This window comes from Modestobacter sp. VKM Ac-2985, assembly GCF_026967925.1.
GTDB lineage: Bacteria > Actinomycetota > Actinomycetes > Mycobacteriales > Geodermatophilaceae > Modestobacter.
The window spans coordinates 571,618-629,288 of record NZ_JAPVBI010000001.1 but is presented as its reverse complement, the minus strand read 5'-3'; the positions used below and the strand labels follow the sequence as shown (position 1 = coordinate 629,288).

Annotated in this window: 53 protein-coding genes (2 of these 53 only partly in view); 31 read left to right on the top strand and 22 right to left on the bottom strand. The window is 75.0% G+C overall.

Annotation, left to right across the window (positions count from 1 at the left end; translation table 11 throughout):
* A protein-coding gene (ppc, locus tag O2V61_RS02845; protein ID WP_269181820.1) for a phosphoenolpyruvate carboxylase crosses the window boundary here: on the bottom strand, positions 1-1,203 show its start. 1,602 nt of this gene lie to the left of the window's left edge; the window shows 1,203 of its 2,805 coding nt (coding positions 1-1,203); its start codon is at positions 1,201-1,203; its stop codon lies off the left edge, out of view.
* A 55-nt stretch (positions 1,204-1,258) separates the two neighbouring features.
* Here ppc and O2V61_RS02840 point away from each other — a divergent pair, with 55 nt between their 5' ends.
* Entirely contained in the window at positions 1,259-2,176 is a 918-nt protein-coding gene (locus O2V61_RS02840) for an SMP-30/gluconolactonase/LRE family protein (RefSeq protein WP_269181819.1), read from the top strand.
* Between the two features lie 114 nt (positions 2,177-2,290).
* Here the strand turns inward: O2V61_RS02840 and O2V61_RS02835 are convergent, their stop codons facing one another.
* Positions 2,291-3,523: an ABC transporter permease gene (locus O2V61_RS02835; RefSeq protein WP_269181818.1), complete on the bottom strand. Its 1,233-nt coding sequence runs from the start codon at positions 3,521-3,523 to the stop codon at positions 2,291-2,293.
* Positions 3,520-4,428 (bottom strand): ABC transporter ATP-binding protein, encoded by a 909-nt coding sequence (locus O2V61_RS02830; RefSeq protein WP_269181817.1) that lies wholly within the window; start codon positions 4,426-4,428, stop codon positions 3,520-3,522. Before O2V61_RS02830 ends, O2V61_RS02835 begins: the two co-directional genes overlap by 4 nt.
* 139 nt (positions 4,429-4,567) lie before the next feature.
* On the opposite strand from O2V61_RS02830, the gene O2V61_RS02825 reads away from it, so the two are divergent.
* A complete protein-coding gene (locus tag O2V61_RS02825) occupies positions 4,568-5,251 on the top strand; it encodes a UdgX family uracil-DNA binding protein (RefSeq protein WP_269181816.1) in 684 nt (227 codons plus the stop codon).
* Between the two features lie 39 nt (positions 5,252-5,290).
* Here the strand turns inward: O2V61_RS02825 and O2V61_RS02820 are convergent, their stop codons facing one another.
* The 3 genes from O2V61_RS02820 to pdxH form a co-directional block, all read right to left on the bottom strand.
* On the bottom strand, positions 5,291-6,472 hold the full coding sequence (locus O2V61_RS02820; protein ID WP_269181815.1) for a glucose-1-phosphate adenylyltransferase family protein: 1,182 nt from the start codon (positions 6,470-6,472) through the stop codon (positions 5,291-5,293).
* Positions 6,473-6,580: 108 nt separating this feature from the next.
* Entirely contained in the window at positions 6,581-7,933 is a 1,353-nt protein-coding gene (locus O2V61_RS02815; protein WP_269181814.1) for an MFS transporter, read from the bottom strand.
* Between the two features lie 47 nt (positions 7,934-7,980).
* Positions 7,981-8,628 carry a pyridoxamine 5'-phosphate oxidase gene (pdxH, locus tag O2V61_RS02810; RefSeq protein WP_269181813.1) on the bottom strand — a complete coding sequence of 216 codons (648 nt, stop codon included), beginning with the start codon at positions 8,626-8,628 and terminating at the stop codon, positions 7,981-7,983.
* Between the two features lie 143 nt (positions 8,629-8,771).
* On the opposite strand from pdxH, the gene O2V61_RS02805 reads away from it, so the two are divergent.
* The 12 genes from O2V61_RS02805 (at position 8,772) to galE (ending at position 21,688) form a co-directional block, all read left to right on the top strand.
* Positions 8,772-9,890 carry a citrate synthase 2 gene (locus O2V61_RS02805; RefSeq protein ID WP_269181812.1) on the top strand — a complete coding sequence of 373 codons (1,119 nt, stop codon included), beginning with the start codon at positions 8,772-8,774 and terminating at the stop codon, positions 9,888-9,890.
* 13 nt (positions 9,891-9,903) lie between these two features.
* The gene (serC, locus tag O2V61_RS02800) at positions 9,904-11,019 is read left to right on the top strand and encodes a phosphoserine transaminase (protein WP_269181811.1); all 1,116 of its coding nucleotides are present in this window, start codon (positions 9,904-9,906) and stop codon (positions 11,017-11,019) included.
* A gap of 407 nt (positions 11,020-11,426) precedes the next feature.
* On the top strand, positions 11,427-12,677 hold the full coding sequence (locus O2V61_RS02795; RefSeq protein WP_269181810.1) for an inositol-3-phosphate synthase: 1,251 nt from the start codon (positions 11,427-11,429) through the stop codon (positions 12,675-12,677).
* Complete coding sequence (locus O2V61_RS02790; RefSeq protein ID WP_269181809.1) at positions 12,674-13,576, top strand: hypothetical protein; 903 nt, start codon at positions 12,674-12,676, stop codon at positions 13,574-13,576. The genes O2V61_RS02795 and O2V61_RS02790 overlap by 4 nt, the downstream gene beginning before the upstream one ends.
* Entirely contained in the window at positions 13,573-14,616 is a 1,044-nt protein-coding gene (locus O2V61_RS02785) for a class I SAM-dependent methyltransferase (RefSeq protein ID WP_269181808.1), read from the top strand. Before O2V61_RS02790 ends, O2V61_RS02785 begins: the two co-directional genes overlap by 4 nt.
* Positions 14,613-15,644, top strand: a complete 1,032-nt coding sequence (locus tag O2V61_RS02780; protein WP_269181807.1) for a Gfo/Idh/MocA family protein — start codon at positions 14,613-14,615, stop codon at positions 15,642-15,644. Before O2V61_RS02785 ends, O2V61_RS02780 begins: the two co-directional genes overlap by 4 nt.
* Positions 15,641-16,525 carry an MBL fold metallo-hydrolase gene (locus tag O2V61_RS02775; RefSeq protein ID WP_269181806.1) on the top strand — a complete coding sequence of 295 codons (885 nt, stop codon included), beginning with the start codon at positions 15,641-15,643 and terminating at the stop codon, positions 16,523-16,525. Before O2V61_RS02780 ends, O2V61_RS02775 begins: the two co-directional genes overlap by 4 nt.
* Positions 16,522-17,964 (top strand): YcaO-like family protein, encoded by a 1,443-nt coding sequence (locus O2V61_RS02770; RefSeq protein ID WP_269181805.1) that lies wholly within the window; start codon positions 16,522-16,524, stop codon positions 17,962-17,964. Before O2V61_RS02775 ends, O2V61_RS02770 begins: the two co-directional genes overlap by 4 nt.
* Positions 17,961-18,791, top strand: coding sequence for a sugar phosphate isomerase/epimerase family protein (locus tag O2V61_RS02765; RefSeq protein ID WP_269181804.1), 831 nt, complete (start codon positions 17,961-17,963; stop codon positions 18,789-18,791). Before O2V61_RS02770 ends, O2V61_RS02765 begins: the two co-directional genes overlap by 4 nt.
* A gap of 10 nt (positions 18,792-18,801) precedes the next feature.
* Positions 18,802-20,010: a glycosyltransferase family 4 protein gene (locus tag O2V61_RS02760; RefSeq protein WP_269181803.1), complete on the top strand. Its 1,209-nt coding sequence runs from the start codon at positions 18,802-18,804 to the stop codon at positions 20,008-20,010.
* Entirely contained in the window at positions 20,010-20,720 is a 711-nt protein-coding gene (locus tag O2V61_RS02755) for a PIG-L deacetylase family protein (RefSeq protein WP_269181802.1), read from the top strand. Before O2V61_RS02760 ends, O2V61_RS02755 begins: the two co-directional genes overlap by 1 nt.
* A complete protein-coding gene (galE, locus tag O2V61_RS02750; protein ID WP_269181801.1) occupies positions 20,717-21,688 on the top strand; it encodes a UDP-glucose 4-epimerase GalE in 972 nt (323 codons plus the stop codon). Before O2V61_RS02755 ends, galE begins: the two co-directional genes overlap by 4 nt.
* Positions 21,689-21,719: 31 nt before the next feature.
* Here the strand turns inward: galE and O2V61_RS02745 are convergent, their stop codons facing one another.
* The 3 genes from O2V61_RS02745 to O2V61_RS02735 all read right to left on the bottom strand — a co-directional run bounded on the left by O2V61_RS02745 (position 21,720) and on the right by O2V61_RS02735 (position 26,991).
* Complete coding sequence (locus O2V61_RS02745) at positions 21,720-23,204, bottom strand: circularly permuted type 2 ATP-grasp protein (RefSeq protein WP_269181800.1); 1,485 nt, start codon at positions 23,202-23,204, stop codon at positions 21,720-21,722.
* A 7-nt stretch (positions 23,205-23,211) separates the two neighbouring features.
* Positions 23,212-25,068 (bottom strand): S9 family peptidase, encoded by a 1,857-nt coding sequence (locus O2V61_RS02740; RefSeq protein WP_269181799.1) that lies wholly within the window; start codon positions 25,066-25,068, stop codon positions 23,212-23,214.
* A 138-nt stretch (positions 25,069-25,206) separates the two neighbouring features.
* Complete coding sequence (locus tag O2V61_RS02735; protein WP_269181798.1) at positions 25,207-26,991, bottom strand: N-acetylglutaminylglutamine amidotransferase; 1,785 nt, start codon at positions 26,989-26,991, stop codon at positions 25,207-25,209.
* A gap of 286 nt (positions 26,992-27,277) precedes the next feature.
* Between O2V61_RS02735 and sepH the strand changes: the two genes are divergently transcribed.
* The 4 genes from sepH (at position 27,278) to O2V61_RS02715 (ending at position 32,690) form a co-directional block, all read left to right on the top strand.
* Entirely contained in the window at positions 27,278-28,279 is a 1,002-nt protein-coding gene (sepH, locus tag O2V61_RS02730) for a septation protein SepH (protein ID WP_269181797.1), read from the top strand.
* A 69-nt stretch (positions 28,280-28,348) separates the two neighbouring features.
* A complete protein-coding gene (locus O2V61_RS02725) occupies positions 28,349-30,169 on the top strand; it encodes an ABC transporter ATP-binding protein (RefSeq protein WP_269181796.1) in 1,821 nt (606 codons plus the stop codon).
* Positions 30,166-32,034, top strand: a complete 1,869-nt coding sequence (locus O2V61_RS02720; protein WP_269181795.1) for an ABC transporter ATP-binding protein — start codon at positions 30,166-30,168, stop codon at positions 32,032-32,034. The genes O2V61_RS02725 and O2V61_RS02720 overlap by 4 nt, the downstream gene beginning before the upstream one ends.
* Positions 32,035-32,216: 182 nt before the next feature.
* A complete protein-coding gene (locus O2V61_RS02715) occupies positions 32,217-32,690 on the top strand; it encodes a general stress protein (RefSeq protein ID WP_269159856.1) in 474 nt (157 codons plus the stop codon).
* 22 nt (positions 32,691-32,712) lie between these two features.
* On the opposite strand, the gene O2V61_RS02710 is transcribed toward O2V61_RS02715, so the two are convergent.
* The gene (locus O2V61_RS02710; protein WP_269181794.1) at positions 32,713-32,949 is read right to left on the bottom strand and encodes a hypothetical protein; all 237 of its coding nucleotides are present in this window, start codon (positions 32,947-32,949) and stop codon (positions 32,713-32,715) included.
* Positions 32,950-33,002: 53 nt separating this feature from the next.
* Positions 33,003-33,812 (bottom strand): TrmH family RNA methyltransferase, encoded by an 810-nt coding sequence (locus O2V61_RS02705; RefSeq protein WP_269181793.1) that lies wholly within the window; start codon positions 33,810-33,812, stop codon positions 33,003-33,005.
* A gap of 65 nt (positions 33,813-33,877) precedes the next feature.
* Between O2V61_RS02705 and O2V61_RS02700 the strand changes: the two genes are divergently transcribed.
* From O2V61_RS02700 to O2V61_RS02660, 9 genes are all read left to right on the top strand, one after another.
* The gene (locus tag O2V61_RS02700) at positions 33,878-34,843 is read left to right on the top strand and encodes an NAD(P)/FAD-dependent oxidoreductase (RefSeq protein WP_269181792.1); all 966 of its coding nucleotides are present in this window, start codon (positions 33,878-33,880) and stop codon (positions 34,841-34,843) included.
* Positions 34,844-34,873: 30 nt separating this feature from the next.
* Positions 34,874-35,911 (top strand): hypothetical protein, encoded by a 1,038-nt coding sequence (locus O2V61_RS02695; RefSeq protein WP_269181791.1) that lies wholly within the window; start codon positions 34,874-34,876, stop codon positions 35,909-35,911.
* A gap of 151 nt (positions 35,912-36,062) precedes the next feature.
* Entirely contained in the window at positions 36,063-37,316 is a 1,254-nt protein-coding gene (locus O2V61_RS02690; protein ID WP_269181790.1) for a sensor domain-containing diguanylate cyclase, read from the top strand.
* Between the two features lie 89 nt (positions 37,317-37,405).
* Positions 37,406-38,125 carry an ABC transporter ATP-binding protein gene (locus O2V61_RS02685; protein ID WP_269181789.1) on the top strand — a complete coding sequence of 240 codons (720 nt, stop codon included), beginning with the start codon at positions 37,406-37,408 and terminating at the stop codon, positions 38,123-38,125.
* Positions 38,122-38,889, top strand: coding sequence for an ABC transporter permease (locus O2V61_RS02680; protein ID WP_269181788.1), 768 nt, complete (start codon positions 38,122-38,124; stop codon positions 38,887-38,889). The genes O2V61_RS02685 and O2V61_RS02680 overlap by 4 nt, the downstream gene beginning before the upstream one ends.
* Before the next feature lie 74 nt (positions 38,890-38,963).
* A complete protein-coding gene (locus tag O2V61_RS02675) occupies positions 38,964-39,533 on the top strand; it encodes a TetR/AcrR family transcriptional regulator (RefSeq protein WP_269181787.1) in 570 nt (189 codons plus the stop codon).
* Between the two features lie 12 nt (positions 39,534-39,545).
* Positions 39,546-40,277 (top strand): ABC transporter ATP-binding protein, encoded by a 732-nt coding sequence (locus tag O2V61_RS02670; protein ID WP_269181786.1) that lies wholly within the window; start codon positions 39,546-39,548, stop codon positions 40,275-40,277.
* Entirely contained in the window at positions 40,274-40,960 is a 687-nt protein-coding gene (locus tag O2V61_RS02665) for an ABC transporter ATP-binding protein (protein ID WP_269181785.1), read from the top strand. The genes O2V61_RS02670 and O2V61_RS02665 overlap by 4 nt, the downstream gene beginning before the upstream one ends.
* Positions 40,957-43,644 (top strand): FtsX-like permease family protein, encoded by a 2,688-nt coding sequence (locus O2V61_RS02660; RefSeq protein ID WP_269181784.1) that lies wholly within the window; start codon positions 40,957-40,959, stop codon positions 43,642-43,644. Before O2V61_RS02665 ends, O2V61_RS02660 begins: the two co-directional genes overlap by 4 nt.
* 1 nt (position 43,645) lies before the next feature.
* Here O2V61_RS02660 and O2V61_RS02655 read toward each other — a convergent pair whose 3' ends face one another.
* The 6 genes from O2V61_RS02655 to O2V61_RS02630 form a co-directional block, all read right to left on the bottom strand.
* On the bottom strand, positions 43,646-44,470 hold the full coding sequence (locus O2V61_RS02655) for a thioesterase family protein (RefSeq protein ID WP_269181783.1): 825 nt from the start codon (positions 44,468-44,470) through the stop codon (positions 43,646-43,648).
* 159 nt (positions 44,471-44,629) lie between these two features.
* Positions 44,630-45,211, bottom strand: a complete 582-nt coding sequence (gene thpR / locus O2V61_RS02650) for an RNA 2',3'-cyclic phosphodiesterase (protein WP_269182986.1) — start codon at positions 45,209-45,211, stop codon at positions 44,630-44,632.
* The gene (locus O2V61_RS02645; RefSeq protein ID WP_269181782.1) at positions 45,208-45,756 is read right to left on the bottom strand and encodes a hypothetical protein; all 549 of its coding nucleotides are present in this window, start codon (positions 45,754-45,756) and stop codon (positions 45,208-45,210) included. Before O2V61_RS02645 ends, thpR begins: the two co-directional genes overlap by 4 nt.
* A 102-nt stretch (positions 45,757-45,858) precedes the next feature.
* Positions 45,859-47,238: an MFS transporter gene (locus O2V61_RS02640; protein WP_269181781.1), complete on the bottom strand. Its 1,380-nt coding sequence runs from the start codon at positions 47,236-47,238 to the stop codon at positions 45,859-45,861.
* A complete protein-coding gene (locus tag O2V61_RS02635) occupies positions 47,235-47,669 on the bottom strand; it encodes a MarR family winged helix-turn-helix transcriptional regulator (protein ID WP_269181780.1) in 435 nt (144 codons plus the stop codon). Before O2V61_RS02635 ends, O2V61_RS02640 begins: the two co-directional genes overlap by 4 nt.
* Before the next feature lie 60 nt (positions 47,670-47,729).
* Positions 47,730-49,277 carry an NCS2 family permease gene (locus O2V61_RS02630; protein ID WP_269181779.1) on the bottom strand — a complete coding sequence of 516 codons (1,548 nt, stop codon included), beginning with the start codon at positions 49,275-49,277 and terminating at the stop codon, positions 47,730-47,732.
* Positions 49,278-49,441: 164 nt separating this feature from the next.
* On the opposite strand from O2V61_RS02630, the gene O2V61_RS02625 reads away from it, so the two are divergent.
* Positions 49,442-49,651 carry a DUF2530 domain-containing protein gene (locus tag O2V61_RS02625; RefSeq protein WP_269181778.1) on the top strand — a complete coding sequence of 70 codons (210 nt, stop codon included), beginning with the start codon at positions 49,442-49,444 and terminating at the stop codon, positions 49,649-49,651.
* Between the two features lie 9 nt (positions 49,652-49,660).
* Here O2V61_RS02625 and O2V61_RS02620 read toward each other — a convergent pair whose 3' ends face one another.
* Complete coding sequence (locus O2V61_RS02620; protein WP_269181777.1) at positions 49,661-50,482, bottom strand: DUF3027 domain-containing protein; 822 nt, start codon at positions 50,480-50,482, stop codon at positions 49,661-49,663.
* Positions 50,483-50,677: 195 nt separating this feature from the next.
* Here O2V61_RS02620 and O2V61_RS02615 point away from each other — a divergent pair, with 195 nt between their 5' ends.
* Positions 50,678-51,202 (top strand): DUF2771 family protein, encoded by a 525-nt coding sequence (locus O2V61_RS02615; protein WP_269181776.1) that lies wholly within the window; start codon positions 50,678-50,680, stop codon positions 51,200-51,202.
* A gap of 33 nt (positions 51,203-51,235) precedes the next feature.
* Here O2V61_RS02615 and O2V61_RS22400 read toward each other — a convergent pair whose 3' ends face one another.
* From O2V61_RS22400 to O2V61_RS02595, 4 genes are all read right to left on the bottom strand, one after another.
* Positions 51,236-51,619 (bottom strand): cold-shock protein, encoded by a 384-nt coding sequence (locus tag O2V61_RS22400; RefSeq protein WP_269181775.1) that lies wholly within the window; start codon positions 51,617-51,619, stop codon positions 51,236-51,238.
* A gap of 125 nt (positions 51,620-51,744) precedes the next feature.
* The gene (locus tag O2V61_RS02605; protein ID WP_269181774.1) at positions 51,745-53,400 is read right to left on the bottom strand and encodes an AMP-binding protein; all 1,656 of its coding nucleotides are present in this window, start codon (positions 53,398-53,400) and stop codon (positions 51,745-51,747) included.
* Positions 53,397-53,618: a hypothetical protein gene (locus O2V61_RS02600; protein ID WP_269181773.1), complete on the bottom strand. Its 222-nt coding sequence runs from the start codon at positions 53,616-53,618 to the stop codon at positions 53,397-53,399. Before O2V61_RS02600 ends, O2V61_RS02605 begins: the two co-directional genes overlap by 4 nt.
* Positions 53,619-53,734: 116 nt before the next feature.
* Positions 53,735-54,253 (bottom strand): hypothetical protein, encoded by a 519-nt coding sequence (locus tag O2V61_RS02595; RefSeq protein WP_269181772.1) that lies wholly within the window; start codon positions 54,251-54,253, stop codon positions 53,735-53,737.
* Between the two features lie 66 nt (positions 54,254-54,319).
* Between O2V61_RS02595 and O2V61_RS02590 the strand changes: the two genes are divergently transcribed.
* Both O2V61_RS02590 and O2V61_RS02585 read left to right on the top strand, forming a co-directional pair.
* Complete coding sequence (locus tag O2V61_RS02590) at positions 54,320-56,581, top strand: helicase C-terminal domain-containing protein (RefSeq protein ID WP_269181771.1); 2,262 nt, start codon at positions 54,320-54,322, stop codon at positions 56,579-56,581.
* A gap of 141 nt (positions 56,582-56,722) precedes the next feature.
* Positions 56,723-57,671 carry the 5' portion of an SAM-dependent methyltransferase gene (locus O2V61_RS02585; protein ID WP_269181770.1) on the top strand. Its footprint extends 335 nt past the window's final position, so 949 of the gene's 1,284 nt are visible here — the first part of the coding sequence; the start codon lies at positions 56,723-56,725; the stop codon falls past the right edge of the window.

Genomic DNA, 57,671 nt, shown 5'->3' with positions numbered 1-57,671 from the left:
CGCCCCGTGGCTGCGCAGCGAGGCGTCGACCGTCGCGAGGTCGGCGATCAGCTCCTCGGGGAGGGCGTAGGGCAGCAGGTCGACGTCCGACTCCTCCCCCGGCACCGCGCCGAGCACCCGACGCGCGGTCGCGGCCAGCCGCCGGTAGACCCCGCGCAGCGCGCGCCGGTAGGGCTCGTCGCCGCGGAACGGCGAGTCGTCCCCGGAGGCCTCGGCCAGGGCGTAGAGCGCGTCGGTGGGCGTCACCAGCCGGTCGGACATCGACAGCTCGTCGGCCAGGCAGATCAGCTCGGCGAGGTGGTGCCGCAGCGCCGTCTCGGCCTGCCGGGTGGTGGCCCGGCGGACCGCGTCGGCGGTGACGAACGGGTTGCCGTCCCGGTCACCGCCGATCCAGGAGCCCGGCTGCAGCATCGGGGTGGCGAGCAGGTCGGCGTCCGGCCAGCGCTCGCGCAGGGCCTGGCGGAGCTCGGTGTTGATCGCCGGGACGACCTCGAACAGCGACAGGTCGTAGTAGCGCAGCGCCTCGTCGATCTCGTCGGCCAGCCGCAGCCGGGACAGTCGCAGCAGCGCCGTCTGCCAGAGGGTGAGCACCTCGCGGGACAGGTGCGCGGCCCAGGCCCGCTCGTCGATCCCGTACGGCCCGGCGTCGTCGCGCTGCCGGATCAGGTCGGTGACCTGCTGCTGCACCTGGGAGATCGTCCGGCGGCGCACCTCGGTCGGGTGCGCGGTGACCACCGGGACGACGAGCGCGCCCGCCAGCTCACGGGCCACGGTGTCGCCGTCCAGGCCGGCCTCGTCCAGCAGGTCCAGCGACGCCGCCAGGCTCCCCTTCTGCGGGGGCGAGCCCTCGCGGCGGTGGTGCCGGCGGCGGCGCTCGTGGTGCACGTCCTCGGCGATGTTGGCCAGCAACGAGAAGTGGCTGAACGCCCGGACGACGTGGTTGGCCTCGCGCAGGTCGAGCTGGGCCAGCCGGTCGGCGAGCTCGGAGCGGCCGACCTCGGAGCGGCGGATCCGGAACGCCTCGACCCGGGTGGCCTCGACCAGCTCCAGCACGTCGGTGCCGGCCTGCTCGCCGATCACCTCCCCGAGGACCCGGCCCAGCAGTCGGATGTCGGCCCGCAAGGGCTCGTCGGTGCGGTCGTCCGGGTCGGTGGGACCCCCGGAAGGGCGCAGGTCGGCAACGTCGACGGTGGCTTCGGACACGGGGGCAGTATCCGCAACCGGTGTGACGGCCCGGTGTCCCGGGGAGGATGGGCGGGTGATCCGACTGCAGGCGACACCCACCAGCCCCGTCCCGGCCGAGCACGGAGAGGGCCCGATCTGGGACGCCGCCGCGCAGGAGCTGCTCTGGGTGGACATCACCGCCGGGCTGGTCCGGCGCGGCACGGTCAGCGGGGACGACGTCCTCCCGGTGGCCGAGCACCGCGGCGGTGAGACGGTGGGCTTCGTCGCCCCGGCGGCCGCCGGCGGCTGGCTGCTGGGCGCCGGGGCGGGCATCACCCGGCTGGCCGCCGACGGCACGGCGGAGGTGCTGATCGAACTCGCCGGGGAGGGTGGCTCGGAGTCCGCGGGCGGCACCCGGATGAACGACGGCGCCTGCGACCGGGCCGGCCGGTTCTTCGCCGGCACCATGGCCTTCGACGAGCAGCCCGGGGCCGGCCGCCTCTACCGGCTCGACCTCGACGGCACGGTCAGCACCGTGCTCGACGGCCTCACCATCTCCAACGGGCTGGGCTGGTCCCCCGACGACCGCACCGTGTACCTCTCCGACTCCGGGCAGCAGGTGGTCTGGGCCTTCGACTACGACCTGGACACCGGCGCGTTCGGGCGACGCCGGGTGCTGCTGGACTTCAGCGAGGACCCCGACGGCGTCGCCGACGGCCTCACCGTCGACGACGAGGGCTGTCTCTGGACGGCGCTGTGGGGCGGCGCCCAGGTGCGGCGCTGGTCCCCCGACGGTGAGCTGCTCGCGGTCGTCGAGGTCGACGCCCAGAACACCACCAGCTGCGCGTTCGCCGGCGACCTGCTGGTGATCAGCACGTCGGTGCACGGGATGGACGACGCCACCCGGGCCGCCCAGCCCGACGCCGGCCGGCTGTTCACCGCGCGGCCCGGGGTGAGCGGCCCGCCGGCGCACGCCTACCGCGGCCCGCTCAGCGGCCTGCGCCAGCGCTGACCACCGTCGTCCGCCTGGGATCAGGTGGCCTGATCCGAGGGGGACCTACCTGGCGGCAGACCACCAGGTAGGTCCCCACACGACCAGGTGACCTGATCACCGGGCGGCTCGGGGTCAGGACTTCTCGGCCGCCAGGGCCTCGCGCAGCTTGAGCCGGCCACCGGTGCGGAGCAGTGCACCGGCGTAGATCCGTCCACCGATCCGGACGATGACGGCGATCGCCAGGACCATCAGCAGGACGGCGAGCCCGACCTCCCACCACGCGGCCTCGCCGGCGGCCTGCCGCACCGGCATCACCATCGGCGACAGACCCGGGACGTAGGAGGTCACCGTGGCCATCGTGCTGCTCGGGTCCTGGGCGGCCTGCAGGGCGATGACGAACCCGACCACCAGCAGGATGGTCGTCGGCGTCAGCACGCTGCCCAGGTCCTCCTGCCGGCTGACCAGCGAGGCGGCCACCGCGAACACCGCGGCGTAGAAGGCGTAGCCGATCACGAACCAGGCCAGCACCGTTAGCACGGTGCCGATCAGCTGCCCCGGCAGGTCGACGACGTCGAAGGCCAGCGCGCCGGCGACCCCGACCACGGCGATCACCGCGATCTGCATCAGCCCGAGCGCCCCCAGGCCGATGATCTTGCCGGCGAGCAGCTGCCACGGGCGCATGGTGGCCAGCAGCAGCTCGACCACCCGGCTCGACTTCTCCTCGACGACGCCCTGCGCGACGAACTGCCCGAAGAGGATGAAGAGGAAGTACAGCAGCCCCACCCCGAGCAGGGCGACGATCGTGGCCTGCGAACGATCGTCCTCGGCTCCCTCCAGGGCGACGACGTCGACCTCCGGGGCGGGCTCGAGCTGCACCCCGGCCTCGCTGAGCTGGTCGGCCACGGAGAGGGCGGCCAGGGCGCTCTGCACGAGGTCCTCGGCGCTCCCGCCCGCGGTCTGCACCAGGAGCTCGGGGCGGCTGCCGGTCGGGTCCAGCAGCGCGGCCTCGACGTCCTCCTCGGCCACGGCGGTGCGGGCGGCGTCCTCGTCGGCCAGCTGGACCACGGTCACCTCGGTGTCCAGCGCCTGGCCCTGCTGCCGCAGCACCTGCTCGACGGCCTGGTCGCCGCCGACCAGGCCGATCCGGCTGGTGGACTCCCCGCCGCCGATGACCACCTGGAAGACCATCAGGCCGATGATCAGCAGGATCAGCACCGCGGAGCTGACCAGGAAGCCCTTGTCCCGGATCCGGGTGGAGATCTCCCGGCCGGCCACGAGGCGGACCAGTTGTGCGGGGCTGTGCGGCTTCACGTCGGAGTGTGCCGGCGCAGGCGTGCGGACGTCGCGGTGTGCGGTCGCGGTCATGCCGCCACCTCCTGAGGGGTCGTGACGGCGTCGCGGAAGAGCTCGACCAGGGTCGGCTCCCGCCACGCGAAGTGGGTGACCCGGCCGGTGGCCAGGGCGGCGGCGAGCACCTGCTGGTCGTCTGTGCCGGGCGCGAGCTCGAGCACGGTGTCACCGCGCTGCTCGGAGACCACCCGCACACCGGGCACCGCACTGGCCCAGCCGGGCGATGCGTCGGGGGCGACCACCCGCAGCTGCCGGCCGACGGTCGTGGACCGCAGCTCGGCGACGGTCCCGCTGGCCACGATCCTCCCGCGGGCGAGGATGCCGACGGCGTCGCACAGCCGCTCCACCAGGTCCAGCTGGTGGCTGGAGAAGACGACGGGGACCCCGCGTCGGCACTGCTCCAGCAGCGCCTCGGCCAGCGAGTCGACGCCCACCGGGTCCAGGCCGGAGAACGGCTCGTCGAGGATCAGCACGTCGGGCTCGCTGACCAGCGCCGCCGCCAGCTGCACCCGCTGCTGGTTGCCCAGCGACAGCTTCTCCACCCGGTCGCCGCGCCGCTCCCCCAGCCCGAGCCGCTCGGCCCAGTGCTCGGCGGCGCGTCCGGCGGCGCGGGCGTCCAGCCCGTGCAGCCGGGCGAAGTAGCTCAGCTGCTCGCCGACCTTCATCTTCGGGTACAGGCCGCGCTCCTCGGGCATGTAGCCGATCCGGCGACGGACGATCTCGTCGACCGGCCGGCCCGACCAGCGCACCTTCCCGGCGTCGGCGCGCGCGAGCCCCATGGCGATCCGCATCGTGGTGGTCTTCCCCGCCCCGTTGGACCCGCAGAAGCCGAACATCTGCCCCGGGGCCACGGTGAAGCTCACCCCCTCGAGCACCTGGTTGCTGCCGTAGGCCTTGTACAGGCCATCGAACTCGAGCACTGCTCCTCCGGTGTCCGTCGTGTGCGAGCAGCCCTTGCCATCCGCAACGACTGGGAGCCTGTCGCATCACTTTCCACATCGTCAAGTGAACAGCCGATCTCGGGCTGCGGTGGCGCCCCCGGTCGGGTGTCATCGACGCATGAGCGAACGTGACCACCCCGCCCAGGTGCCCAGCGGTGTCGGCCTGGCCGGGTTGCGGGAGGCGGCGGCCGGCTGCCGGGCGTGCGAGCTCGGTGAGCCGGCCACCCAGACCGTCTTCGGCGAGGGCCCGGAGACGGCGCGGGTCGTCTTCGTCGGTGAGCAGCCGGGCGACCAGGAGGACCGCACCGGCGAGCCGTTCGTCGGCCCGGCCGGGAAGCTGCTGGACCGGGCGCTGACCGAGGCCGGCATCGACCGGCGCGACGCCTACGTGACGAACGCGGTCAAGCACTTCCGGTTCACGCCGACCCCCAAGCGCCGGATCCACCAGTCCCCGGGTGCCGAGCACCTGCGGGCCTGCCGCGCGTGGCTGGAGGCGGAGTTCGCCGTCCTCCAGCCGGAGGTGGTGGTCTGCCTGGGCGCGGTGGCGGCCAAGGCGCTGATCTCGCCGTCGTTCCGGATCACCCGCGAGCACGGGCAGCTGCTCCCGTGGACCCCACCGGGCATCCGCGCGGCGGAGGCGGCGCTCCCCGACGCCGACCAGGACGAGGACGCCCCGCACCAGACCTGGGTGCTGGCCACGACGCACCCCTCGGCCGTGCTCCGGACGCCGGACGACGCCCGCGCCGCCGCCTACGACGCACTCGTGACCGACCTCCGGGTCGTCGCCCACGCCCTCGCCTGATCCCCGAGAGGGGCCGAGGTCGCGACCCCGGCCCCAGGATCAGTCCTCCTCGGGCTCCGGGAAGCGGGCCCCGGGCGCGAGCTCGCTGCCGGGCTCGACCGTCACCCGCCGGCCGACCAGGGTGATCGCGCCGTCCCCGCCGACGGTCGCCCGCTCGCCCACCGTCACCCCGTCGTCCAGGACGGCGCGGGTGACGGTGGCCCCGGCGCACACCCGGGCACCGGGCAGCAGCACCGAGTCGATGACGGTCGCCCCCGGCTCGACGATCACGCCCGGTGACAGCACCGATCCGCGGACCTCCCCGGCCACCCGGGTGCCCCCGGAGACCAGGGTGTCCTCGACCACCGCGCCGCGCAGCAGTCGCGCAGCACTGCGCCGGCCGCCGCGGGTGTGGATGGGCCAGCTCGCCTCGTCCAGGTCGATCGGCGGCTCCTCGCAGCGGAACTCCCGGTGCGCCTCCCAGTAGGACTCGACCGTGCCGACGTCCCGCCAGTAGCCGTCCAGCCGGTACGCCCGCGCCAGGCCGTCCTTCGTCTGGGCGGGGAGCAGGTGGGTGCCCAGGTCCTCCAGGCCGTCCTCGCCGACCTGGTCCTGGATCGCCTCGAGCCGGTCGAGGGTCTCGTCCGGGGAGAACACGAAGACCTCGTTGGTGGCGGTCGTCGTCGCCGGTTCGTCGGGCTTGTAGGCGTAGTCGGTGACCTTCCCGCCGTCCGCGGTCTGGACGATGCCGTAGCGGGCGGCGTCGTCCGGGTCGACCTCGGTGGTCACCATCGTGACCTCGGCGCCGGAACCCAGGTGGGCGTCGACGACGGCGCGGTAGTCGAGCTTGTAGACGGCGTCGGAGCTGACCACCACGAGCGCGTCGGCGGCGAACTGCCGGATCAGCTCGGCCTGCCGCCACAACCCGTCGGCGGTGCCCGCGGTGAAGCCGCCGCGCTCGCTGCCCTGGAACGGCGGCAGCATCATCAGCCCGCCGGTGGTGCGGTCCAGGTCCCAGGGGCGGCCGCCGGCCAGGTGCTCGTTCACCGACTGCGGCTGGTACTGCTCCGACACCCACACGTCGGGGATCTGGGAGTGCTCGCAGTTGGACAGCGGGAAGTCGATGAGCCGGTAGACCCCGGCGAACGGGACGGCGGGCTTGGCCCGGGTCTCGGTCAGCAGTTCCAGCCGGCTGCCCTTGCCACCAGCGAGGACGAGGGCGAGGACCCGCGGGAGTGCCATGCCCGCACAGCTACCCGCCGGAGCCCGGCTCACGCCCGACACACGCCGTTGGTCACCCAGCGCTGCCTCGCCACGGCTGAGGCAGCGGTTCGTGACCGATGGCGGAGGTCAGTCGGCCGCCAGCCGGCGCCGGGCGTCCCGGGCGACCTCGTCGGCCCGCGATGCCCGGAACAGCCAGAACGACGGCACCGCGACGGCGACCACGGCCATCACGACCACGATCACCACACCGCCGGAGACCATCGCCGCGGTGACCCCGACGCTGCTGGCCATCAGGCCGGCGCGCAGGTCACCCAGCCGAGGCCCGCCGGCCACGACCACGATGAACACGCCCTGCATCCGGCCGCGCATCTCGTCCGGCGCCGCTGTCTGCAGCATCGCCGAGCGCAGCACCGCGCTGACCATGTCGCCGGCGCCGGCGACGGCGAGGCAGAGGACGGCCAGCCAGAGCGTCGAGGCGAGCCCGAAACCGATGATCGCCACCCCCCACACGGCGATGGCGGCCAGCACGACGGCACCCTGCCGGTCGACCCGGCTCACCCACCCCGAGGTCAGCCCCATCAGCAGCGAGCCGATCGACACCCCGGCGAACAGCCAGCCCAGGCTGTTCGCGTCGCCGCGGTAGACGGTCTGGGACAGCTCGGGGAAGACCGCCTGCGGCCAGGCGAACAGCATCGCGATCAGGTCGACGACGAAGGTCATCAGCAGCACCGGCTGGGTGCGCAGGAAGGCGAAGCCCTCCCCCACCCCGCGCACGGCCGCGCCGAGCCGCAGCGGGCCGGAGACGCCCTCCGGCGGCAGCGCCGGCAGCCCGCGCAGCAGCAGGACGGCGACGACGAAGCCGATGGCGTCGATCGTGTAGACGACCGAGAGGTCGCCCAGGCCGATCAGCAGACCGGCCAGCAGCGGCCCGACGACCACGCCCGCCTGACGCACCGTCATCGCCAGCGCGTTCGCCGCCGCGACCTGGTCCCGCCCCACCAGCGCCGGGATCACCGCACTGCGAGCGGGTTGGTTGACCGCGGCGAACCCGGAGACGGCGGCGACCAGCAGCCACAGCACGCTGATGTGCCCGTCCCCGGGCAGCAGCGCCTGCAGGGCGAGCAGCGCACTGGTGACCGCGGCACCCGTGGAGCTGATCAACATGAGCACGCGGCGGTCCATGGCGTCGGCGATCGCCCCGCCGAGCAGGCCGAAGACGACCAGCGGCACCAGCGCGACCACCGAGGTGAGCCCGACCATCAGCGAGGAGCCGGTCAGCTCGTAGACCTGGTACGGGACGGCGACCAGCGTCATCTGCTGGCCCAGCATCGTGACCGCGACGCCACCGAAGACCCGGCGGAAGGCGCGGTTGCGCAGCGGCGTGGTGTCCAGCGCCCAGCCGCGCCGGCGGGTCACCGGCTGCGGCTGCTCCACCGGCAGCCCGCCCTCGACCGGGTCCACCGGGTCCACCGGGTCCACCGAGCCACCGAAATGGCCATTGTGGTGGTCAGCGTGGTGCGGGTCCGTCACGGGGCGAGGCGCTGCACGACCCAGCCGCCGCCTTCCTCGTCATCGCGCACGAACACCAGCCGGTCGTGCAGGCGGTCATGGCCGCCCTGCCAGAACTCCACCCGCTCGGGCAGCACCCGGTAGCCGCCCCAGTTCTCCGGGCGCGGCAGCTGCCCGGGCGGGGTCTGGGCGTCCAGCTCGGCCACCCGGGTGCGCAGCAGCTCGCGGGACTCCACCACGGTCGACTGGATCGAGGCGGCGGCGGCCAGCTGCGAGCCGCGGGGCCGCGGGTCCCACAGCAGGTCCGAGGCGGTCGGCCCGATCCGCTCGACGGCACCGGAGACCCGGACCTGCCGCTGCTGGGCGTGCCAGGGGAAGACCAGCGCCGCCCGGGGGTTGACGGCGAGCTGGGCGGCCTTGGCCGAGGCGTAGTTGGTGCCGAAGACGAAGCCGTCGACGTCGTAGCCCTTCATCAGCACGACGCGGGCATCGGGCATGCCGTCGGCGTCGGCAGTGGCCACCACCATGGCGTTGGGCTCGGGGAGCTCGGCGGTGACGGCGTCGGCGAACCAGCGGTCGAACTGCTCGACCCAGGTGGCCGCGAGGCCCTCCTCGCCGAAGCCGCTGTCGTCGTAGTCCCTGCGCATGCGGATCAGGTCGGCCACCGGCCCATGCTGTCACCGTTGCAGCGCGCACCGCCCGCTGGCCGGGAGCCGGGGTGCACCTCGGGGCCGGCCAGCCCCTAGGTTGAGGCTCGTCGTGCGCTGACCAGCGTCCGTCCCCACCCGCGCGCAGAGGAGCATGCGAGATGGCCGACGACTTCGTACCCGGCCTGGAGGGCGTCATCGCCTTCGAGACCACCATCGCGGAGCCGGACAAGGACGGTGGGGCGCTGCGCTACCGCGGCGTCGACATCGAGGACCTGGTCGGGAAGGTCACCTTCGGCAACGTCTGGGCGCTGCTGGTCGACGGGGAGTTCGGCCCCGGCCTGCCCCCGGCCGAGCCGTTCCCGATCCCGGTGCACACCGGCGACGTCCGGGTCGACGTGCAGGCCGCGCTGGCGATGCTGACCCCGATCTGGGGCTACCGCCCGCTGCTGGACATCTCCGCCCAGGAGGCCCGCGACGAGCTGGCCCGCGCCGCGGTCATGGCGCTGTCCTACGTGGCGCAGTCCGCCCGCGGGATCGGCATCCCGGCCGTGCCGCAGAAGCGGATCGACGAGGCCTCGACCATCGTCGAGCGGTTCATGGTCCGCTGGCGCGGCGAGCCCGACCCGCGGCACGTCGCCGCCGTGGACGCCTACTGGACCTCGGCCGCCGAGCACGGCATGAACGCCTCCACGTTCACCGCCCGGGTCATCGCCTCCACCGGCGCCGACGTCGCCGCCTCGCTGTCCGGGGCGATCGGGGCGATGTCCGGCCCGCTGCACGGCGGCGCCCCCTCCCGGGTGCTGCACATGCTGGACGGCGTCGAGGCCTCCGGTGACGCGACGCGGTTCGTCAAGGACCTGCTGGACTCCGGCGACCGGCTGATGGGCTTCGGGCACCGCGTCTACCGCGCCGAGGACCCCCGCGCCCGGGTGCTGCGCCGTGCCGCCGAGGAGCTCGGCGCCCCCCGCTTCGAGGCCGCCCTGGCCCTGGAGCAGGCGGCCCTGCAGGAGCTGCGCGAGCGCCGTCCCGACCGGCCGATCGAGACCAACGTCGAGTTCTGGGCGGCCATCGTGCTGGACTTCGCCGAGGTGCCCAGCCACATGTTCACCTCGATGTTCAGCTGCGCCCGCACGGCCGGCTGGTGCGCGCACATCCTGGAGCAGAAGAACACCGGCCGGCTGGTGCGCCCGTCGGCGCGCTACGTCGGGCCCGACCCGCGCAAGCCCGAGGCCGTCAAGGGCTGGGACACCATCCAGACCACCTCGATCAGCGCGTAGGAGGACGACGAGCATGAGCATCACCATCCCCACCGACCTGCTCCCCCGGGACGGCCGCTTCGGCTGCGGCCCTTCCAAGGTCCGCCCGGAGGCGCTGCAGTCCCTGGCGACCTCCGGGGTCGGCCTGATGGGCACCTCGCACCGGCAGGCGCCGGTGAAGGGCCTCGTCCGGCGGGTCCGGGAGGGCCTGTCCCAGCTGTTCGACCTGCCCGACGGCTACGAGGTGGTGCTCGGCAACGGCGGGACGACGGCGTTCTGGGACGCCGCGACGATCGGCCTGATCCGGCAGCGCAGCGCGCACGGCAGCTACGGCGAGTTCTCCGCGAAGTTCGCCTCCGGGGTCGCCGAGGCGCCGTTCCTGGACGCCCCGGTGATCACCAAGGCAGCACCCGGCTCGCTGGCGCTGCCTGCGGCCGAGGCCGGGGTCGACGCCTACGCGTGGGCGCACAACGAGACCTCGACCGGGGTCATGGCGCCGGTCTCCCGCCCGACGGGGATCGACGCCGACGCGCTCGTGCTGATCGACGCCACGTCCGGCGCCGGCGGGCTGCCGGTCGACGTCGCCCAGACCGACGTCTACTACTTCGCCCCGCAGAAGTCCTTCGCCAGCGACGGCGGTCTGTGGATCGCGCTGATGTCGGCCGCGGCCCTGGCGCGGGTGGCCGAGATCAAGGCCTCGGGCCGCTGGATCCCGGGCTTCCTGGACCTGTCGATCGCCGTGGACAACTCCGGCAAGGACCAGACCTACAACACCCCTGCGGTCGCCACGCTGTTCCTGCTGGCCGACCAGATCGAGTGGATGCTGGGCCTGGGCGGGCTCTCCGGTGCCGTGGCGCGGAGCGAGGAGTCCTCGAGCCGGCTCTACGGGTGGGCGGAGAAGACCTCCTACACCTCGCCGTTCGTCGCCGAGCCCGAGCAGCGCTCCTTCGTCGTCGGGACGGTCGACTTCGACGAGTCGGTCGACGCTGCACTGGTCGCCAAGACGCTGCGCGCGCACGGCGTCGTGGACGTCGAGCCGTACCGCAAGCTGGGCCGCAACCAGCTGCGGGTCGGCATGTTCCCGGCGATCGACCCGGACGACGTCAGCGCGCTGACCGCCTGCATCGACCACCTGGTCGGCCGGCTCTGACGCCCGGGCCGGTCCCCCGCCCCAGCTGACGGGCGGCCGGCCCCCGTCCCACACCACCGCTGCGCTGCGCCCGTCGGGCCCGACCTGCCCCCTCGGTCGGTCCGGCGGCGCCCACGCGCGCCGTTGGTGACCCCGCGTGGTGGTGAGCTCTGGGCGTGTCATCTACATCGGCGTGTCGCGCTCCGGGCGGAATGACGACGCGGCTCTTCCGAGCCGAGACGGCGCGTCGACCTGCACCGTCTCACCGATCTGCCTGCTGCCCCGGGCTCTCCAGCAACCTCCGCAGGGACATCGGTGGCGATGACAACCTTGTTGTGCGTCATCTTCTGGTCGCACGATCCACTGTGTCGTGTGAGGCTCCGCACAGTCCCGGGATGCAGCCGGGTCCTGAGCGCCGAGGAGCTCCCGTGACACAGTCCCCACGCCGCGTCGGCATCGCCATCGTCGGGCTCGGAGGTGCGGTCGCGACCACCGCGATCGCCGGCCTCGAGCTGCTGCGGCTCGGTGCCGTCGCCGCCGACGGCCTCCCTCTCGCCGGTCTGAAGATCGGCGACGTCCCCGTCGAGGAGGCCACCGGCCTCGTGGCCTACGACGACCTGGTCGTCGGCGGCTGGGACCTCGACGGGTCCGACCTCTACAAGGCGGCCGAGCAGCACGGCGTCCTGGACGACCGCCAGCTGCGACAGGCCCAGCCACTCCTGTCCGAGATCACCCCGTGGCCCGCGGCCGGGGACGCCGACTTCTGCCGCAACGTCACCGGCGGCAACGTCGTGCTGGCCGAGGGCCGGCGCGCCCAGGCCGACGCCGTCCGTGCCGACCTGCGCCGGTTCCGGGAGGAGCGGCAGCTCGACGGCCTGGTGCTGATGAACCTCGCCTCCACCGAGCGCTGGCCCGACCCCGCGGCGCCCGCACTGCAGACCCCGGAGGCCTTCGAGGCCGGGCTGGACGCCGACGACGGGGCCATCACCCCGGCGATGGTCTACGCCTACGCCGCGATCTGCGAGGACGTCGGGTACGCCAACTTCACCCCCTCGCTGTCGGCCGACGTGCCGGCGCTGGTCCAGCTGGCCGAGCAGCGCAACGTCCCGATCGCGGGCAAGGACGGCAAGACCGGCCAGACGATGATGAAGACGGTGCTCGCGCCGGCCTTCCGCAGCCGCGCGCTGACCGTCGAGGGCTGGTACTCCACGAACATCCTGGGCAACCGGGACGGGCTCGCGCTGGACGACCCGTCGTCGCTGGAGAGCAAGCTGCAGACCAAGGGCAAGGTGCTCGACTCGATCCTCGGCTACCCGGTCGAGGACCACGTCGTGCGGATCGACTACTACCGGCCCCGCGGTGACCAGAAGGAGGCCTGGGACGCCATCGACCTGATCGGCTTCCTCGGCCAGCGGATGCAGATCAAGGTCGACTTCCAGTGCCGGGACTCGATCCTGGCCGCCCCGCTCGCGGTGGAGATCGTCCGGCTGCTCGACCTGGCCCAGCAGCGCGGTGAGGGCGGCATCCAGCGGCACCTGGGCTGGTTCTTCAAGGCCCCGATCACCGCTGACGGCAGCACCCCCGAGCACGCGCTGCACCGCCAGGAGTCCGTCCTCATGGAGTGGCTGAGCAGCGGGGCACCGCAGACCGGGAGCGACGTCGTCACCGGCTCCCGGTGACGACGACGGCGCTGCCGGCCCTCGCGGCGCTGCGCCCGCTGCTCGCCGGGATCGGGGACGCCAAGCGGATCCGGGTGGCAGGGGCGCACGGCTCGCTGGCCGAGCAGGCGTTCGGCCGGGCCTGGGCCCGGCTGGTCCAGGGTGAGGACGCTGCCTCGGTCGCCCTGTCCGAGACGGCGGCGGCCGTGGCCCGGGTCCGGCTGGCCGGCATCGACGCGACGGTGCTGACCGGGGCGGGGCTCGCCGAGGACGAGGCGCAGCAGGTGCTGCGGCGGGCATTCGACGAGGTCGCCGGGGCGGTCGACGCTGGGCTGGCCGAGCAGCTGCGGACGGCCCTGGCCGCCCAGCGCCCGGCCGGTCCGCCGCCGCCCCTGGCGGTGTCGCTGAACGCCCAGCCGCGGGCCGGCGCGACCAGCCCCGGCAAGCCGCGGGTGGTCGTGGAGCCCCCGGAGAGCCACGGCGACCACTGCCTCACCGTCGCCGTCTACGGCTGCCTGCTGGCGCCGGTGGTGGGCGCGGACCCGGTCGCACCCTTCCTGGTCGGGCTGGCCCACCACCTGCACAACGTGGCGCTGCCCGACGCCGGCTTCGCCGGGGAGGTGCTGCTCGGCGGCGCCCTGGACCGGGTGATCGGCACGCTGGAGGAACGCGAGCTCGCGGCGCTGCCGACCCCACTGGCGGCCCGGCTGCGTGAGGTGCTGCTGCTGCGGGGCGACGCCGTGGCACCGGAGTCGCAGGCCTTCCACGCCGCCGACGTGCTCGACCGGGTGCTCCAGGTGCACCACCACGCGCAGGCGGCCGCCTTCACCGCCGCCCAGGCGCTGGACGACCTGGAGCTCGTGCACGCCGGACCCGTGCAGGCCTTCCACCTCGACGTCCTCACCGCGGCCGGGTTGTGAGCACGGCGACGGGCCTGACCGCGACCGGGGTGCCGGTCGTCGACGGCATCCCGTTCGCCCGGGCCGGCCGGGAGGAGCTGCAGGACCGGGTCGCCCGCCTGCTGGCCGACGGCGAGGTCGACCGGGCCCGGATCGCGCTGTTCGCCGACGCCGACGACTGGTGGACCCAGCCCGCACCCCCGCCGGAGCAGCTGGCCCGGGTGCCTGCCGCGCGCAGCCTGCGCGAGGCGATGGCGCTGCTGGGCATGGGGCGGGTGGGCGACTACTTCGCCCACCGCTGGTCCGACCCCACACACCTGGCGACGCTGGCGCTGCTCGGGCAGCACTGGCCGGGCGACCGGCCGGTGGTCGACGTCGCCTGCGGGATCGGCACCCAGCTGCGCGAGCTGTCCCGGCGCGGTGTGCCGGAGCTGGTCGGCGTGGACGTCGTGTGGTCCAAGCTGTGGCTCGCCCAGCGCTTCGTCTGCCCCGGCGCCCGGTACGTGTGCGCCGACCTGACCGCGGCGCCGGACCTGCAGGTGCCCCGCCCGGCGTACGTCACCTGTCACGACGCGTTCTACTTCCTGCGGGACAAGCCGGCCGCGGCGGCCGCGATGCACGCACTCGCCGGGCCCGGCGGCACCGTCGTCGTCGGGCACGCGCACGTCGCCGACACGGTGTCGGCCGGTGAGCCGCTCAGCCCGCAGGAGTACGCCGGGCTGCTCGGCGCGAGCGTGCTCTACGACGACGCGGAGCTCACCGCCGCGCTGCTGGCCGCGCGCCCGCCCGTGCCGGCTCCGGCCGACCGGCTGACCAGCAGCGAGGCCATCGCCCTGGTCGCCGGTGACCTGCGCGCACCCGCGCCGGTCGACCTGGGTGAGCCGCTCGGGCCGCTGCGGGCCAACCCGCTCTACGTCGGCGGCGAGCTGCGCTGGCCCAGCGACCGGTACGCCGCCGAGTACGGCCCCCGCTCGGGTCACCTGCCGGCCCGCTGGCCCGAGCTGCTGCCCGCCGACGCCGCCCGCCGACGACTGCTCGTCGACCTGCCGGAGGAGTGGTGAGCGACGTCGGCTGGGGTGTGGCCGGCTGCGGCTGGGTGGCCCGCGACCACGCCGTCCCCGGGCTGCGGCAGGTGCCCGGTGCCCGCCTGGTCGCCCTGCACGACCGCGACCCCGACGCCCTGGCGCGGATGCCCGCCGGCTCACGGGCGACGACCGACCTGGCGGCCTTCCTCGCCACACCCGGGCTCGACGCCGTCTACGTGGCGGTGCCGAACTCCGCGCACCGGCAGGTGGTCGAGGCGGCCGCCGCGGCGGGCGTCGCGGTGCTGTGCGAGAAGCCGCTGGCCGCCGACGTCCTCGACGCCGAGGCCGCGGTCGCCGCGGCCGACCGGGCCGGCGTGCTGCTCGGCACCGCCTACGACCAGCGCTGGCACCCCGCGCACGTGCGGCTGCGCGAGCTGGTGCCCGAGCTGGGCACGGTCACCGCCGTGCGGGTCGTCTACTGCTGCTGGCTGCCGGCCGACTGGTCACCCGACGGCCGGCCGCACGACAACTGGCGCGTCGACCCGGTACGGGCCGGTGGCGGCGCCGCGATCGACCTCGCCCCGCACGGCCTGGACCTGGCCGGCGTCCTGCTCGGTGAGGACGTCGTCGAGCTCACCGCGCTGCTGCAGCGCCGGGTGCAGCGCTACCCGGTCGACGACGGCGCGCTGCTCATCGGCCGCACCACCGGTGGCGTGCTGGTCGACCTGCACGTCGCCTACAACTGCCCCGACGCCCTCCCCCGACGCCGGCTGGAGGTGGTCGGCACCCGGGGCACCGCGGTCGCCGTGGACACGATGGGCCAGACCGCCGGCGGCTCGCTCACCCTGTTCCGCCCCGAGCCGGTCGACGTCCCGTTCGCCGGCACCGACCCGTTCACCGCCCAGTTCGCCGGCTTCGGCGCCGCCGTCGCCGGGACGACGCCCTGGCCGTTCCCCGCTGCCCGCGACCTGGCGCTGCACCGGCTGCTGGTCACCGCCCTGGACCGGGCCGCCCTGGATCGAACTGCCCTGCCCGTCCCCGCCCGAGAAGAGCTGCCCGCATGAGCGCACCAGCCACCAACCCCTACCGCGGCCTGCTGCCGGACCTGCCCGCCTTCGCCTGCACCAACTGCGGGCACTGGCAGCGCTGGCCGGCCCCCGGCCCGCAGGTCTGCCCGGTCTGCGCCGACGTGCGCAACGCCCTCCCCGAGCACGGCTTCGAGTTCGTCACGCCCAAGCAGGCCGACGAGCTGGTGACCGGCTTCTGGCGGCCCACCGCACTCGCCGGCATCACCGAGTTCGGCACCGAACCGCGGTTCGGGCTGGACAGCCGCGGCTGGGTGATCGAGACCGACGCCGGGCTGGTCGGTTTCGAGTGCGCCCCCTGGTACACGCCGGAGATGCTGGCCGAGCTGCGCCGGATGGCGACCGAACTGGGCGGGTTCGACGTGCTGGCCTCCAGCCACGTGCACGGCTACGGCGCGTTGTGGCAGCTGCAGCTGGAGCTGGAGCCGGCCACGGTCTGCGTGGGGGTGCGCGACCTGGAGTGGACCAAGGCCTTCCGGGTCACCTGGCCCGCCGACGACGTCCTGGAGCTGGCCCCCGACCTGACCCTGCACCGCACCGGCGGGCACTTCCCCGGGCACTCGGTGCTGCACGACAGCCGGCGCGGGGTGCTGTTCTGCGGTGACTCGCTCAAGGTCGACCTGGACGGCGACGGCAACCCGGTGGGCCTGAGCGCGCACAAGGCGTTCCACGCCCAGATCCCGCTCTCCCACGGCGAGCTGCGCGAGTACCTGGCGGTCGTCGCCGAGCTGGAGTTCGGCGCCGTGGCCACGCCGTTCGAGCTGGTGCCCGGCGTGACCACCGACCACGTCGTGCACCTGGTGCAGCGGCTGCTCGCCGGCCGGCCGGACGCCGCCCCGATCCCGCTGGCCGAGCTGTGAGCACCGCCCAGCGGTACCTCGACTCGTTCCCGCCCGGCGTCGAGGAGTTCCCGATCGAGGGGCTGGACGTCCTCGACGTGCCGCTGCACAGCGCCTTCCTGGCCACGAGCCCGGCGCACCCCGGCGGCAGCGGGCTGGGCTACGGCGCCACTCGCGAGGAGGCCCGCACCGGCGCGCTCGGCGAGATGGCCGAGATGGCGCTGTCGATCCGCGCGCACGCCTGCCTCGACCGGGTGCACGGCTCCTACCGCGAGCTGGCCCGCACCGAGGGCCGCGACCGGGTGGTCGACCCCCGCACGTTGTGCCTCGAGGCCGGCAGCGCCTACGACGACGACCGGCCGCTGCAGTGGCTGCCGATGGCCCGCACCCGGGACGGCGAGCAGGTGCTCGTCCCCGCCGAGCTGGTCGTCTCCGCCCCGGAGGAGCTGCCCGGCGACCCGCCGCCCGACGGCTGGCTCACCACCGTGATCACCAACGGCCAGGGCGCGGCCTTCGACGCCGACCGGGCGGTCTCGCACGCGCTGCTGGAGCTGCTGCAGCGCGACGGCAACGCCACCACCTTCCGCGCGCTGGACCAGGGCGTGGTGCTCGACCTCGCCGGGCTGCGCGATCCCGACGCGCTGGCGCTGCTCGACCGGCTGGACGCAGCCGGCATCGACGTCCTGGTCAAGCTGGCGAGCACCGAGCACGGCGTCGTCTCCGTCTACGCCGTCGGCTGCTCGCGGGACGGGTCCGAGCCCGCGCCGATGATGGTCACCGCGTGTGGGGAGGCCGCCTCCCCCGACCCGGACGCCGCCGTCCGCAAGGCGCTGTACGAGTTCGCCGCCGCCCGCGCCCGCAAGGCGTTCATGCACGGCCCGCTGGACGCGGTCGCCGCGGCGACCCCACCGGGCTACCTGGACCAGTGGCTGCACGGGCACCCACCGGAGCGGATGGTCGAGGAGGACCGCGCCCTGCAGGCGATGCTCGGCTGGACCCGGCTGGGCACCGACCGGCTGACCGACCTGCTGCGGGGGTCGGTGTTCTCCCGCCGCCGCACCGTCGCGTTCACCGACCTGCCCGCCGGCGGCGGCGACCCGGCCGACGTGCTGGCCGCCGAGGGCCTCGACGTGCTGGTCGACCTGCAGCCCTCGATCGGCGAGGCGGTCGCGGCCAAGGTGCTCGTCCCCGGCCTGGAGGCCGAGACGATGTCCTACGGCCGGATCGGCGAGCGCGGCGTCCGCCGGCTGCTCGACCGGGAGGGCCCGGGTGCCGGGCTCGCCGTCGTGGGCGCCGACCCGGGCGGCTGGGCACGCGTGCACCTGACCGCCGAGGCGGAGGACCGGCTGGGCGGACCGGCCTGGTTCGACCGGGCCGGCGCCGACCGCGCCGTCGGCGAGCTGTACGCGCTCTACCGCGAACCCGGCCGGCACGTGGCGGCGCTGGCGGTGGCCTCATGAGCCTGCGGTACGCCTACAACACGAACGGGCTCACCTCCCACCGGCTCGACGACGCGCTGACCTTCCTCGCCGACACCGGCTACGCCGGGGTGGCCCTCACCCTGGACGTGGTCCACCTGGACCCGTTCGCCGAGGACGCCTTCGCCCAGGCCGAGCGGGTGCGGGCCCGCTGCGACGCCCTCGGCCTGGACGTGGTCGTCGAGACCGGCGCGCGCTTCCTGCTCGACCCGCGGGTCAAGCACGAGCCCACGCTGGTCAACCCCAGCTCCGCGGGCCGGGAGCGCCGGCTGGCCTACCTGCGACTGGCCTGCGACCTGGCCGAGGTGCTGCGGGCCGAGGCGGTGAGCTTCTGGGCCGGCGTGCCCCAGCCCGGGGTCGACCGGGCTGACGCGTGGCGCTGGCTGGTCGACGGCGTCCGGGCCCTGGTCGACAGCCACGGCGGGCGCTCCTACGACCTGGCCGTCGAACCGGAGCCGGGGATGCTCGTCGAGGACGCCGACGACTGGGCCCGGCTCGCCGCCGAGGTGCCGGGGCTGACCCTCGCGCTGGACACCGGGCACTGCGTGGTCAGCGGCCGGTACGCCCCGGAGGAGGCGGTGGCCGCGTTCGCCGACCGCCTGGGCACGGTCGCGGTCGAGGGGATGCGCCGCGGCGTGCACGACCACCTGCCGCTGGACGAGGGCGACGTCGACCTGCCGGCGGTGCTGGCTGCACTCAGCGCAGCCGGCTACCAGCGGCTGGTCACCCTCGAGCTCTCCCGGGACGGTCACCGGGCGCACCAGATGGTGCCCCGCTCCATCGAGCTGCTGAGGAAGGCCGAGTCATGAGGACAGCATCATGAGGATCTGCTTCGTCAGCCGCCGCTACTGGCCGGCGGTCAGCGGGATGAGCGTCTACGCGGAGAACCTGCTCCGCGAGCTGGTGGCGCTGGGCCACGACGTCACCCTGGTGAGCCAGTACCGGGACGACGAGGCCGGCACCCGGGTCTACGGCGGCGGCGTCCCACCCGCCGACCGGGTGCCCGCCGGCGTCGAGGTGCACGCCCTGCCCAGCCGCGGCGAGACCGTCGTCCCCGCCGACTGGGAGGGCGACATCGCCGAGATCGTGCGCACCGTCGTCGAGTTGCACGAGCAGCGTCCCTTCGACGTGCTGCACGCCCAGTACGGCTACCCGCCGGGGCTGGCCGTGCTGGAGGCGTCCCGGCGGACCGGCCTGCCGAACCTGGTGAGCATCCAGGGCGGGGACGGGCACTGGGTGGGCACCTGCTGCAGCACGCACGCCGACGCGATGCACACCGTCCTCGACCACGCCGGCGCGGTGCTGATCGGCAGCGCCAGCTTCCGGGACGAGGTGGTCGGCAACCTGGGCACCGACCCGGCGCGGTTCCGGATCGTGCCCGGCGCCACCGACACCGACCGCTTCACCCCGGGCGACCGGCCGCTGGGCAGCCTGGCCGACCCGCCGGTGCTGCTCTTCCACGGCCGGGTCGACCGGCGCAAGGGCGTGCTCGACCTGCTGGAGGCGCTGCCCGAGGGAGTCCGGCTGGTCGTCTCCGGCATCGGCCCGGACCTGGACGAGGCCAGGGCCCGCGCCGACGGGCGCACCACCTTCCTCGGCTACGTGCCCCCGGACGACGCGCCGGCGGTCTACCGCGCGGCCGACGTCTTCGTCAGCCCGACCTACAGCGAGGGGTTCAGCAACACCCTGCTGGAGGCGATGGCCAGCGGACTGCCCACGGTGAGCACCGACAGCGTCGGCGTCGTGGACTGCCTCCGACACGAGGAGAACGGGCTGCTGCACGAACCCGGCGACGTCGCCGGCCTGCGGAAGGAGCTGGACCGGCTGCTCGGCGACGCCGCGCTGCGCACCCGGCTGGCCACCACCGCGCTGGAGGAGGTGCGCCGGCTCTACTCCTGGCCGGTGCTGGCCCGCAGCATCGACGCCGTCTACACCGAGCTGGCCGGCACGGCCCCGGACCTGGACTGGACGCTCCCGGCGACGGTGGACCCGACCTGCCGGTTCCGGTCCGCGGCGCACCTGCTCTGATGCGCGTGCTCGCGGTCAGCCCGCACCTGGACGACGCCGCCTTCTCCGCCGGGGCGACCCTGGCCGGGCTCGCCGACGCGGGTCACGACGTCACCGTGGTCACCTGCTTCACCCGCAGCGTGCCCGACCCCACCGGCTTCGCGCTGGCCTGCCAGCTGGACAAGGGCCTGCCCGCCGACGTCGACTACCTGGCCCTGCGCCGGGCGGAGAACGCCGCGGCGATGGCCGTGCTGGACGCGACGGCGGTCGACCTGGACCTGCCCGAGGCCCCGCACCGCGGCTACACCAGCGCGCCGGACCTCTTCGCCGGCGTGCACCCCGGCGACGACGTCTGGCGCGAGGTCGCGGCGCAGCTCGCCGGTCGGGACGCCGACCTGTGGCTGGCCCCGCAGGCCCTCGGCGCGCACGTGGACCACCTCCAGGTGCTGCGCGCGGTGGCAGCGCTGGACCGGCCCACGCTGTGGTGGCGGGACAGCCCCTACGTGCTCCGCCGGCCCGACGCCGTCCCCGGGGAGGCGCTGCCCGCGGGCCTCTCCCCTGTGGAGCTGCCCCAGGTGCCGGCCCGGCGGGCCGAGGCCTGCGCGTGCTACGCCAGCCAGCTGGGCTTCCAGTTCGGCGGCGAGGCCGGCATGGCCGCCGCGCTGGCCGACCTGCCGGAGGTGCTGCTGGCGGGGTCGGCGGCGCTGGACGTGCTGGCGGTCCGGGCATGACCTGGCTGGTCACCGGCGGCGCCGGCTACATCGGCGCACACGTGGTGCACGCGATGGCCGCCGCGGGCGAGCGCCTGGTGGTGCTCGACGACCTGTCCAGCGGCGACGCCGGCAGGCTCGACGGGCTGCCCGAGGTCCCGCTGGAGGTCGGGTCGGTCCGCGACCGTGGCCTGGTCCGCCGGGTGCTGCGCGAGCACGCGGTGCAGGGCGTGGTGCACGTGGCCGGCAAGAAGGCGGTCGCGGAGTCGGTGGCCGATCCGCTCCGGTACTTCGCGGAGAACGTCGAGGGCCTGGTCGCCCTGCTGGAGAGCTGCCGGGCCACGGGGGTGAGCCGGTTCGTGTTCTCCAGCAGCGCCGCGGTCTACGGCGCCCCGGACGCCGACCCGGTCACCGAGGACACGCCGTGCCTCCCGCTCTCGCCCTACGGGCAGACGAAGCTCATCAGCGAGTGGGTGCTGCGCGACTGCGCCACCGCGCACGGGCTGGCCGCCACCTCGCTGCGCTACTTCAACGTGGCCGGCGCCGCGCACCCCCGGCTCGGGGACACCGGCGCGGCCAACCTGGTGCCGATGGTCTTCGCCGCCCTGGACGCCGGCGACCCCCCGGTGGTGTTCGGCGACGACCACGCCACCCCCGACGGCACCGGCGTCCGGGACTACGTGCACGTCTCCGACATCGCCGCCGCCCACCTGGCCGCGGCGCGGGCGCTGAGCGCCGGCTCGCCCGGCGGCACCTACAACGTGGGCACCGGGGCCGGTTGCAGCGTGCGCGACGTCCTCCGCGTCATCGCGGACGTGACCGGCGCGGACACCACGCCGGTCGTCGCCGCCCGCCGGCCCGGGGACCCGGCCCGTGTCGTGGCCGCGGTCGACCGGATCGAGCGGGAGCTCGGCTTCCGCGCGCGACGCGACCTGCGGGACATGGTCACCAGCGCCTGGACCGCCTGGCGCCTGCTCCAACCGCGGTGAGCGGTCGGTCCCTGCCGGACCGCCCACGGGCTCAGGACGGCGGCAGGAGCCAGGTGTCCTTGCTCCCGTACGGGCCGTCCAGCGCGGCGGGGCCCTCCACGGGCGCCACCCGGGTCCACGGCGCGGGCAGTGCCCGGGTGGTGGACCCGGCGACGGTGAACACCCGCAGGCCGGCGGCCCGCGGCACGAGGGCGCCGTCGACGACGGTGGGCACCGTGGAGCCGTCGACCGGCTCCTGGGCGATGAAGCGGTGCGGGGTGGCCGCCACCTCCGCCTGCAGCTCGGCGAGCTCGGCCGCGGAGCAGCGAGGCCCGACCACCACCCCGGAACCGCCGTACCCGTCGACCGGCCGCACGACCAGTTCGTGCAGCCGGTCACGCACCTCGGCGAGGTCGGCGTCGTCGGCCAGCAGCCAGGTGCGCACGGTGTCCAGCACCGGCTCCTCACCGAGGTAGAAGCGGATCAGCTCCGGCACGTACCGGTAGGTGACCTCGCCGTCGGCCACACCGTTGCCGGGGACGTTCGCCAGCGCCAGCTCCCCGGCCCGCACCGCGGCACCGAGCAGCGCGTCCAGCGGCGCGCCGCTGGGGGTCAGGTGCGCGGCCAGCCCGGCCTCGTCCAGCTGACGGTGGAGGACGTCGACCCGCAGCCGCTGCCCGTCCACCTGCACCGCCACGCCGCCACCGCGAGCCGGCCAGAGGGTGTCCGGCGTGGCGATCGGGACGTCCATCGCCGCGGCCAGCAACCGGTGCTCGAACCAGCTGCTGCTGTGCGGCCCCTCGGAGAGCAGGGCCAGCTGGGGGGTGCCGGTGCACGCCGGCGGCGCGGCCTCGGCCAGCGCCGCGCGCAGCAGCGGCACCGCCTCGCCCGGGTCGGTGAGCCCCGCGGCCTCCGCCGCGGCGTGCAGCTCCGGCAGCGCGGCCCGGCTGCTGACCCGGTCGCTGATCGCGTGCCCGATGCCCGAGGGCGTCGACAGGTCGTCCGCGACCGCCACCCATCCGCCGGGGCCGTGCCGCAGGTCCAGCCCGGAGACGGTGACCCGCGGCTGGCCCGGCGCGGCCAGGCCGGCCGCCGAGGCGCGGAGCCCCGGGCTGGCGGCGACCACCCATGCCGGCACGACGCCGGCGCGGACCACCTCAGCATGCCGGTCGGGGTCGGTGCGCCGCCGCCCGGCCGGGCGGTAGACGTCGGCGAGGAAGGCGTTCAGCGCCCGGTGCCGCTGCTCGGCGCCGCGGGCGACGGAGGACCAGTCGGCGGCGGAGAGCAGGCGGGGCACCGGGCACAGCGGGAGCGGCCGCTCCTGCAACCGGCCGTCGACGTGGCCGCCGACCACCACCCCGCGGTCCCGGCGTTCCCGGGCGACCTCGTCGACGAGCGCGCTGATCCCGCCGGGGCCGAGCTCGTCGAGCACCTGCAGCACGGGCCGGTAGGCCGGCCGGAGCGACCCTGCTGCGCCCACCGCCTCATCGCGTGCCGAGCCGGGGTAGGGCGCGAAGACGCCGGAGGCGTCGGTCATCGCGGGCTCACAGCCAGCGATCGAACCACTCCGCGACCCGCTCCGACAGGTGCAGCAGGTTCTCCCGTCCCACGATCGTGTGACCCTCACCCCGCAGGAGGAGCAGCTCGACCGGGGCACCGAGGGCGGTCAGCTCCTGGTGCGCCTGGATCGACTCCAGCACCGGCACGTTGGTGTCCCGGTCGCCGTGGGTGAGCAGCACCGGGGACCGGAGCCGGTCCAGCACGGTCATCGGGGAGATCGCGGCCAGCATGTCCCGGTCGGTCACCGGGTCGCCGTACTCGGTGACCGAGGCCGCGGCCATCCACGGCTCGGTGCCCGCGAAGAAGGTGCGCAGGTCGCTCATCCCGGCCAGCGTCGCGCCGGCGGCGAACAGGTCCGGCCAGCGGGTGAGCGCCACCAGCGTCAGGTAGCCGCCGTAGGACCAGCCGTGCGCACCGACCCGGCCGGGCAGCGCGATCCCCTCGGCCACCAGGTGCTCGACGGTGGCGACGACGTCGGTGAACGACTCCTCGCGGGCGGCGAGGTCGTCGGCGGCCATGAACGCCCGGCCGTACCCGCCCGAGCCGCGCACGTTCGGCGCGAAGACCGTCAGCCCGGCTGCGACCAGCGACTGCGCCACCGGGTGGTAGTCCGGCCGTTCCTGCCCCTCCGGGCCGCCGTGGAAGCTCACCACCGTCCGGTTGGGGCCGGCCAGCCCTGCCGGGGTGTAGAGCCAGCCGTCCAGCTCGGTCCCGTCGGCGGCCGGGTAACGCAGCCGGACCGGCGTGACCAGCAGGCGCGGGTCGGGGTGGCGGGGCGTGCTGGGCAGCGGCACCGGCTCCCCGTCGCGGTCCAGCGGGACCGACCACAGCGACCGGGGGGAGGTGGGGCCGGTCAGCTCGGCGAGCAGCGTCCCGCCGTCGGCCGACAGGGACCAGCCGGGCATGACCGGGTGCGGCAGCGCGACGGCACGCAGCCGGCCGCCGTCAGTGAGGTCCCGCAGCTCCAGCTCGGTGACCCCGTCGGCGTTCCAGACGCACAGCACCGTCCCGTCGGCGCGCACGGCGTAGGAGTCCAGGTCGGCGTCGGGGCGGGCGAGGACCACCTGGGCCGGGCCCGGCTGCCGGTCGGCGTCCAGCGGGACGCGGACCAGCCCCGTGCGGTCGCTGCGTGGCAGCCCGGGCCGCGCCGGGAGGGCGGCGCGGAGGAAGACCGCCGAGCCGTCCGGGGCGAACCGGCCGTCCTCGGAGGCGCCGCCCCCGGGGGCGGTGAGCGGGATGACCCGCCGTTGGACGCCGGTGGCGACGTCGACCAGCACGATGTGCCGGTGCCCGCGCGGACCCCGCCGGGCGAGCACGGTCCGCTCGTCCGCGGAGACCGCGGTGACGGCGAGGAAGCCGCCGGTGGCCAGGGTGCGGTGGGCACCGCTGACCACGTCGACCAGGACGACGTCGGCGCCCGGGCCGTCCCCGGGGGCGATCGAGCAGACGTAGTGGCCACCGGCGGTCCACCCGCCGGCGAAGACGGTGGCGCGTGGGTCCTGCCCGGCGACCAGGTGCCGGTCGGTGCCGTCGGGCCGCACGGCCCACAGCTGCGCGCAGATGGAGCCGCCGGGGCTCACCAGGTAGGCCAGCCACTCGCCGTCCGGCGACCACGCGACCGAGACGACCTCCTCCTCGGCACCGGACAGCACCGCGGGCGGGGTCTGCTGGTCCAGCGCCGCGACCTCCAGCCGGGGGACGCCAGAGCGGTCGCTGACGTAGGCGACCCGGCCCCCCGTCGGCGCCAGGCTGGGGCACCAGGCGCCCGGCGCTCCGGCGATCTCGGCGACGGCGAGGCGCACCCCCGTGGGGAGCCCTGCCTCGCGCAGCACGTCGGTCACGGCACCTCCTCGGTCGGGGATCGGTGGGTCGGCGCGTCGGGGTGAGGCCGCCTGGACCACGCCGTCCCTCGCCCCCGAGTGCAGCAGATGCCCCCGTGGTGCTGTTCCACGCCGCGCCGTGAGCGCGGCCACCTCAGGTCAGCGGATGCCGTGCCGCTGCAGCCACAGCTCCAGCAGGCCGACCTGCCACAGCTGGTTGGCACCCAGCGTGGTGCGGTGGCTGTTCGGGTCGGCGAGCAGCCGTTCCACGTAGTCGGTGCGGAACAGGCCGCGTTCCCGGGCCTCCGGTGCGTGCAGCGCCGCGCGCACCGTCTCCAGGTAGTCACCGTGCAGGTCGGTGATCGCCGGCACCGGGAAGTAGCCCTTCGGCCGGTCGATCACGTCGGCGGGGATGACCGAGCGGGCCGCGTCCTTGAGCACGCCCTTCCCGCCGTGGGCCAGCTTGAGCTCCGGCGGGACGGCGGCGGCCAGCTCCACGAACTCGTGGTCCAGGAACGGCACGCGGGCCTCCAGGCCCCAGGCCATCGTCATGTTGTCGACCCGCTTGACCGGGTCGTCGACCAGCATGATCGTCGAGTCCAGCCGCAGCGCCTTGTCCAGGGTGGTGTCCGCGCCGGGCCGGGCGAAGTGCTCGGCGATCAGCGCCCGGCTGACGTCGTCGGTCACCATCCAGCGGTCGGCGAGCTGGGTGGTCAGCTCGGCGTGCGACCGGTCGACGAAGACCCGCGCGTAGGCGTCGACGGCCTCCTCGGCCGGGACGCCGTCCAGCGGCGGGTACCAGTCGTAGCCGGCCATCACCTCGTCGGCGCCCTGCCCGCTCTGCACCACCTTGACGTGCTGGCTGACCTGCTGGGAGAGCAGGTAGAAGGCGACCGCGTCGTGGCTGACCTGCGGCTCGCTCATCGCCGCGACCGCGCCGTCGAGGCCGGCGTGCACGTCGGCACTGGGCACCATCAGCCGGTGGTGGTCGGTGCCGAAGGTCTCGGCGACGACGTCGGAGTAGGCGAACTCGTCACCGGACCGCTCGCCCACGGCCTCGAAGCCGATGGAGAACGTGGCCAGCCCCTTCTGCCCCTCCTCGGCCAGCAGCCCGACGACGAGGCTCGAGTCGATGCCCCCGGACAGCAGCACGCCCACCGGGACGTCGGCGACCATCCGCCGGCGCACGGCCACGCGCAGCGACTCCAGCACCCGCTCCTGCCACTCGACCGCGTCGAGGCCGGCGAACTCGGCCCGCCGCTCGTGGACCGGGCGCCAGTACTCCCAGTCGGACTCCCGGCCGTCGGCCTCGTAGGTGCGCACCGTGGCCGGCGGCAGCTTGCCCACCCCGGCCAGGATCGTCCGCGGCGCCGGGACGACGGCGTGGAAGGACATGTAGTGGTGCAGCGCGACCGGGTCGATGCTGGTGTCCACGCCACCGGCGCGCACCAGCGCGGGCAGCGAGGAGGCGAACCGCACCCGCCCCGGCCCGCGGCTGAGGTACAGCGGCTTGATCCCGAAGCGGTCGCGGGCCAGGACCACCCGGCCGGAGTCCCGCTCGACGACGGCGAAGGCGAACATGCCCAGGAAGCGCTCGACGCAGGCCGCACCCCACCGGTGGTAGGCCTTGAGCACCACCTCGGTGTCGGAGGTGGAGAAGAAGCGGTAGCCGGCGCCCTGCAGCTCGGCGCGCAGCTCCTTGTAGTTGTAGATGATCCCGTTGAAGACCATCGTCAGCCCGAGCTCCGGGTCGACCATCGGCTGGGCGCCGGCGTCGGTCAGGTCGATGATCTTCAGCCGCCGGTGACCGAGCGCGACCGGCCCGGCCTGCCAGCCGCCGGAGCCGTCCGGCCCCCGTCGCTGCAGCTGGTCGCACATGGCGCTGACCGCCGCCATGTCGGCGACGCCCCCGTCGAACCGGACCTCACCCGAGATGCCGCACACGTGCGCCCCTCCCCTGTTCCTGTGGTGCGGCGCCGCGCTGCGCCGGCTCACTGTCCCGCCGTCCCCCTCGGCACGTGGCCGAGGGTCCGCAGGCTGCCGAGGTGCCCATTCTGGTCGTTGCGACGGGGCGCGGCGACCGGGCCTGGCGGTGAGCACGAGGAGCTCTCCGGCGCCGCTGTCGAGCCGACGCGCCGTACCGGGCGTGTCGGCGGCGCGGGCCCGCGGGTGCGCCGTTAGCGTTGTGTCGGTCTGCGAACTGCGCCGAACCGTCCTGGAGGTCGCTCCCATGCGCTCACTGCGCCTCGTGGCGCTCTCCGAGGACGGCACGCACCTGGTGCTCGCCGCGGACGCGCCCGACTCGACCGACGGCGGGCGCTTCGAGCTGCCCGTGGACGACCGGCTGCGGCAGCTCCTGCGTGCCGGCGCCCCGGCCCAGCCCCCGGCCGAGGTGGCCCACGAGCTGCCCCCGCGGGTCATCCAGGCCCGGATCCGGGCCGGCGAGACCCCCGAGCAGGTGGCGCACGCCTCCGGCACCCGGGTCGAGCGGATCATGCGCTTCGCCCACCCGGTGCTGCAGGAGCGTGCCCGGGTCGCCGAGCAGGCCCGCGGTGCCCGGGTGCGACTGTCCGAGGGCACGCCCAGCGTGCCCCTGGAGCACTTCATGTCCGAGCGGCTGCGGCTGCTCGGCGCCGACCTGGAGGCCGTCCGCTGGGACGCCCACCGCGCCGAGGACGGCACCTGGCAGGTGCAGGCGGACTGGGAGGCCGACCACAAGTCCGGCAGCACCCGCTGGAGCTACGACCTGCCCGCCCGCACGGTCACCCCGGTCGACGCCGCGACGATGGACTTCGCCGAGGGCACCCGGCTGGTCCGGGTGGTCCCCGACGTCCCGGCCGGCCTGCCCGCCGCGCCGGTCGCCCGCCGGGGGATCTCGGTGCTGCATGACGGGGAGGACGCCGAGGTCGAGGCGGCCGGTGACGACGGCGCCGAACACGACCCCGGGACGGACGACGAGGCGTGGACGGCGGGCCCGGGCGACGCGCTCCCCGAGGACGTGTCCCTCCCCGACGACGCTCCCGTCGACGAGGTGCCTGCCGAGGACGTCGTCGTCCCCGGCGAGGAGCGCCCGGCCGACGGCCCCCCGCGTCGCAGCGCCTACGACGCCGTCGACCCCGACAGCCAGGACACCGCGGTGCTGGGCACGTTGCTCGACGGCGAGACCGAGGACCCGCGCGCCCGCATCCCCGCCTGGGAGGACATCGTCTTCGGGGTCCGCCGGAACCGCTGAGCCCGGCGGCTCGACCCGGCCCGTAATCCGTTCGTCCCGGTCGGTCCCCCGGCATAGCCTGACCCGGCCATGACCGAGACCGCCGCCGCCCCCGCTGCCGACGACACCCGGGGCCGGCTCTCCTCGCTCACCCGGCTGCTGCCCTTCGCCCGTCCCTATCGCGGGCTGATCGCGCTGACCTTCACCGGCGCCCTGCTCGCCACCCTCGCCCAGCTGGCCGTCCCCCTGCTCACGCCGGCCATCGTCGAGGGGCCGATCGCCCGCGGCGACCGGGCCGCGCTCGTCCCGCTGCTCGGCCTGGCGCTGATGTTCGGCGTCGCCGAGGCAGCGCTGTTCTTCCTGCGCCGCTGGGCGATGAACATCAGCAGCCTGCAGATCGAACGCGACCTCCGCGACACCCTGTACCAGCGGCTGCAGCGGCTGCCGGTCGCCTTCCACGACCACTGGTCCTCGGGTCAGCTGCTCTCCCGGGCGACCTCCGACGTCTCCACCATCCGGCGCTTCGTCGGTTTCGGCGCCGTCTTCCTGGTCGTCAACCTGCTCACCTGCGTCGTCGTCGGCGTGCTGCTGGTGGTCACCTGGTGGCCGCTCGGCATCGCGGTGCTGGCCACGACCCTGCCGCTGGTCTTCTTCGGGATGAGGCTGGAGAAGCAGTACAACGTCGAGTCCCGGCTGATCCAGGACGAGCAGGGCGAGCTGGCCACCGACGTCGAGGAGGCCGTCCAGGGCATCCGGGTGGTCAAGTCCCTCGGCCGCAGCGGGATGGTGTTCGGCCGCTACGACCGCAAGGCGCTGCGGCTGCGCGACCTGGAGCTGGGCAGGGTCCGCACGCTCGCGCTGATCTGGTGCCTGTTCGAGTTCCAGCCGCAGATCACCCTCGCGGTGATCCTGGTGGGCGGCTCGCTCGCGATCAGCAGCGGCGCCCTGACCGTCGGCGGGCTGATCGGCTTCGTCGCGCTGTTCACCGTGCTGCTGTGGCCGATCCTCTCCCTGGGCTTCCTGCTCGCCCAGGCGCAGGAGACGGCCAGCGCCTGCGACCGGATCGGCGAGCTGCTCGACGCCCCGCTCACCGTCACCGACTCCCCCGGCGCCCGCCCCGCCGCGGTGGGCACGCCGGCCCGGCTGCGGTTCGAGCACGTGGGCTTCCGCTTCCCCGGCTCGGCCGACCCGGTGCTCACCGACGTCGACCTGGTGGTCGAGCCCGGCGAGACGGTGGCGCTGGTGGGTGCCACCGGGTCGGGCAAGACGACGATGACCGCCCTGGTCGCCCGGCTCCACGACGTCACCAGCGGGCGGGTCACCCTGGACGGGCACGACGTCCGCGACCTCCCGCTCGCGCAGCTGCGCACCGTGGTGGCCACGGCGTTCGAGGAGGCCACGCTGTTCTCGATGAGCGTCCGGGAGAACGTCACGCTGGGCCGGCCGGACGCCGGGGACGCCGACGTGGCCGAGGCGCTGCGGGTGGCGCAGGCCGACTTCGTGCACGACCTGCCCTGGGGGCTCGACACCCGGATCGGCGAGCAGGGCCTGTCGCTGTCCGGTGGGCAGCGGCAGCGGCTGGCCCTTGCCCGGGCGGTGCTCGGGCGGCCGTCGGTGCTGGTGCTCGACGACCCGCTGTCCGCCCTCGACGTGCACACCGAGGCGCTGGTCGAACGCGCCCTGCGCGAGGTGCTCGCCGAGACGACCGCACTGGTGGTCGCCCACCGGGCCTCCACCGTGCTGCTCGCCGACCGGGTGGCCCTGCTGGAGCAGGGCCGGATCACCGCCGTCGGGCGGCACACCGACCTGCTCGCCCAGGTGCCCGCCTACCGGGCCCTGCTCTCCTCGGAATCGGAGCTGGCCGGCGCCGACCGGGCGGGCACCGACCTGACCGGGGTGGGCTGCCCATGACCACCCCGGGCACCGGCACGGCGGTGACCACCACCGCCGGCGCACCGGCCGACGCGCACGCCGACTGGCGGGGCGTGGCCGGCGAGGACGCCGACGACCTCGACACCTCGGCCAGTTCGTTCCTCCGCGGTCGTTCCCGGCGGCTGCTCGGTGAGCTGCTGCACCCGCACCGGCGGGTGCTGTGGCAGCTGCTGGCCGTGATCGTCGTGCAGAACCTCGCCTGGCTGGCCGGCCCGCTGCTGATCGGGATCGGCATCGACGTCGCCGTCCCGGCGCTGCTGGACGGCGATCCGTGGCCGCTGGTCTGGACGACGTCGGCCATGGTCACCGCAGCCGTGCTGGACGCCGCACTGCGCTACCGGTTCCTCATCGGCTCCGGGCGGGTCGGCCAGGCGGTGCTGCTCACCCTGCGGCGGCGGGTGTTCACCCACGTCCAGGCACTGCCGCTGTCCTTCCACGAGCGGTACACGTCGGGCAAGACGATCAGCCGGCTCACCAGCGACGTCGAGGCGCTCGCCGAGCTGCTGGACGAGGGCCTGGACGGGCTGCTCACCGCCCTGTTCAGCGTCGTGTCCATCGGCGCCCTGATGCTGGTGCTCGACCTGCCCCTGGGCCTCGTGGCGCTGCTCGGCCTCCCGGCGCTCTACCTCGTCGGCCGCTGGTTCCAGCGCGGCTCGACGGTCGCCTACCGGCACACCCGGCAGACCGTCGCCGCGCTGATCGTGCAGTTCACCGAGAGCTTCGGTGGCATCCGGGCGGTGCAGGCCTTCCGCCGGGAGCCGCGCAACGACGACCTGCACGCCGAGCTGAACGAGGCCAACCGGAGGGCCCACCACCGTGCCTTCTGGCTGATCGCCGTCTTCGTGCCGAGCGTGACGATGATCGGCAACCTGGTCACCGTCGCGGTGCTCGGCTACGGCGCGCTGCGGGTGATGGACGGCGACCTGGAGGTCGGCTTCCTGCTGTCGTTCCTGGTCTACCTGCGCCGCTTCTTCGACCCGCTGCAGGACGTCGCGATGTTCTACAACAGCTACCAGTCGGCCAGCGCCGCACTGGAGAAGCTGTCCGGCGTCCTGGAGGAGGGCTCCAGCGTGCCGGAGCCGGCCGATCCGCTGCCGCTGCCCTCGCCGGCCGCCGGGGAGGTCGTCTTCGACGGCGTCCGGTTCGGCTACGGCGGCGCGACCGTCCTCCCGCAGCTGGACCTGGCCATCCCGGCCGGGCAGACCGTCGCGCTCGTCGGCGCGACCGGGGCGGGCAAGTCCACCCTGGCCCGGCTCGCCGCCCGGTTCTACGACCCGGGCGCCGGCCAGGTGCGGCTGGACGGCATCCCGCTGGACCGGCTCGCCGACGCCGACCTGCGCCGGGCGGTGGTGATGGTGACCCAGGAGAGCTTCCTGTTCTCCGGGTCGATCGCCGACAACATCTCCTTCGGCAAGCCGGACGCCACCCGGGACGAGATCGTGGCAGCGGCCCGGGCGATCGGGGCGGACGCCTTCATCCGGGCGCTGCCGGAGGGCTACGACACCGAGGTCGCCAAGCGGGGCGGGCGGCTGTCGGCCGGTCAGCGCCAGCTGGTCAGCTTCGCCCGGGCGTTCCTCGCCGACCCCGCGGTGCTGGTCCTCGACGAGGCCACCAGCTCCCTCGACGTGCCCAGCGAGGTGCTGGTGCAGCGGGCGCTGCAGACGCTGCTGGCCGACCGGACGGCGCTGATCATCGCCCACCGGCTGTCCACGGTGGAGATCGCCGACCGGGTGCTGGTGATGGAGGCCGGCCGGGTCGTCGAGGACGGCTCCCCCGCCGAGCTGGTCGGCGGTGCCGGCCGGTTCGCCGACCTGCACCGCGCCTGGGCCGACAGCCTGGTGTGACGAAGGACCCCCATGCCCCCCACCCTTCGCAGGCTCAGGGCGGGCCCCTGCAAGGGGGCCGGCGGAACAGGGTGTCCGTGAAGATCGTTCCGGGTAGTACGCCGGTCGTCGTCCTGCGGGATGCGAGGGGTGGCCGGAACGTCCGGCCTCCGCCAACAGGCCGGCACAGAACGGAGACAGACATGTCAGCTTCGGTGTCCATGCCGCTCGGCGGCGTCCAGGTCGGCTCCTACGAGGACTACCAGCAGGCCCAGCGGGCGGTGGACTTCCTCTCCGACGAGAAGTTCCCGGTCGAGAACGTGACGATCATCGGCACCGACCTGCGGATGGTCGAGCGGGTCACCGGCCGGCTCAGCTGGGGCCGGGCGATCGCCGCGGGTGCGGCCAGCGGCGCCTGGTTCGGGCTCTTCGTCGGCCTGCTGCTCGGCATCTTCGCCGCCGACGGCGGCGGCTGGATCGGCTCGGTGCTCACCGGCCTGCTGATCGGGCTCGTGTTCGGCGCTGTGTTCGGGGCGGTCGGCTACTCGACCAGCCGCGGGCAGCGTGACTTCACCAGCACCAGCAAGGTGGTGGCCAGCCGCTACGACGTGATGTGCGCGCCGCAGCACGCCGAGCAGGCCCGCGCCGAGCTCGCCAAGCTCTCCCTGCGCGGCTGAGGCAGCGGGCGCACCGCCGGCATCACGTGCCGCCGCCGGTGCCCCCCAGCCCGGTGCGCTGCCCCGGGCCGTCGATGCCGCGGTAGGCGTCTGCGTTGCCGTGGACGGCGGCCCCACGGAGCCTGGAGCCCGCGTCACCGGGCAGCCGGGGACCGTCGGCGGACATCCGGGCACGACGGGCCCTGGCGCGGTGGTCCAGCAGAGCCGCCGCGGCGAGCAGGGCCACCAGGATGGCCCCGGTCACGATCAGGAACGTCATGGCGGAACCGTAGGGGCCGGAACGGCGCAGCGCGAGCCCCTCGCCGCGAGAGCTCAGCGCAGCGTGGCGAAGGCGACCGCCGCGGCAGCGGCCACGCCGAGGGAGTCCACCCCGCTGCGCATCGGGATGCGGGCCCGTACCCGGGCGGCCGTCTTCGCCGCGGGGGTGAGCCCCGGGCCCTCGGCGCCGAGCAGGACGGCGGTGCGCGGGTGGGCGGCGAGATCGACGTCGCCGAGGTCCACGGCGTCGGCGGCCGGGGTCAGCGCCACCGTCAGGTAGCCGGCGTCGCGCAGCCGGTCCAGGTCCGTCGGCCAGCTGCCCAGCACCGCGATCGGCAGGGACAGCACGTGCCCCATCGACACCCGCACGCACCGCCGGTAGAGCGGGTCGGCGCAGGTGGGGTCCAGCAGCAGCCCGTCGACCCCGAGGGCCATCGCCGACCGGGCGATCGAGCCGATGTTCTCGTGGTCGTTCAGCCCCTCCAGCACCGCCAGCCGGCGCGGCGCGGCCGGGTCGGGACCGGTCAGCAGCTCGTCCAGGTCCGCCGGGGGGAGTCGGTCGGCGGAGGCGAGCACGCCGCGGGTCAGCCGGAAGCCGATGACGTCGGAGAGCACCCACCGGTCGGCCTCGTAGGCCGGCACGTCGTCGGGGAGCTGCAGGTCGGCCACGCGCCCGGGGATGCCGAAGACGCTGCGCACCGGGTAGTCCGAGGCGAGCAGCCGCTGGACCGCCGGCACCCCCTCCACGATCACCGGTCCGGTGCCGCGTTCGGTCCCGGGCTTGCGGTCGCCGGCGACCAGGTCGCGGAAGTCGGCCACCCGCTCGTCGGCCGGGTCGGTGATCAGCACAGGGGGGACGGGCACGCCGACGATCATCCCCGGCGACCCCCGACGCGCACGATCCGGTGGGGGCCAGCAGGATCGACCGGGTGAACACCGCGGACACCACGACCGTCGTCGGCGGCGGCATCGCCGGCATCGCCTGCGCCCGGGCCCTGGCCGACCGGGGGCTGCCGGTGCAGGTCCTGGACCGGGGCCGCCGACTCGGTGGCCGGATGGGCGGCCGCACCCTGCACGGCCGCGCCGTCGACCTGGGCGCCTCCTACTTCACCGTGGGTGAGGACGACGGGTTCGCACGCGTCGTCGCCGGGTGGGTGGACCGCGGCCTGGTCCGGCCGTGGACCGACACGTTCGCGGTCGCCGGACCGGACGGCATCGAGCGGACGACGTCCGGCCCGCTGCGCTACGGCACCGCCGGCGGCCTCCGCGGCCTGGTCGTCGACCTCGCCGGGGGCCTGGACGTGCAGCTGGATCGGGCGGTCACCCGCGTCGGCGTCAGCGGGAGCCCGACGGTGGACGGGGACCCGGCCGCCGCCGTCGTGCTCGCGATGCCCGACCCGCAGGCCGCCCGGCTGCTGGACCCGGGTGCGGAGATCGCCGGGAGCCTGCAGGACGCCGAGTGGCAGCCCACGCTCGCGGTGGCCGTCGGCTTCCCCGAGCGGAGCTGGCCGGCCGACCTGCACGGTGTCTTCGTGCACGACTCCCCCGTCCTGGACTGGGTCGCCGACGACGGCGACCGGCGCGGGGACGGCGCTCCGGTGCTCGTCGCACACACGACGCCCGCCTTCGCCGCCGAGCACCTGGCCCAGCCCGAGCGGGCCGCCCCCGCGGTCGTCGCCGCCCTGCGCGCCCTGCTCGGCCTGTCGGGCGAGCCGGAGTGGACGCACCTCCACCGCTGGACGTTCGCGAAGCCGACCGCCCCGCGCGAGGCGCCGTTCGCCCTCGTCGACGGTGTCGGGCTGTGCGGCGACGGCTGGGCGGCACCGTCCAAGGTGGAGAGCGCCTGGCGTTCCGGGGACGCCCTGGGCAGCGCCCTGGCCGACGCGACCGCCTGACCGGCCCGCCGACCCGGATCGGGGGCCCACGTGCCCGGGGGCTTCAGCCCACCGCCCGGACCGGCCGAGGCCGGGGTCGAACGGGAGCGGTCGGGCGGTTCGCGCACGGCGGCGCTCGCCCGGGGCGTCGGCGTCCCCGCGCTGGTCGCCACCCTCATCGGCCTGGCCTTCGTGGTGGTCTTCCTCGCCGCCTTCCACGCCGCCGTGCCGCACGACCTGCCGGTGGCCGTGGTGGGCAGCCAGCAGGAGGTGGCCGCGGTGACCGACGCCCTGGAGGAACGGCTGCCCGGCCGGCTGGCTCCCCGGCCGCTGCCCGACGAGGCCGCCGCCCGGGCCGCCGTCCGGCAGGCCGACGTCTACGGGGCCCTGCTGCTGACGGGCCCGCAGCCGCAGCTGCTCGTCGCCGGGGCCCATGGGCAGGGCGTCACCACCACCCTCACCGAGGCGTTCCAGCCGGTCACCGAGGACCTGCAGGTGGAGGACGTGCAGCCGCTCTCCCCTGGCGACACCCGTGGCCTGGGCATCTTCTACGGCGCGTTCGGGGTGGTGCTGGGCGGCTTCCTGTTCGGGATCAACTCCTACCAGGCCGCCCCGAAGCTGCCGCTGCGCTGGCGGGTGGTGAGCATCCTGCTGTTCGCGGTGGCCTCCGGGCTGCTGGTCGCCTGGGCAGCGGGGGTGCTGTTCGACGCCGTCCCCGCCGACTTCGGGGTGCTCGCCCTGCTGGTCGGGTTGCTGGCGCTGGCGGTCGGCGCACCAGCCGCCCTGCTGCTGCGGACGATCGGCTCCGGCGGCACGTTCGTGACCTCGCTCGGCCTGATCATCCTGGGCAACGCCACCAGCACCGGGAACCTGCCGGCGGCGTACCTGCCGCCGTGGATGGAGCCGCTGGCCGGCATCCTCCCTCCCGGGGTGGCGGTACGGGCGTTGCGCGGCGCCTCCTACTTCGCGGACGACGGCGTCACCCGGGCCTTGTGGGTGCTGACATCGTGGGCGATCGTGCCGCTGCTGTTGATCGCCGCGCTGGACGCCGTGCGCCGTCGGCGCCGCACGGGTCCCCCCGGTGCCTGAACCCGGCTCTCCCCCACCCGGGGGAGACCGGCCCCCCGGAGGTGCAGCCGACGCTCTCCGCTGCCGACCTGGTGGCATGGCGCCACGGCGGACGACAGGTCGGGGGGGCACCCCTGCCCGGTGGTCGGCGTTCGGCCGCCTCGCTGCCGGGATGGCCCTCCTGGGCATCGCCGTGGGCGCCGTCTTCCCGCTCTTCGCCGAGCTGCTGGGCGTGCCCGCGCGGTATGCCGCCGACCCGACGTTCCGTGCCGCCTGCCTCGCCGCCGGGCTGGTGCTCGGCGCGGCCAACTGGCTGCTGGCCCGGCGGGTCATCGGCAGCCGGCTGCGACTGCTGGCCGAGCGGATCGCCGATGTCGCCGACACGGTCGGCAACCCGGTGAGCACTGCCCAGGCCCCGGCCCCGCCGGCTGCCGCGCTGGCTCTCCCGGTGGGCTCGACGGACGACCTGGGCACCACCGCAGCCGCCTTCAACGCCCTGCTGGCGGCCCTGGACCGGGAGCGCCGCTTCCGCTCCGTGGTGCAGGCCACCAACGACGTCCTGGCGCTGCTCACCCCGAGCGGATCCGTCTCCTTCGTCTCCGACTCGGTCTCCGACGTGCTGGGCTGGTCGCGCGAGGAGCTGCTGGGCCGGCAGGTGCACGAGCTGCTGCACCTGGAGGACGCCGACCTGTTCACCGCCGACGGTGCGCCGATCACCAATGCCGAGGCCCCGTCCCAGGTCTTCCTCGTCCAGGCCCGGCACCGGGACGGCGGCTGGCGGCACCTGGAGGTCAGCTCCTCGGACCGGCGCGAGGACCCCGTCATCGGCGGACTGCTGGTGACCGCACGGGACGTGACCGAGCGTCTGGAACTGCAGCGCCGGCTGGCGTTCCAGGCGACCCACGACGGGCTGACCGGCCTGCCGAACCGGGCAGCGCTGCTCGCCCGGGGCGCCGAACTGCTCGCCGAGCTGACCCCGCTCGCCGTGCTGCTGCTGGACCTCGACCGGTTCAAGGAGGTCAACGACACCCTCGGACACAGCTACGGCGACCGGCTGCTCGCCCAGGTCGGACCGCGACTGCAGCCCGTCCTGAGGGACGTCGACCTGCTCGCCCGGCTCGGTGGCGACGAGTTCGCCGTGCTGCTGCCCGGCGCGACGGCAGAGGACGCCTGCAGCGCGGCCCTGCGGCTGCGCGACGCCCTGCGCACCCCGTTCCCGGTCGACGACCTGCTGCTGGACGTCGGCGTCAGCATCGGCGCCTCCGTCTCCGGGGCGGACCCGACGGAGATCGGCGCCCTGCTGCGCCAGGCCGACGTCGCCATGTACGTGGCCAAGGAACGCCGCAGCGGCGTCGAGCTGTACGACCTCGCGACCGACCAGCACGACCGCAGGCGCCGCCTGCTCACCGAGCTCGGCCACAACTGACCCCCTCGGGCGCCCGATCCGCCCTTGTCGCGGGCGGACAACTCATCTAGCGTTGAGTTCATCAGCTGTTGAGTTCTTCGGAGGCCGCCGTGGACGCCGTCACCGTCACCGATCTCGTCGTGCACCGCGGTGCCCGGCCGGTCCTGCACGAGGTGGGCTGCTCGGTCCCGTCCGGGCAGGTCACCGGCCTGCTCGGGCCCAGCGGCAGCGGCAAGAGCACGCTGCTGCGCGCCCTGGTCGGGGCCCAGCGGGTCCGGTCGGGCACCGTGACCGTGCTCGGCCACCCCGCCGGCTCGGCCGAGCTGCGTTCCCGGGTCGGGTACGTCACCCAGGCGCCCAGCGTCTACGCCGACCTCACCGTGCGGGAGAACGCCCGCCACTTCGCGGCGCTGTACGGCCGGGGGACGGCGGCCGCCGATGCGGCGATCGCCGACGTCGGCCTCGCCGAGGCGGCCGGCCAGCTGGTCGGTGACCTCTCCGGCGGCCAGCGGGGCCGGGCGTCGCTGGCCTGCGCCCTCGTCGGCGAGCCGGAGCTGCTGGTGCTCGACGAGCCCACGGTCGGGCTGGACCCGGTGCTGCGGGTCGAGCTGTGGAGCCGGTTCCACGCCCTGGCCGCGGCCGGTACGACGTTGCTGGTCTCCAGCCACGTGATGGACGAGGCCGGTCGCTGCGACCGGCTGCTCCTGCTCCGCGACGGGCGACTGCTCAGCGACTCCTCCCCGGCCGAGCTGCGCGCCCGGACCGGCACCGACGACCTGGAGCAGGCCTTCCTCTCCCTGGTCCGCACCACCGAGGGAGCGTCGTCGTGACCACCGCGCTCTCCCCACGGCTGGCCTCCGCCACCGCCGGCCGGGTGCTCCGCCAGCTGCGACACGACCACCGCACGGTCGCGATGATGCTGGTGCTGCCCAGCGCACTGCTGGGGCTGCTGTACCTGCTCTGGGCCGAGGTGCCCACCCCGCCCGGGCAGCCGGACACCTTCGACCGGGTCGGGCTGACCATGCTCGGGGTCTTCCCGTTCGTGGTCATGTTCCTGGTGACGAGCATCGCGATGCTGCGCGAGCGCACCTCGGGCACGTTGGAGCGGCTCCTCACCACCCCGCTGTCCCGGCTGGACCTGCTGCTCGGCTACGGCCTCGCCTTCGGGCTGGCCGCTGCGCTCCAGGCGGTGGTCACCGTGACGATCGCGACCACGGTCTACGACCTGGACGTCACCGGGTCGCTGTCCCTGGTCGTGCTGATCGCCGTCGTCGACGCTGCGCTCGGGGTGGCGCTCGGGCTGCTGGCCAGCGCATTCGCCCGCAGCGAGTTCCAGGCGGTGCAGCTCATGCCGGTGGTCGTCCTCCCCCAGTTCTTCCTCTGCGGGCTGCTGGTCCCGCGGGACCAGCTGACCGGCTGGCTGCAGGCGGTCAGCGACGTCCTGCCGCTGAGCTACGCCGTCGCGGCCCTCCAGGAGGTCGGCGCCTCGGCGGAGGCGACGGGCACCATGTGGGTCGACGTCGGTGTGGTCGCCGGCGCGACGCTGCTGGCCCTGGGGCTGGCCGCGGCCACCCTGCGGAGGAGGACCAGCTGAGCGACCCGGCAGCACGACCACGGCGCAGCCGACCGACCGGACGTCGTCCGGGCAACCCCGACACCCGGGAGGCGGTGCTCGCCGCGGCCCGGGCCACCTTCGCCGAGCGGGGGTTCGACGCCGCCTCCATCCGGGTCATCGCGACGGCGGCGGGCGTCGACCCGGCGCTGGTGCACCACTACTTCGGCAGCAAGGACAAGCTCTTCGTCGCTGCCATCGAGGCCCCGTACGACCCCGCGGACCTGCTGCCCGAGGCGCTGGCCGGTGGGCCCACGGAGCTCGGCGCCAACGTCGTCCGGCTGCTGCTGCGGGTCTGGGACGGCCCCGGCCGCGCCGCCGGGTTGGCCCTGGTGCGCTCCGCGGTCAGCAACGAGTGGACCGCCCGGCTGCTGCGCGAGTTCCTGGTCGCCCAGGTGCTGCGCCGCGTGGTCGGCACGCTGGACCTCCCGGCCGCCGAGGCCGACGCCCGCGGCTCGCTGGTCGCCTCCCAGCTGATCGGGGTGGTGATGGCCCGGTACGTGCTCCGGGTGGAGCCCCTGGCGTCGGCGTCGGCCGACGAGCTGGTCGCCGCCGTCGGCCCCACCGTCCAGCGGTACCTGACCGGCGACGTCGACCTCCCTGGGATCGTTGCACCCACCACCTAGGCTCTCGCCTCGATGACCAGCGACGACGGCTCCTCCGCCGGTCCGGACCGGCTGCCCACCGCGCCGGACGCGCCGCCGGCCGCCGTCTGCCGGCGGGTCCGGAAGACCTACCGGACGGCGACGGAGTCGGTGACCGCGCTGGACGACGTCACCGTGGACATCCCCCGCGCGCGGGTGACCGTGGTCGTCGGCCCCTCGGGTTCGGGCAAATCCTCGCTGCTGCGCCTGCTGGCCTGCACCGACTCCCCCGACTCCGGGGAGGTGCTCATCGCCGGCCAGCGGGTCGACCAGCTGGGCGCCCGGGCCCGTCGGGCACTGCGGCAGCGGCAGGTCGCCTACCTCTTCCAGCGCCCCGGCGAGAACCTGCTCCCCTACCTGGACGCGGTCGCCCAGATCCGGCTGGCCGCGTCGCTGCGCGGCGCCCCGGTCACCGCGGCCGCGGCGACCGAGCTGCTGGAGCGGCTCGGGCTGGCCGGACGCGCCGACCACCAACCCGCGCAGCTGTCCGGCGGCGAGCAGCAGCGGCTGGCGGTGGCGTGCGGCGTCGTCGGCGACCCGGCGCTGGTCGTCGCCGACGAGCCCACGGCCGAGCTGGACACCGCGGCCGCCGAGCGGGTGCTGGTCGCGATGGAGGACCTCGCCGCGGCCGGGGTCGGGTTCGTCATCTCCTCGCACGACCCCCGGGTGATGGCGATCGCCGACGGCTTCGTCCGGCTCGACCACGGCCGGCTGGTCGCCTCGTGAGCCCACGGCTGGAGCCGGCCGGCGGGTTCACCGGCGCGGGGCTGGTCAAGCGGTTCCGGCGTGGCGCGGAGACGGTCTCGGCGCTGGCCGGGGTCGATCTGGAGGTCGACTCCGGGGAGTTCGTCGCCCTGGTCGGCCCGTCCGGGTCCGGGAAGAGCACCCTGCTCGCGCTGCTGTGCGGATGGGAGGCCGCCGACGAGGGCGAGCTCGCGTACCTCGGCCCGCTCGCCGGACGGCGTCCCGCGGGCTTCGGCTGGCGGGACCTGGCCCTGGTGCCCCAGGCCCTCGGGCTGGTCGCCGACCTCAGCCTCGCCGACAACGTGTTGCTGCCCGCCCGGCTGAGCGGCACGCTGGCGGCCGAGGAGGACCGCGCCCGGTCGCTGCTGACCGCGTTCGGCGTCGAGCACCTCGCCGACCGCTACCCGCACCAGGCCTCCCTCGGCGAGCAGCAGCGGGTCGCCGTCGCCCGGGCCCTGCTGCTGCGCCCGGCGGTGCTGCTGGCCGACGAGCCCACCGCGCACCAGGACCGCGGCCACGCCGACCGGCTGCTCGACGCCGTCACCGACGCGGCCCGCGAGGGGTCGGCGGTGCTCATCGCCACCCACGACGAGATCGCCTGGGGCCGCGCCGACCGGGTGCTGTCCATGCGGGACGGCGTGGTCACCGAGGGCGTGCCCTCGTGAGCCGGCCACCGCTGTGGCGCCTGGCGCCGTGGACCCGGGCGCCGTGGCTCGGGCTGCGGCAGCCGGCCGCCGTCCTCGCCGTGCTGGTGACCTCGGCGATCCTGGCCTGCGCGGTCGCCTCCGCCCCGCTGTTCCTCTCCTCGGCCCGCTCCGCGGCGCTGCAGCAGCAGCTCTCCCAGCGCTGCGACGAGGTGGCCCGCCCGCAGACCGGTGTCAGCTCGGCTCTCGTCGATCAGCAGGGGCAGCCGCAGGACGGCGGCGACGGCAGCACCCGGCCGGAGCTCGACGAGTCGCTGCTGCAGGCCTGGGCGGACGCCGGACTGCCGGCCGAACCGGTGCTGGCCACGGCCTGGATCGGCTCGTCCTCCCCGGGCTCCGACGGCGCCCTCGCCCGCGGCCCGGACGGCGCTGCGCTGGCGCAGCCGGTCACCCTGTTCCACCGCCCGACCGCACTGGACAACGTCGAGGTGGTCGAGGCCGGCGACGGACCAGGGGTCTGGGTGCCGGTGAGCGTTGCCGAGCAGGACGGCCTCTCCGTCGGGGACCAACTCACCTTCGGCACCCAGCAGGCACCGGTCGCCGGCATCTACCGCGACCTCGCCGTCGCGAACGCCGACGACCCCTACTGGTGCGACTACCGGCTGCTGTTCTCCAACGAGGCCTCCGCGAACCGCGCCCCGCCGGCGATGCTCCTGGTCACCGACGAGAGCACCTTCTACCGGCTCGCCACGGCCGCGGCCGGCGGGGCGACCCGGCTCCAGCAGGTGCCGGTGGACGCCTCCTCGCTCTCGGTCAGCGACGTGCGCGATCAGCGGGAGACCCAGGAACGGATCGTCGCAGCCAGTGGCCTGGCGTCGGAGTTCGCGCCGGGCGTCCGCGCGATCGCCGTGCCCAACGACCGGCTGCCCGACGTGCTGGAGCGTGCCGGGCTGATCGAGTCCGGGCTGCGCGGACCCGTCGTCCCGGTCGCGGTGGCCGGCGCGCTGCTCGCCCTCGTCCTCGTCGCCTCCGCCGGCAGCTTCTGGGCCGACCGGCGGGCCACCGAGGTGCGGTTGCTCGCCGCCCGCGGGGTCGGGCCGGTGCCGCTGGCCGGCAAGGCGGCGCTGGAGCTGGGGCTGCCCGCGCTGGCCGGGGCGGCACTGGGCTGGGCGGCGTCCCGGCTGCTGATCGCCGGCCTCGGACCCGCCGACGACCTCGACCCCTCCGCCACCACCGCTGCGGCCTGGGCCGGGGTCGCCGCCTTCGTGGTCGGTCTGGCCGCTGCCTCGGCCGTGGCCGGGCTGCGGGCGCGCGGCACCGCGGAGCGGCCGCTCGGCGCCGCCCCGCGCTGGCCGGCCCGGGTGCCGTGGGAGCTGGCCCTGCTGCTCGGCGCGGCCTGGTGCTGGCTGCTGCTGCAGTCGCGCGACGCGGTGGTCAGCGTCGCCTACGTGGCCCAGGTCAACGGGCTGCTGGTCGCCTTCCCGCTGCTGGCGATCGCCGGCACCGCCGTCCTGCTCGGCCGGGGGGTCACCGCGCTGCTGCCCCGGCTGCGCCGCTGGGCCGGCCGCCGCTCCCCCGCCGTCTTCCTCGCCGTCAACCGGCTCTCCGCGGCCCGGCTCGCCACCGCCACCCTCCTGGTCGCGGTCACCCTCCCGGTCGCCGTGCTCGGCTACACCGCGACGCTGACCGCCAGCTCGCAGACCACCCTGGACGCCAAGGTCGGCGTGCAGATCGGCGCTGCGGCAGCGGCCGTCACGGTCACCCGCTTCGAGGCGACGCCGGCGATCGAGGCGGCCGGCACCTACGTCGTCCGCTACGACGGCAGCGCCGTGGCCCGCGACGGCGGGCGGTCGGACGTCCAGGTGCTGGCCGTCGACCCCGACGACTTCGCCGACACCGCCTTCTGGGACGACTCCTTCGCCGACCGCCCGCTCACCGAGCTGCTGGCCGCCCTGACCGGCCCGGAGGTCGACGGGCGGCTGCCGGTGGTCGCCGCCGGGCTCCCGGTCGGCGACCCCGACCTCCGGCTGGGCAGCACGGCGGTGCCGGCCGAGGTGACCGCCACCGCACGGGTGCTGCCCGGCCGCCGCAGCGGTGACCCGGTCGTCCTCGTCGACGCCGATCGGCTCCCGGAGATCAGCCGGAACGCCGGGGCCGCACCCGCCGCCGAGCTCTGGACGAACGGTGACCTCGGCGCGGGGATCGACGCCCTGACCGACGCCGGCGCACAGAACATCCGGGTGCTGACCCCAGGCGGGGTGCAGGAGAGCGCCAACTTCCTGGGCATCACCTGGACCTTCGGGTACCTCTCCGCGCTCGCCGTCTTCGTCGGGGTGATCGCCGTCGGCGGGCTGCTGCTGTACCTGGAGGCCCGCTCACGCAGCCGCGTCTCCGGCTACGTGATGGCCCGCCGGCTGGGGCTGTCCCGGGGCGCGCACCTGCGCTCGCTGCTCGTCGAGCTGGTCGGGGTGGCCATGGCCGGGCTGCTGCTGGGCGTGCTGCTGGCCGCCGGGGCGGTGGCGCTGGTGTACCGGCGGCTGGACGTCGACCGGGTGCGCCCGCCCACGCCGCTGCTGGACGTCCCGTGGCCGGCGATCGCCGGGACGGCGGCGGCCACCGTCGTCGTCGCCTGCCTCGCGGCGCTGTACGCCCAGCGGGCCGCCGACCGGGCCGACCCCGCCACCGTCCTCCGCGAGGACGCGTGAGTCAGCTGCGCGGAGCCCGGGCGAGCTGGCGGCTCTGCGCGACCAGCCGGCCGGTGGAGTCCCAGATCCGGTAGTCCTCGTCCAGCCAGCCGCCGGCGATCTCGCTCGACCGGGCCTCGACCAGGCACCAGCCCGGTGCCGGGAGCGCGCGGACCAGGACCTGCAGCTGCACCGTGGGTGCCCAGCCGAACACCCCCATCGCCCAGGGCGTCGGCGGCAGCGCGTCGGCGAAGGTGACCAGCGCCAGCGGGTCCGGCTCGCGGCCGTCGGCGAAGCGCAGCCAGGCCCGCAGCACCGGCTCCTCGGCCGGCTGCCCCAGCGCCCAGCCGGCCGTCAGCGGGTCCAGCCGGACGTCGACCCGCTGGGTGAGCCCCGGCACCGACACCGACGACGGCGCCAGGTGCGCGTTCTCGGCGATGGAGACACAGTCCTGCACGGGAGTCGCGGCCGGCATCGGTGAGGAGAAGGCCGCGGCGTCGGCCGTGAGCGTCGCCGTCGTCGCCTGGACGGTCACCGCGGGCCCAGCGGCGTCGGCCAGCACCACCGCCGAGTGGGCCAGCGTCCGCCCGGCCGGTCCCGGGGTGACGGTCAGCGTCGCCGGACCGGCCGCGGCGGCGTGCAGGTAGCTGGCCGACAGGGCGACCGGGTGGGGGTGCGGCGACTCGAGCACGGCGGCCCGCGCAGCGACGGCCAGCAGGTACCCGCCGTTCAGGATCCCGCCACCGACGTCCCACCCCGGGTCCAGCTCGGTGGTCAGCCCGCCCCCCTCGGTCCGGGCGACGGCGGTCGCGGTGTCGAAGGCAGAGCGGGGATCGGTCAGCGGCACGGCTGACAGGGTGCCAGGCCCGCGGCCCCTTCCCGTCGGCCGCGGTGCGCCACTGCGCCGGCTGCCGATGATCAGGTCACCTGGTCCCGTGGGCACCTACCTGGCGGCAGACCACCGGGTGGGTCCCCGCACGACCAGGTGACCTGATCCCGGCGCGGCTCAGCCGACGGGCCAGGCGGCCACCCGCTCGTAGCGCGGCTCGGGCCCGAGGTGGCTGCGCCACAGCACCACCCCGGTCACCGGCCAGACCGGCCCCCGGTACCCGGCGAGCCGTTCGGGCAGGTCCCCGTCGGCCGGCTGCCCGGGTCGCCACCGCCCCACGGTCAGGTGTGCCCGGAACGGCCGGTCCTCGACGGTCAGGCCGACGCTGCGCGCGGCGGCGGCCAGCCGGCCGGCGAGCGCGGTCAGCTCGGGCACGTCGCCGGTCAGCCCGGCCCAGCAGACCGAGGGACGACGGCGCGACCCGAACCGACCGGCGCCGGCCAGCTGCAGGGACAACGGTGGTGTGCCGTCGGCCGCCGGGGTGACCGCCGCGCGCAGGGGCGTGAGCAGCGGCGCCGGCACCTCGCCGAGGAACACCAGGGTCAGGTGCCACCGGGAGGTCGGCGTCCAGCGGGGCGCGCCGGGGGCCGACCGCAGTGGCTCGAGCGCTCGGTCCAGATCGGCCGCGGCGGCTGCGGGCGGGTCGACGGCGAGGAAGAGCCGGCCGGCCGAGGGGGGCCGGGGTGCCGACTCGGTCAGCCGGTCACCACCAGCCCCGCGGCCTCCAGGCCCCCGAGCAGCCGGATCCGCTCGAGCTCACGGGCCTCCGGGGGCACGGAGGTCAGCTGCTGGGGCACCTCGAGCAGCACGGCGGCCTCCACGAGCAGGTCGTCGTAGGCGGCCAGCAGGCCACGGCGCCGCTCCATCGGCATGCCCCCCGGGACCATGGCGAGCTCGCGGGCGAGCCGGCGCAGGTCGGCCGCGACCCGTTCCAGCGGCCGGCGCGGCCGGTCGACCGACCCGGTCGCCACCGTCTCCCGCGGGACGCGACGGCCCGCGGGATGGGCGCCGGTGGGGCGACGGCGCGGCGGGAGAGCAGTCGGGAGGGGGGCCGCCGGGGCATCGACGGACTCGGCGGCGGTCCGGGCACGGCGTCGGGCGGCGAGGTCTGCCTGCAGCTGACCCGTCGCCCAGCGGAGCAGCAGGACGAGCAGGGCCACGCCCACGACCACGAGGACGACGGTGCCACCCAACTGCAGCAACGACGCCCCTACTTCCGCGGAGACAGACCCTCCCTCGGGCACGGGCCGACGGTACGTCGCACATCCCGCTGTGACAATGCGAACGCTGAGTGCAACCGCGTCGCACACTCAGTGCTCATGCGTCATCACCGCAGCGTGACCTGCTCAGCGCGCCTGATCGCGGACGACGGGCTCCCCCGGCACCTGGTCGTCGGCCAGGGCGGCCAGCCCGGCGGCGCGGGTCGGCGTCGTGGCGGCAGCGACGTGCAGCTGCATGCTCGGCGGGCGGACGTGCAGCTCCAGCCGCACCCGCCGGCCGCGGGCGAGCACCGCGCCGGCCGCGGCCGCCACCACCACGACGACCAGGCCACCGCCGATGAAGCCCCAGGGCGCACCGAAGCGCTCGGAGACCCAGCCGATCAGTGGCGCACCGACCGGCGTCCCGCCCATGAAGCACATGAAGTACAGCGCCAGCACCCGGCCACGCATCCGCGGCTCGACGCCCAGCTGCACGAAGCTGTTGCAGGCCACGCTGAAGACCAGCGCGGCGGCGCCGGTCGGGATCAGCACGACGGCGAAGGCGTAGTAGTTGCCCATCAGCCCGCTCACGATCAGCAGCAGCCCGAAGGCCACCGCGGAGACGATGAGGAACCGCTGTAGCGGCCGGGTGCTGCGCCGGGTCGACAGCAGCGCCCCGGACAGGGAGCCGACGGCGAAGGTGGTGGACAGCAGCCCGAACGCGCCGGCGCCCAGGTCGAAGACCTCGCGGGCCATCAGCGCGATGGTGATCTGGGAGTTGAAGCCGAACGTGCCCACGACGAAGGCCAGCAGCATCGCCAGCTGCAGGTCCGGGTGCTGCCGGGTGTAGAGCAGCGTCTCCCGCAGCTGCCCGCGCGAGCGGGCGACCGGGGTGCTGCGGCTCAGCTCCCCGACCCGCATCGCGGCCAGCGAGGCGATCGTGCAGGCGAACGTGGCGGCGTTGACCAGGAACGCCGGGGCGGTGTCCCCGCCCGAGACCGCGATCAGCGCACCGGCGACCGCGGGCCCCACCAGCCGGGCGCCGTTGAACACCGTGGAGTTGAGGCTGACCGCGTTGGCCAGCAGGTCCGAGCCCACCATCTCCGAGACGAACGACTGGCGCACCGGGACGTCGAGGGAGGAGACCACACCCAGCCCCAGGGCCAGCAGGTAGACGTGCCACAGCGCGATCGAGTCGGTGGCGACCAGCAGGCCCAGACCCAGGGCGAGCACGCCCATGACCGCCTGGGTGAGCATCAGCACCCGGCGCTTGTCGTACCGGTCCGCCAGCACCCCGCCGTAGAAGCTGAAGAAGAGCGTCGGCCCGAACTGCAGTGCGGTGGTGATGCCCAGCGCGACACCACTGTCCCCGGACAGCTGCAGCACCAGCCAGTCCTGGCCGATGCGCTGCATCCAGGTCCCGGTCTGGCTGACCAGGTTGGCCGAGACGTAGAGCCGGAAGTTGCGGACGCGCAACGCCCGGAACATCCCGGCGCGGGGGGTGGGGTCAGGAGCCGTCGAGGTCACCCACTGGCGAGCTTCTCCATGATCACCGCGGCTTCGCGCAGCACGGCCCGGTCCTCGCCCGACAGCTCCTGGAGCCGGCCGGCCAGCCAGGCCTCGCGGGCCCGGACCTCCTCGCCCAGCAGCTCCTCGGCCGCCGGGGTCAGGTCGATGACCACCTGCCGACCGTCGGTGGGGTGCGGGGTGCGGGTGACCAGGCCCCGGGACTCCAGCGCGACGACCACCCGGGTCATCGACGGCGGCTGCACCCGCTCGTGCGCCGCCAGTTCACCCGGGCTCATCGCGCCGTGCCGCTTGAGGGTCGACAGGGCGGCCAGGTGGGTCAGCGTCACCGAGGTGTCCACCCGCTGGTTGCGCAGCCGCCGGGAGAACCGCATGACCGCCAGTCGCAGGTCGTGGGCGAGCGCCGCGGTGTCCAGCGTCGTCCGAGCCACGTCTGCCACCTTAACCGGAGTAGAAAGCCTGCCTAACGAACCGTGCCCGACGGGGCCCCCTCAGAGGAGCTGCTGGATCGGGTCGAGCGCGAAGTAGACGACGAAGACGGCGGCCACCACCCACATGAGCGGGTGCACGTCGCGACGGCGGCCGACCGCCAGCCGCAGCAGCACGAAGCTGACCACCCCGGCCCCGATCCCGTTGGTGATCGAGTAGGTGAACGGCATCAGCGCGATCGTCAGGAACGCGGGGATGACCAGCGACATGTCGTCCCAGGACAGGTCCCGGATCTGGCTGATCAACATGGCGCCCACGATCACCAGCACCGGCGCCGCGGCCTCGGAGGGCACCACCTGCACCAGCGGGGTGAAGAAGGCGGCCACCAGGAAGACGACACCAGTGACGACGCTGGCCAGGCCGGTGCGGGCGCCGTCCCCGACGCCGGCGGCGCTCTCGATGTAGGTGGTGTTCGAGGAGATGCTCGAGGCGCCACCGGCGGCGGCGGCCAGCGAGTCGACCAGCAGGACCGGCTGGGAGCGCGGCAGGTTGCGGTCGGAGTCGAGCAGGTCACCCTCGGCGCCCACCGCCGTCACGGTCCCGACGGTGTCGAAGAAGTCCGCGATCATGATCGAGAAGACGATCAGGAGGGCGGCGAGGACGCCGATCCGCTCGAAGCCGCCGAACAGCGAGAAGTTGCCGATCAGCGACAGGTCGGGCAGGCCGAACCAGTCGGCGGGCCACGACGGCACCTGGAGCGCCCAGCCCCGCGGGTCCAGCTCGTTGCCGTCGGGACCCAGGCGCGGCCCGACGTCGGCGATCGCCTCGACCACGATGGCGAACAGCGTCGTGATCACGATGCCCAGGAGCAGGCCGCCCCGGACCTTGCGGACGACGAGCACGCTGGTGAGCAGCAGGCCGACGACGAAGGTGAGCATCGGCCACCCCGCGAGCTGGCCACCGACACCGAAGCTGATCAGTGGCGCCCCAGGCCGGATGACCCCGGCGTCGGACAGCCCGATGATGGTCAGGAAGAAGCCGATCCCGACCGCGATGGCGATCTTCAGCTGGGCCGGGATCGCCTCGAACACCGCCCGCCGGAAGCCGGTGAGCACCAGCAGGGCGATGAGCAGGCCGGACAGCACGACCAGCCCCATCACCTCGGGCCAGGTGAGCTGGGTGGCGGCGTAGACGGCGACGATCGCGTTGATGCCCAGACCGGTGGCCAGCGCGAACGGGTAGCGACCGATGGCGCCCATCGCGATGGTCAGCACACCGGCGACGAAGGCGGTGACGGCGGCGACCGAGGCGAACGGCAGCGTGTTCCCGTTGATGTCCGCGCCGGACAGGATGATCGGGTTCAGGACGACGATGTAGGCCATCGCGAAGAACGTGGTGACACCACCGCGCACCTCACGGCCGACCGTGGACCGGCGCTCGGTGATCGAGAAGTACCGGTCCAACCCGTTCTTGGGGCGCACCTTCGGCCCGGGGCTGCGCCGCGGGCCGGTCACGACCTCGGCGGGCGTCCCGGCGGGCGCGGCACCGACGGCGGTCGCACCGGTGCCGCCGGCTGACTTGCGGGCACGGCCGCGGGACTTGTCGGGCATGGGTGGACCCCCGGGGACGGCGACCGGCGCAGCTCCGGCGGGGTCGACGTCCCGGCGGGCCGCCCGGTGCGGGTGGCATCGAGCGGCGTCAGCGTGCCACACCGCCCGGGCGCGTCGGAGGGACCACCGTGCCGACCTGCGGTGCAGCGGCCTAGGGTCGGAGCGTGCCCGCCCCGACCCGGCCCTCTCCCCCGCCCCTGCAGGTCGACACGGTCCGGGTGGTCCTGGCCGGCACCGCGCTGTGGGTGATCGCCCTGGTGGTGCTGCTCTTCCTCGGCGACCGGGTCGACCCGGTCTGGACCTGGACCTGCGTGGCCGGCGTCGTGCTGCCCGGCCTCGGTCTGTTGCTCATGCGCTGGCAGGGCCAGCGCTGACACCGCGGCTCAGATGACGTCGAAGTCCGCGGTGTCGTAGCGGGCCGTGGGGGTGAACTCGGCCGGCTCGCCGTCGATGCGCTCCAGGCTGGCCTGGCTGTGCGCGCCGCAGCCGTAGTCGGCGGCGACGACGTGCCCGTCGGCCGGGGCGTAGGCGTTGCTGCACGCGCCGAGCGACAGGCGGAGCGAGCCGGCCAGCGGCAGGTAGAAGCCACAGGTCGCGCACGGACCGGGCGCGTGCCGGGCCATCGACGAGCGCGGCCCGAAGTCCCCGTCGCGCCAGCGCTGCGCGGCCTCGATGCGCCCCTCGGGGGAGAGCACCCGCTCCCGGCCGATGCCCAGCTCCTCGGCGACGATGCGGCCGGCCGGGTCCTCGGCGGAGTCGTCGTCGGCCAGGTACGCGGGCACCAGCCGGGCGTCGTCCTCGGTGGAGGGCAACACGTCGCCCACCGACAGGTCCCCGGGCCGCAGCCGCTCGTGCCACGGCACCCAGGCCGGGGCGAGCAGCGCCGAGTCGCCCGGGAGCAGCACGACCTCGTCGAGGGTGACCTCGTCCGCGCCGGGCACCGCGGCCAGCGTCACGGCCCAGTGCCAGCCGGCGTAGCCGGGCAGGGTGGCGGCGAAGGAGTGCGTGCCGACGACGCCGAGTGCCGGGTCCGCCTGCTCGGCCAGCACCTCCGGGGTCACCCCCAGGTGCTCACCGACCGCCGCCGGGTCACCAGCCACCTCGATCGCGGCGGCCCGGGCCTGCTCGACCGCAGCGGCCAGCACCTCGTCGGGAGAGGAGCCAGGGGACGCGGCGGTGGGAGCTGAGTCGGACACGTCCCCCATTGTCGCCGATGACGGCAAGGCCGTCCCGGCCAGGGAGGTCCGTCCGCCCCGTCGGGCGCACAGGCGGCTGCGGCACCATGGGCGCGTGCCCGACCACCCCGCCCCGCGCGCCCGACGGCGGCTGCGGTCCGCACGAGGCGGCCGGGACGAGACCACACCGGCGGGTCATCCGCACCCCGACCAGGAGGCAACGACGTGAACGGCGCAGGACGAGCACCGGGGACGGCACTGCTGAGCGGGGTGCTGCTGCTCGCCGGGTGCGGCGACTCCGGCGGAACCGCTGCCGGCGCCGGCGGGACCGCCCCTGCCGGCGGGGGCGGGACCGTCCCCTCGATCACCGTGCAGGCCGGAGGGGACGAGATCACCGTCGACCCGACCCAGTACTGCCTGGACGGGGAGGGTCAGCGCTACCGGACCGACCCCACGTACGTGGAGGTCGCCCCGGACACCGAGATCGTGCTGCGGGTGCCCGATGTGGTGGCCGACGCCGGCTGGAGCGTCCAGGTGTTCGACGACCAGCTCGAGGAGCGGATCGGCGAGATCGACGTGCCGGCGGGCACCCCCGTGTTCAACGAGATCAACACCTCCGACGTCGTGCCCGCGACCTACTACCTGGTGGTCGTGGAGGACTCCGACACCGACGCCTGCTCGGGGCTGTCCGGTGCCTGGCCGGTGGGGTTCATCCGCGCCGACGGCGTCGCCGGGACGACCACCGGCTGACGGCCCCGCTGCCGGCGGCAGCGGGGCCCGTCGTCAGGCGTCCAGGTCGGTGGCGACCGCGCGGAGCACCGCAGCGACCTTGCGGGCCGTCGGCTTGTCGGGGTGGCGCCCGTGCCGCATGCCCTCCGAGACGTCGTCCAGCAGCTTGATCAGGTCCTCGAGGATCGGCACCATGTCGTCGGGCTTCTTGCGGGTACCGGCGACCGCGGACGGCAGCGGGTCGAGCACCTGCACCTGCAGCGCCTGGTCACCCCGACGGCCCTGGACGATGCCGAACTCCACGCGCTGGCCCGGCTTGAGCTCGGTGGTGCCGGCGGGCAGCGCGTCCTTGTGCACGAACACGTCGGGCCCGCCGTCGTGTGCGAGGAAGCCGAAGCCCTTCTCCGGGTTGAACCACTTCACCTTGCCGCTGGGCACGTCGATCCCTCAGTCAGTCGTCTCCGGGTCCCGGCCGTCGCGGCCGGCGGCGTCAGCCACGGTGGGCTGAACGTCTCCCAGGTTAGCCACGGTCGGCCACCCCTTTCCGGGCCCGGGGGAGCCGTTCAGGCGTTCCGGACGGCGGCCTCCGCCTGCAGACCCAGCTCCTCGATCGACACCTCACGCATCTCGACCTTGCGCACCTTGCCGGTCACCGTCATCGGGAACGCATCGACGACCTTCACGTACCGGGGCACCTTGTAGTGGGCCAGCTTGCCGGCGCAGAAGGCCCGCAGCCCGTCCGCGGTGAGGTGCTCGGCACCGTCGCGCAGCCGCACCCAGGCCATCAGCTCCTCGCCGAACCGCGCGTCCGGGACGCCGATCACCTGGGCCTCGACGACGTCGGGGTGGGTGAAGAGGAACTCCTCGATCTCGCGCGGGTACACGTTCTCCCCGCCGCGGATGACCATGTCCTTGATCCGGCCGACGATGTTGAGGTAGCCGGCGTCGTCCATCACGGCGAGGTCGCCGGTGTGCATCCAGCGGGCGGCGTCCAGCACCTCGGCGGTCTTCTCCGGCTCGCCCCAGTAGCCCAGCATCACCGAGTAACCGCGGGTGCAGAACTCGCCGGTCTGCCCGCGCGGGACGGTCAGCCCGGTCCGCGGGTCGACCACCTTGACCTCCAGGTGCGGGTGCACCCGCCCGACGGTCGACGTCCGCCGGTCGAGGTCGTCCTCGGCGCCGGTCTGGGTGGAGACCGGCGAGGTCTCGGTCATGCCGTAGCAGATGGTCACCTCGGCCATCCCCATCTCGTCGACCACCCGCTTCATCACCTCCACCGGGCACGGTGAACCGGCCATGATCCCGGTGCGCAGGCTGGACAGGTCGTAGGAGCCGAAGTCCGGCAGCGCCAGCTCGGCGATGAACATGGTGGGGACGCCGTAGAGCGAGGTGCACCGCTCCTCCTGCACCGCCCGCAGGGTGGCCGCGGGGTCGAACCCGGGCGCCGGGACGACCATCGTCGCCCCGTGCGAGGTGCAGCCGAGGTTGCCCATCCCCATGCCGAAGCAGTGGTAGTAGGGCACCGGGATGCAGACCCGGTCGGCCTCGGTGTAGCCGCAGCCCTCGCCGACGAAGAACGCGTTGTTGAGCAGGTTGTGGTGGGTGAGCGTGGCGCCCTTGGGGAAGCCCGTCGTCCCGGAGGTGTACTGGATGTTGATCGGGTCGTCGGGGGAGAGCTGCGCCGCCCGCTCGACGAGCCGGGCGCGGTCGCCCGCCCGGCCAGTCTCCAGCAGCTGCTGCCACTGCGGGTCACCGAGGACGACGACCTCCCGCAGCGCGGGACAGTCCGCCCGGACCTCCTCGACCATCGCGCGGTAGTCGCTGCCCTTGAACTCCGGCGCCGCCACCAGCACCGAGATGCCCGCCTGGCGCAGCACGTAGGACAGCTCGTGGGTGCGGTAGGCGGGGTTGATGGTGACCAGGACGGCGCCGAGCTTCGCCGTCCCGTACTGCACGAAGACCCACTCGGCGCAGTTCGGCGCCCAGATGCCGACCCGGTCGCCCTTGGCCACGCCGAGGGCGTCCAGGCCGAGCGCGCAGGCGTCGACCTCGGCGACCAGCTCGGGATAGGTCCAGCGGCGGCCCGTGGCGCACTCGACGAGCGCCTCGTGGTCGCCCACCCGCGCTGCCGTCCGATCGAGGTCGTCCCCGATCGTGTCGCCCAGCAGGGGCACCGTGGAGGTGCCGCTGCTGTAGGACGGCAGCGCGGGCGCCGTCACCTGCCCTCGCCCGCCATCAGACCGGCCCGGTTGGGCTTGTCCTGCGGGTGGGCGTAGCGCAGCCGCTCCGGCGGGAGCGGGAAGGCGTGGTCCTCACCGAACGGCGAGAGCCCACCGGCCATCTCGCTGATCAGCTCGGTGACCGGCGGGCCGTCGCCCTCCGACGTCCCCCAGGTCGGCTCGACCAGGTGGGCGTGCTTGGCCTTGCGCTTGGACATGACGCCTCCAGTTGCTCTGCCGGGCCACGGAGTGCTGCCCGGGTGTCTCGTCCGCCATCTTCCCGTGTGACACCCGCCTCACGCACGCCGCGGGGCCACCGTGTCGCTGGGAGGGGTCACCGCCGGTCGGCCCGCCGGGCGCCGTAGACCGTGCCGGCGCCGTCGGCGGTCAGCAGCCACTCCCGCGGGGAGGCCTCGGCGTAGCGCACCTCGGCGCCGTCCAGCCGCTGCACGGCACGGGTGCGCCAGACGGCCGTGGACACCAGCCGCAGCCGCAGCGGCTCGTCGGTCAGCTCGTCGTAGCCGGCCGGCTCGACCTGCAGCAGCGCCGGGCCGGCGATCCGCAACCGCCCGTGCTGCCACGGCTCGCGGGCCAGGGCGGCGGTCCAGCGGCGGGCGCGCAGCCAGGCACCCAGCCCGATGACCGCCACGACGACCCCGCCGACGACGAGCAGCACGGCCATCAGCCCGGCGAACGGCGGCCGAGCACCCCCGTCGGCGGCGATCCGGACGACGGCGGCCCCCAGCAGCCAGCCCAGGACGACGGCGACCACGCCACCGACCAGCCAGCGCAGCGCGCCGGCCCGGAGCGCGGCCAGGTCGGTGCGGGTCTGCGGGTCGTCGAGGGCGGGCACCCCGGGATGGTGACAGAGCCCGGCCGCCCGAGCAGGCCCGCCGGCCCGCGACGTAGCGTGGAGCGGATGCCCCCGGACCAGCCCGCCACGCTCGCCGCCTGGCTGCGCACCCGCACCGACGAGCAGCTGGGCGCCCTCCTGGTGGCCCGGCCCGACGTCGCGCGCCCGGCGCCGTCGGACGTGGTGGGGTTGGCGACCCGGCTCGCGGTGCCCGTCTCGGTCGACCGCGCGCTCGACGAGCTCGACGCGGCGACCCTGCAGGTGCTGGACGCGGTCCTGCTCTCCCCCACCGACGGCGTCCCGCGCACCGGGCTGCCCGCGCTGCTGCCCGACGTCCCGACCGAGGTGGTCGACGCCGCGGTCGGGACGCTGACCACCCGGGCGCTGCTCTGGGGCGACGACGACCTGCACGCGCCCGAGCCGGTGCGCCGGGCGGTCCGCTACCCCGCCGGGCTCGGGCGCCGGGCCACCGACCTGCGGGTCCCCCTCCCCCGCGACCTGCCAGGCACGCTGGCCGACCTGGCCCCCGACGAGCGCACGGTGCTCGACCGGCTGGCCGGTGACCGCCCGGTCGGCCACCTCCCCGACACCACCGCCGGGTCGCTCAGCCCGGCCCGCCGGCTGCTGCAGGCCGGGCTGCTCGCCCGGATCGACGCGGTCAACGTGGAGCTGCCCCGCGAGATCGGCCTGGCCCTGCGCGGCGACCGCCCGCTCGGCCCGCCGCGGCTGCGGCCCGAGCCGGAGGTCAGCGAGCGCGACCCGGCGATCGCCGACCGGCAGGCCGCGGGTGCCGCACTCGAGGTGCTCAGCCGGGTGAACGACGTGCTCACCGCGCTGGAGGAGGAGCCGGCCGGGCTGCTGCGCAGCGGCGGGCTGGGCGTGCGGGACCAGAAGCGGCTGGCCAAGGAGCTGCGCATCGGGGAGGCCGACCTCGCCTTCCTGGTCGAGGTCGCGCACGCCGCCGGCCTGCTGGACGTCGGCGGCGCGCAGCGCGACGAGTGGCTGCCGACCCGCGGGTACGACGCGTGGCGGGAGCAGGACCTCGCCGACCGGTGGGCGCTGCTGGCCGCCGGCTGGCTGACCAGCGTCCGGCTGATCTCGCTGGTCGGTCAGCGCGACGTGGCCGGCAAGGCGGTCAACGTGCTCTCCCCCGACGTCGTCCGGCAGACCGCGCCCACGCTGCGGCGCTCGGCGCTGGGCGTGCTGGCCGAGTTCCCGCCCGGCCAGGGCCTGACGGCGCCGGAACTGCTCGCCTTGCTGCGCTGGCGCACCCCGCGGCGGGCCGACCGGCTGACCCCGGTGCCCGACCTGCTCGCCGAGGCCGAGCGGCTGGGGGTGCTGGTCGGCGGGGTGCTGAGCAGCGGCGGGCGCGGCCTGCTCACCGGCGGGGAGGACGACGCCGCGGACGCGATGCGCGGGCTGCTGCCGGCCCCGGTCGACCACGTGCTCGCCCAGCCCGACCTGTCGCTGATCGCCCCCGGGCCGCTCGTGGCCGACCTGGCCGGCACCCTCGCCGTCGTCGCCGACGTCGAGTCCTCGGGCGGGGCCACGGTCTACCGCGTCTCCGACGGGAGCATCCGACGGGCGCTGGACGCCGGCTGGTCGGCCGGCGAGCTGCAGGACTTCTTCACCCGGGCCTCCCGCACACCCGTGCCGCAGGCGCTGGAGTTCCTGATCGACGACGTGGCCCGCCAGCACGGCCGGCTGCGGGTGGGCGCGATCGAGTGCTACGTCCGCTCCGACGACCACGGTCTGGTCTCCCAGGTGCTCAGCGACCGGCGGACCGCGGGTGCGGAGCTGCGCCGGCTGGCCCCCGGCGTCCTGGTCAGCGGGCTGGGCGCCGACGAGGTGCTCACCGTGCTGCGCACGGCGGGGTACGCGCCGGCCGGGGAGTCCTCCGGTGGCGCGGTGCTGACCCGACCGAAGGCGCCACCGCGGGCGGCCGGTCGCCGTCCCGGTGCGGCTGCTGCGGCGATCGCCCCCCGCCCGCTCGCACCCGACGACGTCGCGGCGACCGTGCGGGAGATCCGGGCCGGGGACACCGCCCTCGCCGCCCGCCGCACCGAACCGGTGCGCCAGGTGCCCGGGGTGACGACCGCGAGCACGCTGGAGCTGCTGAGCCGGGCGGTGCGCGAGGGCGTGCCGGTCTGGCTCGGCTACGTCGACGCCCAGGGCAGCGGCAGCCAGCGGATCGTCCAGCCGGTCTCGCTGGCCGGTGGCTTCCTGCAGGGGTTCGACGAGGGGCGCGGGGAGAGCCGCACCTTCGCCGTCCACCGGATCACCTCGGTCGCCCTGGCCGATGCGGAAGACGCTGCCGCGCCGTCCTGATCTCTGTTCCCTTGATCGGGTGAGTCCGGGATGATCAAGCATCCGCCCGGCGTTGCGCGGATCGGTTGGCGTGTGCAACCAGCGGCCGGGCAGCAGATCCCGGTTCTCCGCTGGTTGCCGCCAGGGCTGAGGAGCGTGGAGATGACGAGGCAGCGAACGGTGGCCGATCGGCTGGCAGCGGCTCTGGGGGCGGTGCTGGGGACGGCGCAGCCACCCCTGCGCCTGCGCGGGTGGGACGGTTCCCTGGCCGGACCGCCCGGTGCACCGGTGCTGGCGATCCGCTCCCGGCGGGCGCTGCGCCGGCTGGTCTGGTCGCCCGGCCAGTTGGGCCTGGCGCGTGGCTACGTCGCCGGGGACATCGACATCGAGGGCGACGTCTTCGCCACCTTCGCCGCCCTGCGCTCGGCCGGCCGGCTGGCCGAGACCGGTCCGATGGCCCCGCCCACCTGGCGCGAGCGGCTCGGGCTGCTCGGCACCGCGCTGCAGCTGGGGGCCATCGGCCCCGAGCCGGCCCCGCCCGCCGAGGAGATCGACCTGGGGCGGGCCGGCCGGCGGCACTCCCGGTCCCGCGACGCGGCGGCGATCTCCCACCACTACGACGTGGGCAACGACTTCTACTCCCTGGTCCTGGGCCCCTCGATGGTCTACTCCTGCGCCGTCTGGGAGACCCCGGAGACCGGCCTGGACGCCGCTCAGGAGGCCAAGCTCGACCTGGTCTGCCGCAAGCTCGGGCTGGTGCCCGGCGCCCGGCTGCTCGACGTCGGCTGCGGCTGGGGGTCGATGGCGATCCACGCCGCCCAGCACTTCGGCGTCGACGTCGTCGGGATCACGCTGTCGGAGGAGCAGGCCCGGATGGCCCGCAAGCGGGTCGCCGAGGCCGGACTGACCGACCGGATCGACATCCGGGTGCAGGACTACCGGACCGTGGACGACGGGCCCTTCGACGCGATCAGCTCGATCGGCATGGCCGAGCACGTGGGCCGCGCGCAGATGCCCGAGTACGTCGCCCAGCTGCGCGCCCTGCTGCGCCCGGGCGGCCGACTGCTCAACCACGCGATCAACTGGAACGACGGCACCGCCACCACGGACC

Excerpts from the sequence above, each read along its gene's own strand:
- O2V61_RS02710 (WP_269181794.1), bottom strand. The coding sequence starts at position 32,949 with ATGACGTTCCTGATCGTGACCGGGGCCATCCTGGTGGCCCTGCTCGCC.
- O2V61_RS02805 (WP_269181812.1), top strand. The coding sequence starts at position 8,772 with ATGGCCGACGACTTCGTACCCGGCCTGGAGGGCGTCATCGCCTTCGAG.
- O2V61_RS02630 (WP_269181779.1), bottom strand. The coding sequence starts at position 49,277 with ATGCCCGACAAGTCCCGCGGCCGTGCCCGCAAGTCAGCCGGCGGCACC.
- O2V61_RS02690 (WP_269181790.1), top strand. The coding sequence starts at position 36,063 with ATGGCCCTCCTGGGCATCGCCGTGGGCGCCGTCTTCCCGCTCTTCGCC.
- O2V61_RS02820 (WP_269181815.1), bottom strand. The coding sequence starts at position 6,472 with ATGGCACTCCCGCGGGTCCTCGCCCTCGTCCTCGCTGGTGGCAAGGGC.
- O2V61_RS02600 (WP_269181773.1), bottom strand. The coding sequence starts at position 53,618 with ATGTCCAAGCGCAAGGCCAAGCACGCCCACCTGGTCGAGCCGACCTGG.
- O2V61_RS02620 (WP_269181777.1), bottom strand. The coding sequence starts at position 50,482 with ATGGGGGACGTGTCCGACTCAGCTCCCACCGCCGCGTCCCCTGGCTCC.
- O2V61_RS02590 (WP_269181771.1), top strand. The coding sequence starts at position 54,320 with ATGCCCCCGGACCAGCCCGCCACGCTCGCCGCCTGGCTGCGCACCCGC.
- O2V61_RS02765 (WP_269181804.1), top strand. The coding sequence starts at position 17,961 with ATGAGCCTGCGGTACGCCTACAACACGAACGGGCTCACCTCCCACCGG.
- O2V61_RS02670 (WP_269181786.1), top strand. The coding sequence starts at position 39,546 with ATGACCAGCGACGACGGCTCCTCCGCCGGTCCGGACCGGCTGCCCACC.
- O2V61_RS02725 (WP_269181796.1), top strand. The coding sequence starts at position 28,349 with ATGACCGAGACCGCCGCCGCCCCCGCTGCCGACGACACCCGGGGCCGG.
- O2V61_RS02755 (WP_269181802.1), top strand. The coding sequence starts at position 20,010 with ATGCGCGTGCTCGCGGTCAGCCCGCACCTGGACGACGCCGCCTTCTCC.
- O2V61_RS02835 (WP_269181818.1), bottom strand. The coding sequence starts at position 3,523 with ATGACCGCGACCGCACACCGCGACGTCCGCACGCCTGCGCCGGCACAC.
- O2V61_RS02745 (WP_269181800.1), bottom strand. The coding sequence starts at position 23,204 with ATGACCGACGCCTCCGGCGTCTTCGCGCCCTACCCCGGCTCGGCACGC.
- galE (WP_269181801.1), top strand. The coding sequence starts at position 20,717 with ATGACCTGGCTGGTCACCGGCGGCGCCGGCTACATCGGCGCACACGTG.
- O2V61_RS02715 (WP_269159856.1), top strand. The coding sequence starts at position 32,217 with ATGTCAGCTTCGGTGTCCATGCCGCTCGGCGGCGTCCAGGTCGGCTCC.
- O2V61_RS02760 (WP_269181803.1), top strand. The coding sequence starts at position 18,802 with ATGAGGATCTGCTTCGTCAGCCGCCGCTACTGGCCGGCGGTCAGCGGG.
- O2V61_RS02720 (WP_269181795.1), top strand. The coding sequence starts at position 30,166 with ATGACCACCCCGGGCACCGGCACGGCGGTGACCACCACCGCCGGCGCA.
- serC (WP_269181811.1), top strand. The coding sequence starts at position 9,904 with ATGAGCATCACCATCCCCACCGACCTGCTCCCCCGGGACGGCCGCTTC.
- sepH (WP_269181797.1), top strand. The coding sequence starts at position 27,278 with ATGCGCTCACTGCGCCTCGTGGCGCTCTCCGAGGACGGCACGCACCTG.
- O2V61_RS02825 (WP_269181816.1), top strand. The coding sequence starts at position 4,568 with ATGAGCGAACGTGACCACCCCGCCCAGGTGCCCAGCGGTGTCGGCCTG.
- O2V61_RS02775 (WP_269181806.1), top strand. The coding sequence starts at position 15,641 with ATGAGCGCACCAGCCACCAACCCCTACCGCGGCCTGCTGCCGGACCTG.